The organism is Herbaspirillum sp. UBA812 (genome assembly GCF_002296545.1).
Taxonomy (GTDB): domain Bacteria; phylum Pseudomonadota; class Gammaproteobacteria; order Burkholderiales; family Burkholderiaceae_D; genus Herbaspirillum; species Herbaspirillum huttiense.
This window is the reverse complement of sequence record NZ_DBIC01000161.1, coordinates 1-55,641: the sequence shown is the minus strand read 5'-3', so window position 1 is coordinate 55,641 and position 55,641 is coordinate 1. Positions and strand designations below refer to the sequence as shown.

Sequence of the window (55,641 nt, the reverse complement as noted above, 5' to 3'; positions counted from 1 at the left end):
CTCACACAGGCCTTCGAGCAGGAAGTAATGCCAGACGTCGAAGAGGAACTGGCGCGCCAGCGTATCGGCATAGCTGCCATTGGGCAGCTCCACCAGCAGCAGGTTGTGGAACTGGTGGGCATCGCGCAGGAAGGCCAGCTGGTCTTCGTTGCGTCCTGCACCTTCCAGTTCGGCGGCGTAGGCCAGCCACAGGCGCGCCTGGCCGATCAGGTCCAGCGAGACGTTGATCAAGGCCATGTCTTCTTCCAGGGCCGGGCCCTTGCCGCACCATTCGGAGAGGCGCTGCGAGAGCACCAGGACGTTGTCGCCCAGGCGTCGCACGTAATCGGTTTTGTGGGTCATCTGCGCGCCTCTTACAGGTTCTTCAGTTCAGCCGGCATGGGGAAGAAGGTCGGGTGGCGATACACCTTGCTGTTGGCCGGTTCGAACAGCGGGGCTTTGTCGCCAGGGCTGGAAGAGACGATGTCGGCAGCACGCACCACCCAGATGCCCACGCCTTCGTTGCGGCGGGTGTAGACGTCGCGTGCATTGTTGATGGCCATCTCGCCATCGGGGGCATGCAGGCTGCCGACGTGTTTATGGGCCAGACCGTGCTGGCTGCGGATGAAGACTTCCCAGAGAGGCCATTCCTTGCTCATGATGCGTTTCCTTGTTGGCGGGCCGCCCGGTGATGTCGGGCGGCCACTGGCAGGTTGTGAGATGAAGCGATTCAGAAACAGACGACGGGCGACTCACTCCGCCTTGCGCGCGGCGCGCTTGTCGGCGTGCGCCACCAGCGCATCGCGGAACCAGGCTCCGTCGTCGTAGGCTTTCTTGCGGGTGGCCAGGCGTTCGCGGTTGCAGGGGCCGTTGCCGCGCAGGACGTTGTGGAATTCGTCCCAGTTGATTTCACCGAAGTCGTAGCGGCCGCGTTCTTCGTTCCACTTGAGATCGGGGTCGGGCACGGTCAGGCCCAGGTATTCGATCTGCGGGATGGTCTGGTCGACCATGCGCTGGCGCAGTTCGTCATTGGAGAAGAGCTTGATGCGCCATTGCATCGATTGCGCGCTGTTGACCGATTCCGCATCGGAGGGGCCGAACATCATCAGCGCCGGCCACCACCAGCGGTTCAGCGCATCCTGCGCCATCTGCTTCTGCTCGGGGGTGCCACGGCACAGCGCCAGCATGATGTCGTAGCCCTGGCGTGCATGGAAGGATTCCTCCTTGCACACGCGCACCATGGCGCGCGAATAGGGACCATAGGAACAGCGGCACAGCGGGATCTGGTTGATGATGGCCGAGCCATCCACCAGCCAGCCGATGGCCCCCATGTCGGCCCAGCTCAGGGTCGGATAGTTGAAGATGCTGGAATACTTGGCCTTGCCGGAATGCAGGTCGCCCAGCAGCGCATCGCGCGATACGCCCAGCGTTTCTGCAGCGCTGTAGAGGTAGAGGCCGTGCCCGGCTTCGTCCTGGATCTTGGCCAGCAAAATGGCCTTGCGCTCCAGGGTCGGGGCGCGCGTGACCCAGTTGGCCTCGGGCAGCTGGCCCACGATTTCCGAGTGGGCGTGCTGCGAGATCTGGCGCACCAGGGTCTTGCGATAGGCCTCGGGCATCCAGTCCTTGGGCTCGATCTTGACGCCCGCATCGATGCGCGCCTGGAAGGCCTGTTCTTCGGGGGACATGTCATCGGCGCTGCGCACCTTGGCCAGTCCGGTTTCTACGAGTTGTGCATACATGCTGCTTCTCCATGAAGGTGGATCACGCGGAGGCAGGACGAACGCGGTCCTTGCCGCAGGGACCGGCCCTGCGTCTGCGTGAGGTGTAAGCGTGAATCTTGAAACTGAAAAAAATGTGCTGCCGTCTGCTAGGCCCGTCTGGCTGCGATCAGCGGTTCGACGAAGGGCGCGGCCAGGCTCGGCCGGTTCTCTTCGATCTGCGCCAGGGGGCTGACCTCCCGCAGGCTCTTCAGGCTGCGCTTGGCGAGGTCGTGATACGTCTCGGTACCGGCCCGTTTCCAGGCCATCTCTTCTTCCGTCAGGTCGCGCACCACCTTGGCCGGCAAACCGGCCACCAGGGTACGCGGGGGAATCTGCATGCCGGCGCGCACGAAGGCGCAGGCCGCCACGATGGACTGTGCGCCCACCACTGCCTCATCCATCACCACCGCATTCATGCCCACCAGCGCATCGCGTTCGACGGTGCAGCTGTGCAGCACCGCACCGTGGCCGATGTGGCCGTTCTCACCCACCACCGTGGCATGGCCGGGGAAGCCGTGGACCACGCAGGTGTCCTGCACGTTGGCGCCGCGTTCCAGCACGATGCGGCCGAAGTCGCCGCGCAGGCAGGCGGCCGGGCCGACGTAGCAATCAGGGCCGACGATGACGTCGCCGATCAGCACCGCCGTGGGATGGACATAGGCGGCCGGGTCGACCACCGGGATCACGCCTTCGATCGAGTAACAGGGCACTGCGTCTCCTTTGCCTGCGTGTCGCCTGGGGCGCACCGGCTCCTTTTGTTGGCAGTGTGGCGGCGATGCCCTGCGCCACGTTGCTTTTGTCTGCTTGCGACGTCGCAAAAAACCATTTGCCTGACGCAGTATTTTGAGGAATAATAATTTCGACCGACCGGTTGGTCAATAATGTTTTGAAGATTTTTTCTGACCGTGGTCAGGATGCAGGGAAGTTGAGGCAGGGCAGGGAGGCTGGCAGAGCGGGATGTCTCCGATAGATGTTTCGTAAGAGTTTTGATTTACGGCACAATCATGACTTTGCGGAAATATCGACGAGGAAGCATTTATGCCACGCAAGCGAGCAGCGGGATACGACAACCAGCGCGAGACCATCATCGAACAGGCGGCAGCCTTGTTCGCGCGCAATGGTTTCGTGGGCACATCGATGAATGAGGTGGCGCTGGCGTGTGGCCTGTCCAAGGCGTCGCTGTATCACTACTTTGCCGACAAGCACCAGTTGTTGATGCACATCTGCGAAGACCACATCGATCGCCTCTGTGCGCTGGTCGATGAAGTCGCGCAGCAGGAGCTGGACCCCGAGCCGCGCTTGCGCCTGCTGATCCAGCGCTTCGTGGAGGAATACCGCGATGCCCAGAACGAGCATCGCGTCCTGACCGAGGACGTGCGTTTCCTGGAACCGGGAGACCAGAAGCGCATCCTCACCGGCGAGCGCAAGGTGGTCAAGGCGGTGGCCGAGGCCATGTGCGCGGTGCGGCCGGAACTGGATCGCAGCCGCATGGCCAAGCCGCTGGCCATGCTGTTGTTCGGCATGATCAACTGGATGTTCATGTGGTTGAAGCCCGATGGCGAACTGACCCATGAACGCATGGCCGTGGTTGTGTCCGATTTGTTGTTTGGCGGAATCGGCGCCGTCAGCCTGGAAGGCACCGGGAAGAAGAAACGATGACGTGAGCCCTTGATCGGTAGCGTCATTGCAGGCATGCAGCACCACAATGACAAAATCATCAAGGAGACCTCCATGCAGTTTGCTCGCCCTTTGCTGGCGCTGGCTTTGGCCGGCTGCGCGCTTGTCGCACACGCCGACATCAACGTCGGTGTCACCGTATCCACCACCGGCCCGGCCGCTTCGCTGGGCATCCCCGAAAAAAACACCATCGCACTGCTGCCTGCCACCATCGGCGGGCAGAAGATCAACTACATCGTCCTCGATGACGCCTCCGACACCACGCAGGCGGTCAAGAACGCGCGCCGCTTCGTCTCCGAAAACAATGTGGACGTGATCGTCGGTTCGTCGGTGAGCCCCAACTCGATCTCGATGATCGAAGTGGCCGCCGAAGCGCAGACGCCGATGATCTCGCTGGCCGCCGCCGCGCGCATCGTCGAGCCCATGGATGCCAAGAAGAAGTGGGTCTTCAAGACCCCGCAGAACGACATCATGATGTCGCTGGCCATCGCCAAGGACATGGTGGCGCGCGGCTACCAGCGCATTGCCTTCATCGGCTATTCCAACGCCTATGGCGAAGGCTGGTACGAAGAATTCAAGAAAGCCGCCGGCCTCAAGAAACTGGAACTGGTGGCCAATGAACGCTTCGCCCCCAACGATACCTCGGCCACCGCGCAAGCCCTGAAGCTGGTGGCGGCCAAGCCGGATGCCATCCTCATCGCCGCCTCCGGCACCCCGGCCGTGGTGCCGCAGCGTGCCTTGAAGGAGCGCGGCTTCAAGGGCCAGATCTACCAGACCCACGGCGTGGCCAATGCCGACTTCCTGCGCGTGGGCGGCAAGATGCTCGACGGCACCCTGCTGCCGGCCGGCCCCGTGCTGGTAGCGGCGCAACTGCCTGCCGCCAACCCCATCCGCAAGGTGGCGCTGGACTACACCGCCAAGTACGAAGCGGCGCACGGCAAGGACAGCGTCTCGCTCTTCGGCGGCTATGCCTGGGATGCGGGCGTGCTGCTGCAATCGGCCATTCCGGTGGCATTGAAGCGCGGCAAGCCGGGCACGCCGGAATTCCGCGCCGCCCTGCGCGATGCGCTGGAAGCCACCCAGGAAGTCACCGGCGTGCATGGCGTCTACAACATGTCGGCCACCGATCACCTGGGCCTGGACCAGCGTGCTTCGGTGATGGTCAAGATCGTTGACGGCGCCTGGCAGTACCAGCCCTGATCCACCTTTGTCCGGCGCTGCGCGGCTGCATTGCCCGCAGCGCAGCGTCCACCCCGCCTACAGGAGTTTTCGATGTCCGCCCGTCCCCCTCTGCTCCAGAGTTTCATCGCCGGCCGCTGGTTCGGCGAAAGCCCGGCCCAGGCACTGCACAGCGCAGTCAATGGCCACACCGTTGCCAGCACCCACCAGGAATCCATCGACTTCGGCGAAGCGCTGGAGCACGCCCGCAGGAAGGGCCTGCCGGCGCTGATGCAGCTGGACTTCCAGCAGCGTGCAGCGATCCTCAAGGCGCTGGCCAAGTATCTGGTCGAGCACAAGGAAACGCTCTACGCCGTCTCCGCCCACACGGGCGCGACCCGCACCGACAGCTGGATCGACATCGAAGGCGGCAGCGGCACGCTGTTCACCTATGCCAGCATCGGTACCAATGAATTCCCCTCGTCCAACCTGGTCCACGAAGGCCCGGCCATCTCGCTCGGCAAGCAGGGCCGCTTCGCCGGGACGCACATCCTGGTGCCGCGCGGCGGCGTGGCGGTGCATATCAATGCCTTCAACTTCCCGGTCTGGGGCATGCTGGAAAAATTCGCCCCGACCTTCCTGGCCGGCATGCCCTGCATCGTCAAGCCCGCCACCGCCACCAGCTACCTGGCTGAAGCGGCAGTGCGCCTGATCCAGCAATCGGGCCTGCTGCCCGAAGGCAGCCTGCAACTGGTCATCGGCAGCACCGGCGACCTGCTCGACCGCCTGCAGGCGCAGGACGTGGTGACCTTCACCGGCTCGGCCGATACGGCGGCCAAGCTGCGGGCGCATCCCAACCTGATTGCGAATTCCATTCCCTTCAATGCCGAAGCCGATTCGCTGAACTGCGCGATTCTTGGCCCTGACGTCAATGCCGACGATGAAGAATTCGATCTCTTCGTCAAAGAGGTGGCGCGCGAGATGACCACCAAGGCCGGCCAGAAATGTACCGCCATCCGCCGCGCCATCGTGCCGCGCCAACACTTAGATGCAATTTCGGAAAAACTCGTCGCGCGCCTGTCGAAGACCGTGATCGGCGACCCCGCACTGGAGTCGGTGCGCATGGGGCCGCTGGCTTCACGCGCACAACAGCGCGATGTGGAAGAGCGCGTGGCCTTGCTGAAACAAAGTGCCGAGCTGATCCTGGGGGCCGGCAGCAGCTTCCAGCCGCAAGGCGACGGCGTGGGCGAGGGTGCGTTCTTCGCGCCGACCCTGCTGCTGGCGCGCGATACCTCCGCAGGCAGCCCGGTGCATGAAGTGGAAGCCTTCGGTCCGGTCAGCACGCTCATGCCCTATGACGATCTCGATGAAGCCCTGGCGCTGGCCGCACGCGGACGCGGCAGCCTGGTGGCCAGCCTGGTCACGCGCAGTCCATCGGTGGCGGCGCGCGCCATTCCTGTAGCGGCTGCATGGCATGGCCGCCTGCTGGTGCTCGATCGCGAAGCGGCACCGGAATCCACCGGCCACGGTTCGCCCCTGCCGCAGCTCAAGCACGGTGGTCCCGGCCGCGCCGGTGGTGGTGAGGAACTGGGCGGTTCGCGTGCCGTGAAGCATTACCTGCAACGCACGGCGGTGCAGGGCTCGCCGACCATGCTGGCCGCAGCCGTGGGCGAACACGTGCGCGGTGCGAAGGTGCGCGAATCGGATATCCATCCCTTCCGCCACTACTTCGAGGATCTGCAGATTGGTGACTCGCTGGCTACGCACCGCCGTACCGTGACCGAAGCCGACATCGTCAATTTCGGCTGCCTCTCGGGCGACCATTTCTACATGCACTTCGACGACATCTCGGCACGCCAGTCGCCGTTCGGCAAGCGCATCGCGCATGGCTACTTCGTGTTGTCGGCGGCCGCCGGCCTGTTCGTCTCGCCGGCGCCGGGTCCGGTGCTGGCCAATTACGGGCTCGATACGCTGCGCTTCGTCAAGCCGGTCGGCATCGGCGACACCATCTCGGCGCGCCTGACCTGCAAGCGCAAGATCGACCGCAACAAGAAGGATGCCAACGGCCAGGGGCAGGGCGTGGTGGCCTGGGATGTGGAGGTGAGCAACCAGGAGGGCGAGCTGGTGGCGTCCTACGACATCCTGACCCTGGTGGCCAAGAAACCGCAGGCTTGAGCCATCCGGTTTTTTGCAGAAAGCTTCATGCTCCATCCGGTAATCCGCGCCAGACACAAGAAAGCAGCCCCAAAGGTTCATCTCTGACAAGAACCGGGCCTATCCCGGCCAGTCGCAGCCCGATCTGCGGCGGCCGGCATCAACAGGAGGAGACAAGTGGATACCAGCATTCTGACCGTGCTGATCCAGGACGGCATCACGACCGGCGCGATCTATGCGCTGCTGTCGCTGGCGCTGGTCCTGGTGTTTTCAGTGACACGGGTAATTTTCCTGCCGCAGGGCGAGTTCGTCGCCTTCGGCGCATTGACCCTGGCGGCCATCCAGAACGGGCAGGCTCCCGGCACCGCCCTGCTGCTGGTGGCGCTGGGCGGCGTGACGCTGGCCGTTGAAGGCGGCACAGCGCTACGCCTGGCCGCAACGCGCGCGCGTTTTCTGCGCCGCCTGCCGTCGCTGCTGGCCATGCAGATCGGCCTGCCGCTGGTGCTCTATGCCCTGACGCGTTACGTCGATCTGCAAGCGCTGGCCATGCCCTGGCAGATCCTGCTGACGTTGCTGATCGTGGTGCCGATGGGGCCGATGATCTATCGCGTGGCGTATCAGCCGCTGGCGCATTCGAGCGTGCTGGTGTTGCTGATCGTCTCACTCGGTGTGCACCTGGCCATGGTCGGTTTGGGATTGCTGATGTTCGGCCCCGAGGGGACCAACACCAAGCCTTTCACGGAGATGCAATTCAACCTGGGCGAGAGCCCGGTATCAGGCCAGAGCGTGATCGTGCTGGTGACGGTGGCGGCCCTGATCGCCGTGATCTACGTCTTCTTCGAGCGCACGCTGACCGGCAAGGCCCTGCGCGCGACTGCCGTCAATCGTCTCGGTGCGCGGCTGGTGGGAGTGGGGATCAACCAGGCGGGCAAGCTGTCCTTTGCGATGTCGGCGGGGATCGGTGCGCTGTGCGGGATCCTGATTGCGCCTTTCACCATCGTCAACTATGAGTCCGGTTTCATCATCGCCCTGAAAGGCTTTGTGGGGGCCATTTTCGGCGGGCTGGCCAGTTATCCGATTGCCGCATTGGGCTCGGTGTCGGTCGGGCTGATCGAGAGTTTCTCTTCCTTCTGGGCCAGCGCCTTCAAGGAGCTGATCGTCTTCACGGTCATCATTCCCATCCTGCTGTGGCGCTCGCTGACCAGCCACCACATCGACGAAGAAGCCTGAGGACGCCGCCATGACTGCATTCACATCGCATCGCGCCGCCTTGCCGGTGCTGTTCTTCGCCATTGTGCTGGTGCTGCCGCAATTGGGCCTGCCACCGTTCTGGGTTACGCTGCTGTCCTATGTCGGGCTGTATGCCATCGTCGCGCTGGGGCTGGTGCTGCTGACCGGCGTGGCGGGATTGATCTCGTTCGGGCAGGCGGCGTTTGTCGGCATCGGTGCCTACACGACTGCGTATCTCACGACGCAGTTCGGACTCTCGCCCTGGGTCGGTTTGCTGGCGGGGATCGGGCTGACCGGCTTGTCGGCTTTCCTGATCGGCACGCTTACCATGCGCATCTCCGGCCACTACCTGCCGCTGTCCACGATTGCCTGGGGCCTGTCGCTGTACTACCTGTTCGGCAACCTGGAGATGCTGGGCAAGCATGACGGCATCAATGGTATCCCGCCGATCGCCATCGGCCAGTTCACCTTCGGCAACGGGGCCTCGATGTACCTGCTGATCTGGGCCGTGGTGATCCTGGCGCTGGTATCGGTGGTCAATTTCCTCGATTCGCGGGCGGGGCGCGCGGTGCGTGCGCTCAAGTTCGGCACCGTCATGCCGGAGGCAATGGGCGTTGATACGGCGCGGCTCAAGATCGTCATCTTCGTCTACGCGGCCGTGCTGGCGGGCATTTCGGGATGGCTCTACGCGCACCTGCAACAGGCCGTCAATCCCACGCCCTTCGGCTTGAAATACGGCATCGACTACCTGCTCATGGTGGTGGTCGGTGGTGCCGGCCATGTGTGGGGAGCGATCCTCGGTGCGGGCTTGCTGGCGGTGCTGAGCAATTTTCTGCAGGAGTGGTTGCCGGGGGTGCTGGGCACCGGCGGCAATTTCGAGGCCATCGTCTTTGGCATCGCGCTGGTGATCTTTTTGCAGTTCGCCAACGAGGGCTTGTGGCCGCGTCTGCAGGCGCGTTTCGGACGTCGCCTGCCGCGCCAGTTGCCGGCGGATGCGGCACCCTTGGCGCAGATTCCCAAGCCGGCGCGGGGCGACGTGATCCTCGAAGTGGAGGCGGCACGCAAGCAGTTCGGTGGACTGGTGGCGGTCAATGATGTGAGCTTTTCGGTCAAGGCCGGGGAGATCGTGGGACTGATCGGGCCCAATGGCGCGGGCAAGTCGACGACCTTCAACCTGGTGACCGGTGTGCTCTCCATTACCAGCGGCAAGCTCAATTATCGCGGGCAGTCGCTGGCGGGCTTGTCCTCGCGCGAGATTTCCAGCCGTGGCATTGCGCGCACTTTCCAGCATGTGCGGCTGGTGCCGGGGATGAGCGTGCTGGAGAACGCGGCCATGGGCGCGTTCCGGCGCGGCGAGTTCGCGCCCCAGCGCGGCATCCTGGCCAGTCTGGCGCGGGCCAATCGCAAGGAGGAGGCGCGCATCCTCAGTGAGGCGCGGCGTCAGCTGGAGCGTGTCGGCCTGGGGGATCTGATCGACCGGCCTGCAGGCAGCCTGGCGCTGGGCCAGCAGCGCATCCTGGAGATTGCACGCGCGCTGTGCTGTGATCCGGCGCTGTTGTTGCTGGATGAACCGGCGGCCGGTCTGCGCCTGAAGGAGAAGCAGGCGCTGGCGGCATTGCTGGACAAGCTGCGCGGCGAGGGCATGGCGGTGCTGCTGGTGGAGCACGACATGGACTTCGTGATGCAATTGACCGACCACATCGTGGTCATGGAATTCGGCACCAAGATTGCCGAGGGCACGCCGGCCCAGATCCAGGTCCACCCGGCGGTGCTGGAAGCCTATCTGGGAGGAGCCCAATGATGACCGCCGCGACCATGATGAACGCTGCCAGTGTGGAATCTGAAGTGCGTGCGGCGAGCGCGCCGCTGTTGCTGGAAGTCAGCGGGCTCTCGGCGCGCTATGGCAAGGTGCCGGCATTGACCGAGGCCGCGCTGTCGCTGCGGGCCGGGCAGATCGTGACCGTGATCGGGCCCAATGGGGCGGGCAAATCGACCTTGCTCAATGCCATGATGGGCGCGATGCCGGCGGGTGCGGCGGCCAGCGGGCGGATCGCCTTCCAGGGCGAGGACGTGAGCCAGATGGAGGTGGAGGAGCGCGTGGCGCGCGGTCTTTCGCTGGTGCCGGAAAAGCGTGAATTGTTTACGTCCATGAGCGTGGAGGACAATCTGCTGCTGGGTGCGTACAAGCGGCGGCGCAATGGCGAATCCGGCTATCTGGATCAGCAGGAGTTTGTCTATGCCTTGTTCCCGCGCCTGAAGGAGCGGCGCAAGCAGGCGGCCGGGACGCTGTCCGGTGGTGAGCGCCAGATGCTGGCGGTAGGGCGCGCCTTGATGGCCAAGCCGCAGGTGCTGATGCTGGATGAACCCAGTTTGGGCCTGGCCCCGCTGATCACCAAGGAAATCCTTTCCATCATCAGCCAGTTGCGCAGCACCGGCGTGGCCACCTTGCTGGTGGAGCAGAATGCGCGGGCGGCCTTGCAGGTGGCTGATTACGGGTATGTGCTGGAGATGGGGGAGATCGTTTGTGAAGGGCCGGCGGGGGGGCTGGCGGCGGACAGGAAGATTGTGGAGAGTTATTTGGGGGTGGCGCGGGAGCCGGTGGAGCTGATTCAGCGCAACGTGAGTTCGTAACTCGTGCTGCGGCCCCCTGCGGCCGAACGGTGCAGCAGGTCCAGCGCGACCAGTTCATTGAGATCGCGCAGGGCGGTGTCGGAAGAGCACTTCGCCAGCGCCGCCCATTTGCTGTTGGTCAGCTTGCCTTCGAAACCATCGAGCAGACGGTTGAGCACTTTGACCTGACGGCCATTGAGCGGGGTGCCCGCGATTCTCTGCCAGAAGCGGGCCTTCACCAGTACCGCATCCAGCGTGCGATGCGCCTGGCTCACCGCAGCTGACAGCATCTGCAGGAACCACAGCAGCCAGGGGGTGACATCCATGTCGCCCTTTTGCGTGCGTTCCAGGATCTCGTAATAGGCTTTGCGTTCGCGCTGGATTTGCGCCGACAGGCTGTAGAAGCGCTGCGGGCTGCCGTCAGCGCGGGCCAGCAGCAGGTCGCCGATGGCCCGGGCGATACGTCCGTTGCCGTCATCGAAAGGATGCAGCGTGACAAACCAAAGATGCCCCAGGCCCGCGCGCAGCAGGGCGGGCTCTACCGGATTCGCGGTATTGATCCAGTTGAGCAGGCGCGTCACCTCGCGCGCCAGGCGTCGGGCCGGGGGCGCTTCATAATGGACTTTCTGTCGATGCAGTGGACCGGAGACTACTTGCATGGGGCCTTGGGCATCATCGCGCCAGTCGCCGACGATGATTTCGCTCATCCCTGAATAGCCGGTCGGGAACAAGGCCGCATGCCAGCCGAAGAGACGCTTGGCCGTCAGTGGTTTGCGGTGATGCGTGGTGGCGTCGAAGATCATGTCGACCACCCCTTCCACGTGGCGATCCACCGGGGCCAAGGCACCGATGTCGACACCCAGGCGACGTGCCACGGAAGAGCGGACCGAGGCCAGATTGAGCTGTTCACCTTCGATGGCGCTGGTTTTGAGGACGTCCTCGGTCAGGGCCAGCAGGTTGGCTTCATCACGCAGCCCCAGTCCCACATCGGCCAGCCGGCCCAGCAGCAGGCCTTGCGCATGACTCACCTCGGCCAGTGGCGCGGCCAGGACGTTGAGGTCGTAGCGCCATCGGGGCCAGTCGGGAGCCTGCCAGAGGTAAGTGTAATCACCGCGATTCATGCGGTGATTATGGGGGGTATTCGCCGCAGGGGGCAAGTCTGTTTGCCGAAAAAAATGCGGTGAATGGACGACGGCCAGTCAGGGTTTTTGAGGGCTGCGCTCAGGTTGCCAAGGGTTTAGAGTTCGGCGAGCAGTTCCCAGGTGATGGCCTCGCGTCCGAGGAATTCGCCGTGCGGTCCCAGGTTCAGCCAGTAGGGGGCGATGTCGCCGGGCATCAGGATCACGCCGAATTTCTCTGTACCGGGGCGGTGGAAGCGGCCATGGCAGGGGCTGGGCTGGCCTGTTTTCAATCTGATTTTCTTTTTGGGAATGCTTCCTGCAATCAGGGTCGCTGGATCAAGCGGGAAGACAGGCGGCCACGCATCTCTCTGATCAAAGCGGCGAATCCAAAGATCAGAGGTGAAACGATTGAAGCGCAGCTCGCCCCAATTGGATGCGCTGCCCATGGAATTGTAGGCAGCGTCGCGCAAGGGGCGCAGCGCTGCATTGATTCTGGCATAGGCCTCCGATATCGCTTCTTCCACTGGTCCGATTTCCGGCGTCTCTCCTGCGCGCATTACCAGAGAATTTCCGTGACGAATGGATGTGATGCCAAGCTGGCGACAATGATCCGCATAGGCGTTGATCCCATCGCAACGCTCGGCCAGGACATCGCCTACGATCGTGATCCAGTCAACGCTCTTCGGGCCATAGGGCGCACGCATGAAGTCACCGGCACCGGGAATGTAGAGCGTGCGGTAGCGTGTCGCCAGATCAAAAGCTTCCGGTTCGTAGTGAATACTTTGTTCGGGCAGGACGGCGGCCAGTCCCACTCGGCCATGGAAGGGGTTGAGCGTTTCGATCCCGCGCAAGAGCAAGCTGTCAAGTGTCTTGCGATGATGGGGATCGAAAGCGTGACTGCGTGGCAGCTGGAAGTAAAGTTCTGATATGCGGCCCTTGTGCCAGCCTCGTTCGGTCAGGCAGAAGATCGCATATTCCGTGGCCTGCTCGCGATGCTCCCCGGAAGAAAGGTACCACTGGATGCAGTCATCTTCATCGAGTTTGGCGGCGTAGTCGCGTAGCTTGGGAAACTTTTTGCCGGCAAGTTTTCTGGTTTGCCAGCTCTCGGGATCGCAACCCCACTTCAATTCGCTTCCGTAGGCTTCTTCGTACGCCTCGAACAATTCAATGATTGCTTGGCGTTTCTCCGGTGTATGGCCGCTCCAGAAATAAAGAGAGGCAGTCAGGCCGACGCTTGTGATGATCCGGTCATCGTCCACATATTGAAAATCCGGAAGCAGGGCTTCGATTTTCTCCAAACCATGTTTCATCAGTGTTTATCCTTTTCGTCTTTTTGATTCGCATTGGCCGTTCTTGTACCGGCTACCAGTACGACCAACGCCGCAGCGGCAGCACCGGCGGCCTCGAGAGGAAGGGCAGCAACGGCAATTGCACCCACCAGAATCGCGCCGCCGACCACTGCGGCACCTTTGAGATAGTCGGCAAGCGGCATACCTTCGTCTTGTGATGCGATGGGGCCGTAGCGCGGCTTGACCGGTTGTGGGGCTGGTATGGGGGCAGGGAGAGGCGGCGTCCGGCTATACCAGTGATCTTTTGCCTTGCGTTCCTGTTCCATTGGTGTAGTGACCGGGGCACGTATGGGGTCTTGCACAGGCGCAGATGAATCGCGTTGACAATCGCACTCTGCGATCGTGAGCAAGCGAAACTTATCCGGATCCCCTGCGATCGTTTGATAGTCGCTCATTTGTTCTCTGCTCAGTTTGTCGCCTTCAAACTTGATCTCCACCACCCGCTCAATATTCGCCTGCACCGGCATCAGCCGCTTCCAATCAATCTTCCTCGACGCCCGCATGGCGGCCAACTCTTCGCCTGTAGTCGCAAGAATGATGCAGTCCGGAATCCTCAATAGCCCCTTCTGCGGCTTGCCATCCAGCTGCCATTTGAGCAGCCCATCGGCCATGGCTCGTCCGAGCGGAAACCGGCCGGGACGATTGGGTTGTTCCCGACTCATCAGCGGCGCAGGCGGATGGCTTGCCATGCTGTATCCGACTTCGGCCTTGTAGCGCCAGACCAGCTGGTTGCGCTCTTCGTCATTCCAGATGCTGGCGGTAGTACAGCGCTGCTTCAGTGCCCGCCCGAGGCTGTCCTTGAGCTTGGTCCCCTGATTGCACATGCACATCACCGCGCACAGGTAATTCCGATCCATGGGATTGTCGAGCGACAGTATGCGGCCTCTGGGGCCTTGGTGCGTACCCGAGCGGCCGATTGGGCGGGACGATGGCGAGATACCTTCTCCCATCAGATATCCTCGCTACGCCACTCCGGCACATGGTAGGGATCATCACCACCCATCGGTTTGGGACGCGCGATCACTTGCAGCGGCAGCGGCGAATCAGTCCAGACCACAGCGGTGCGGCCGTGGGCATCGGTCTCGCCTTCCACCGTTCGGCCGTCGCCAGTCTTGATCAGGTAGGGAACGCCTGCCAGCAATTCTCCGGTGGTGTTGTTGCGCAGGACGAAGTGCTCCTGGAAGCGCGGTGCCTGGCGCGGGGCGGTTTGTTGCGGCGGCTCGTTCGGGATGCTGTCTTCATCTGGCGATCCCCAGCCAGCGTGATTGTTGTGCCGCGAGTAGAGGATTGCGCCGCAGTCAGTGACGTCCTGGTCATAGACCACAGGCTGGCCGTTGTCCATGATCGTCGGGAAGCGGCTGCTGATGATGGTCGCCACGCGCTTGCAACGCGGACAGCTCACCTTGTCGCCGATGCGGGCGATGGGCTGGCCGTCCACCGTCCAGGTCGGATCACCCGACATCACTACCCCGCCGTGTGAGGTGCGGTCGCCCATCACGATGAAACCGATGATTGCCATACCAATCTCCTGATCGCTGTCAAAGCGCTCGAGACTATCAAGATCTTTTTGGCGGGATAAGTTGGCCGGGCGGGCAAATCAGGGCAATCGGCGCTAAGCTTGGTCGGTCCTCGAAAATCTTCGGTGGCCGGTGTCGCAGGGTGGCTGGCCGCAGGATGGTTCAGCCATGAAAAAAGGCACCCGTGGGTGCCTTGGTGTTGTACCGGAGCGGAATCACTCTGCCGTCTGCCAGGTCTTGCCCGCGCGTCCGCGCTGCTGCCAAAGGGCATACACCCCCATTGACGCCACGAAGGTCAGCGGTGCCGACAGCGATGGCCAGAAGCCCGTCATCTCCATCAGCACGAAGCCCGGCACCACGCCGCAGAACCATGCTCCCAGTCCGACACGGTTGATGCCGGCCGACCCTTCGCCGGTGCCAGCGTGATCGGGTACGGTGAGAATATGCGCCAGCGCCACGCCAACCCAGGCCACCACGAACACGCCCTGATAGGCCAGTGCCTTGAGCAGATAGGAAAACACGTCCGCCAGCATCAGCGCATAGACCACTGCGCCGACCACCACCGACCACACCAGGCGCGAGGCGTGCAGGCCCAGCAGGTTGCCGAAGAAGGCCTGCATGTTGACCGTTGCCAGATAGTAGTTGGCGGTATTGATGCGCGTCTGCGTGACCCAGACGAAGAGCAGTCCCCAGAAGCCCATCAGCTTGAGGATGGCCATCACCACCGACACCTCGGACAGCGGGCCATCCTGCGGAATGCTGCTGGCCAGGTAGATGCCGGCGGCACCATTGAGCAGGATGGTGACCAGGTAGAAGGGCATCCCGAAATTGAAGCGGCCGTGATACGTCGCATCTTCCGGCTTGCCGAAGCGGGCATAGTCGAAGGTGAACATCATCAGTACCCACACGCCCATGTAATACGTGAAGCAGCTCCACCAGCCGTCCGCCGGCGGCACTGCCGGGCCGAAGTCCAGCCACTGCGGCTGGTAGCCATACTGGCTCACCGCCAACACCAGCGCCATCAGCAGGCCCAGCAGATAGAACGGCAGCAGCACGCCGTTGAACTTGTCCAGCCAGTTCTGCACGCTGCCAAACACCAGCGGCACGCTGTAGAGCACCACGATCAGCGCCGCGACCGGATAGAGCAGTGAGGGATAAAGATGATGCAGGGCCACCGCAATCACCGAGCCCTCGAAGACGGCGTAATAGATCGCGGTGGAAAAGAAGATCAGCGTGGCCAGCGAGGCCCCGAGCCGGCCGAACAGGATGCGCGAGAACAGGGCCACCGACAGGCCGGTGCGCATGGCGTAGCGGCTGATGCAGGCATTGATGAGTCCGTAGCTGATGACCGAGAGCACCATGCCGATCAGGGCATTGCGCGCGCCATAGGTCAGCGCCAGCGATGCCCCCACGACGATGTAGAAGATCGCGCTGCAGACGGCCCACCAGGCCATCGTCAGCGACAGTTTGCCCATGCGCGCGCTGGCGGGGACGCTGTGGGTGGAGAGATCGTTTTCCTTGTTCTGCGTGTGTGATAGGCCGGCCATGTCAGTTTCTCCAGAGACGTTGAAGCAATGATTCAATGAGGCGGATGAGAGGCAAGAAGGACGTTCCAACAAGTTGCTGCAAGTTGCTGCGTACTGCGAGTACGAAGACGAAGGCAAAGCCGGGCCCGGCCCCAGGGCAGCCGCCTGTGCGGACTGGCCTGGGGACAAGCGTCAAACGCGGTGTGACCTGCGCGGGAGTGTCAGCTGCCCAGCAGGCTGCTCAGGCGCTGGAAGCGCTGCTGGTACTGGCGGCGGGCCTCCAGGGCCTGCTCCAGCGTCACCCGCACGAACTGCGCCTTGTGGTTGGGCTGCAGTTGCCCGATCAGGTCGAGGTCGGCGCTGATGACCGTGCCGATGGTGGCGTAGCCGCCGCCGGAGACTGCATCCCGCAACAGGACGATGGGTTCCAGGCCCCCGGGGATCTGGATCGAGCCGATGGGATAGCAGGCATCGACGATGTTGGAGGGATCCGAGCCCGCACCGAAGGGCTGTTCGCGTGGCTTGAACTGCATCGCCTGGCCACCCTTGAAGCGGTAGCCGATACGGTCCGCTTCCGAGCCCACGGTCCAGGTATCGGCAAAGAAGCGCTCCACGGCCTCCTCGGTGAGCCGATGTATATACAGCCCCGGCACCACGCGCAGCGTGGCTTCGCGATCAAAGACCGGCACTAGTGACAGCGGCAGGGCACGCCCCTCGACCGCCTTCGACGAGGCCCGGCCAAGCGGCAGTTCATCCTCCTTGGCCAGCTTGCGTCCCTGCCACCCGCCCAGCGCACCCAGCGCATAGGTCGAACGGCTTTCCAGCACCACCGGCACATCGATGCCACCGGCGATGGCGAGATAGCTGCGTGCGCCCGCTTTCGGATAGTCGAAGCTCAGGACCTGGCCGCTGCGCACCATGAAGGCGGTATCGAGCGGGCGTTCGCTGCCATCCACACGCGGCTGCATGCGCGCTCCGGTCACGGCGACCAGGGCGTCAGACCGGAATTCCAGTTGCGGTCCGAGCAGGCTGCACTCCAGCGCGGAGGTGGTGGCGTGGTTGCCGACCAGCAGGTTGGCGCTGCGCAGGGCGTACTGGTCCAGCGCCCCCGAGGGCGGGATGCCGAGATGGTAGTAGCCTTCCCGGCCACCATCTTGCACCGAGGTCGCCAGGCCGGGCTGTTTCACCTTAATCGTCATGGAGGGCCTCCTTGAGAGCATGGATGCAGGCCTGGGGATCGGCCTGGAAGGCATCGAGATCAAAACGCGCCGGGCGGATGCGCAGGTCGAAACGACCGGCATCTACGGCCGCGATGGCGGCGTCATACGCGCTGCGATCGATGGCTTTGAATTGCACGATGTCGCCAGCGCGGAAGAACACCATCGATTCCTGCAGGTAGGGCAGGCCCTGTTGCGGATCGTAGATTGGCGCAGGCGTGACGCCGAACATCTGGTAACCGCCCGCACCGCGTACCGAGTAGATGCACCCGAAGCAGCCGCCGTGTCCCAGTGTCAGCTTCGGGGTGTCGGTGCGCGGACGCAGGTACTTGGGGACTTGCAGTTGCCGGTCCTGTTCAACCATCTGGTACATGAAGGGAAGGCCGGCCACGAAACCCACCATGGAGACGAACCACGGCGTGCCACTGTGGGCCGCGATGAAGGCTTGCACTTCCTCGTAGCCATTGATGCGCGCCGCGTATTGCAGGTCGGTGGAGGCGGGATCCTGGTGACGGTCGCGGAAGCGCGCCTGGGTTTCATTGGTCCAGGGATCGTCATACAGCACGGGGACTTCGATGATGCGCGTGTCGATGCGGCGCTCGGCTGTGGTGCTGCTTTCCAGCGCCTTGACCTGTTCCAGCAGGGCCAGCGGATGGATCAGGTCGGGATCGAAGCGGATCTGGAAGGAGGCATTGGCCAGGCAGACATCGAGTACGCCGGGCAATGCCAGCCGTTCCACTGCGCGCGTGATGGCCATGGCGCGGAAGAAGGCTTCCAGTGACATCGACTCCGATACTTCCGCAAAGAGGTGTTCGTCACCTGCAATGCTGTAGCGAATGGGCGTAGCCGGTGAGGCTTGTGTGCGGTTCATCTCAGGCCTCCTCAAGTTGCGCGGTGCGTGCGTTGGCACGTTCGGCCAGCCAGCTTTCCAGCGCGCCGGTATCGAAGCGGGCGGCCTGTACGCGGGCATCGGCCAGCAACCACTGATGCAGTGGCAAGGTGGTGGCCATGCCGGTGATGTGCGTGGCAGCAACCGCCGCCTGGGCGCGGGAGATGGCCTGCGTACGGTCCTTGCCATGGACCACCAGCTTGGCCAGCAGCGAGTCGTAATACGGCGGAATGCGATAGCCCGCATAGAGATGGCTCTCCACGCGGATGCCCTCGCCCTGCGGCCACTGCAGTTCGGCAACAGTGCCGGGGCAGGGGAAGAAATTGCGCTCGGGATCTTCGGCATTGATGCGCATCTCCAGCGCTGCGCCTTGCAAGCGGATGTCGGACTGCTGCAGGCCCAGCGGCTCTCCACCGGCGATGCGCAACATGGCCTGGACCAGATCGATGCCGGTGATCATCTCGGTGACGGGATGCTCGACCTGGATGCGGGTATTCATCTCGATGAAGAAGAACTCGCCGCTCTCGTCGTCGAACAGATATTCCAGCGTCCCGGCGCCGCGATAGCGCAACCGGGCGGCCAGGCGCACGGCACTGTCGCAGAGGGCCTGTCGCTGTTGCGGCGTGAGCGCTGGCGAGGGGGCTTCTTCGAAAACCTTCTGGCGACGCCGTTGCAGCGAGCATTCGCGTTCGAACAGGTGAACGGCTCGCTGGCCATCACCCAGGATCTGTACTTCGATGTGGCGCGCACGGCGGATGAAACGCTCCAGATACACCGCACCGGAACCGAAGGCGGCCTGGGCTTCGCCTTGCGCTAGCGGGAACTCCCGCGCCAGTTCGGCGGCATCGCGCGCCATGCGGATGCCACGGCCGCCGCCTCCGGCAGAGGCCTTGATCAGCAGCGGATAGCCGACCTCGTCGGCACAGGCCAGTGCGCTGGCGATATCCTCCAGTTCACCCGCCGAGCCCGGCACCACCGGCACCCCGGCGGCGGCTGCGGTACGACGCGCTTCGGCCTTGTCGCCCATGCGGCGGATGGTATCGGCCTCCGGTCCCACGAAGATCAATCCGGCCGCGCTGACGGCTTCGGCGAAGGCAGCGTTTTCGGAGAGGAAACCATAGCCAGGATGGATGGCATCGGCACCGCTGTCGCGTGCCGCCTTCAGCAAGGCGTCCATATTGAGATAGCTGCGGTCGGCGCGGGCCGGGCCGATGAGTTGGACTTCGTCGGCCATGCGCGCGGCCAGCGAATCGGCATCGGCTTCGCTACAGGCAGCTACCGTCTTGATGCCCAGGGCTTGTGCGGCACGAATGATGCGCACCGCGATCTCGCCGCGATTGGCGATGAGGAGTTTGCGCAGGGAAGTCGTCATGATGCCGGCCTCAGTCTGCGGTCTCGATCACGGCGACCAGCTGGCCGGGTTCGACCGGGTCGCCGTTGCCGACGTGGAAGGCCAGCAGCTTGCCGCCTTGCTCGGCCTGCAATTCCGTAAATTGTTTCATCACTTCGATCAGGCCGATCACGCGGCCGGCTTCGATGACGTCGCCTGCCTCTGCATAGGGTGGGGCATCGGGGCTGGACCGGCGATAGAAGGTGCCGGGCAAAGGGGAGTGCACTTCGTGGACTGCCATGACTTTTCTCCTTCGTAACGAATGGGGGGGTCAGCGCGGCGCGGCAATGGCGATGTCGGCCGCGTCCAGGCTCTTGCGCGTGGCCTGCACCAGCGCCAGTGCACCGGGGGTATCGCTGTGGATGCAGACGGAGTCGAAGGCGATGGGGATGTCGCGTCCTTCTACCGTACGCACCACGCCTTCGCGACACGCCCGCAGCACCTTGGCTGCGACCTGGGCCGGATCGAGCGCACCGACGCGGCGGGTGAAGACGATGGAGCCGCTGTTGTCGTAATCGCGGTCGGCATAGAACTCGCAGACCACCGCCTGCTGCAGTTCCTGCGCCACGCGCCAGACCGCCGAGCCGTGCATGCAGAAGAGAAGCAAGTTCGGGTCCAGCTGGCGCAGCGTCTGCACGAAGACGCGGGCGGCTTCTTCATCGCGGGCCAGGTGCATGTAGAGCGCGCCGTGCGGCTTGATGTGCTGCAGGGTCATGCCGTTGAGGCGGGCGAACTCGCGCAGGGCACCGAGCTGGTAGAGCATGTCGTTGACCAGTTCGATGGCCGGCGCATTCAGATGGCGGCGGCCGAAGCCGACCAGATCACGGAAGCCGGGATGCGCGCCGATGGCAACGCCGTGTTGCCGGGCCTGTTCCACCGTACGCCGCATGGTGTTGGGATCGCCCGCGTGAAAGCCGGTGGCGATGTTGGCTGAACTGATCAGGGGCATGATGGCCGCATCGACGCCATCGCCGATGGTCCAGGGGCCGAAGCCTTCGCCCATGTCCGAATTCAGGTCGATTGTCTTCATCTGGTGGTCTCCGGTGCTGTCGGAATCAGCACATGAAACCGAGTATAGAAATCGTCAACGGTATTGGACAGATGTATTATCAGAGGGCTTGATATCGAAAAATCCGATAGCTTATGAAGGGCGTCAAACATGGCCATCACCCTCCGGCAGATCCGTTATTTCGTGGCCACAGCGGAAGTGGGGCAGATTTCGCAGGCGGCGATCCATCTGCACATTTCGCAATCCTCGGTCACCAGTGCCATCCAGGAACTGGAGGCTTTGCTGGGGGCACCGCTGTTCATCCGTTCTCCGCAGGGGATGATCCTCACCGACAGCGGGCGGCATTTCCTCAACCATGCGTATTCGATCCTGCGCAGCGTGGACGATGCGATGAAGAGTCCCTTGCCGGACAACACGGCCAGCGGCAGTTTGCGGGTGGCGGCCAGTTACACGGTGCTGGGGTATTTTTTGCCGCACCACCTGCAGCGGCTGTCGCAGTCCTATCCGGGCATCAAGATCCACGTGCATGAGAAGGAGCGCGCGGAGATCGAGCAGAGCCTGGTGGAGGGCGAGATCGACATGGCGGTGGTGCTGACATCCAATCTGCGTCACCGCGAGATTGCCTATGAGACCTTGTTCGGGTCAGTGCGCCGCCTGTGGCTGCCGGCACGGCACGCGCTGGGCGAGCGCACGGTGGTGAATTTGTCCGAAGTGGCCAATGAGCCCTTCATCCTGCTGACGGTGGACGAGGCCGACAAGACCGCGCTGCGTTACTGGAATCAAAGCGGACGCAAGCCCAACATCATCATGCGTACCAGTTCCATCGAGGCGGTGCGCAGCATGGTGGCCAATGGTTCGGGGGTAGCGATTCTGTCGGACCTGGTGTATCGGCCCTGGTCGCTGGAGGGATTGCGGATCGAGACGGTGCTACTGATGGATCACGTGCCTGCCATGAATGTGGGGCTGGCCTGGCGCAAGGGGGTGACGTTTACGCCAGCCATGGAGGCAGTGAGGGAGTATTTCAGGCAGTCGTTTTTGACGCCGCAGTTGAGCAGTGGAAGACGGTGAGAAAGTGATTCTCATGAGTGGAGAATCACTTCCAATTGAATTGTCCACAGCACTTGCTGTGGACAAGTGGAAATGATTTAGAGAATTTCTTCCTGTGAGGCCACCATCCACACGCGCTTCAGGGGCAGTTCTGCCTTGAGGTCTTCGTCGAGGCGATCATATTGCTCGAAGAGTTGCTCCAGGATCTCCTTTTGGGTCCACAGACGCAGGCGGAAGAATTGCGACGCCATTTCTTTTTGCACATTGCCCTTGAATCCGCCCCACGCGACGAACAAGCCCTGGTCGGCGTTGAACTTGGTCATCGCACCCAGTAATTTATCCACAGGCTCGCGGCCGATGGGATTGTCTTCTGACTTGACCTCGATGCACAGGCGTGGCGTGGAAAAGCCCAGTGGCCCGGATCCGGCCAGAATATCGGCCCCGCCATCCGCTCCTTCCGGACTGCGGTAGGTCGTGTAGCCCTGGGCTTTGAGGATGCCTTCGATCAGGCGGGTGAGGCCGTGGCCCTTGAAGCGCTTCATGATCTGCGCGGCAATTTTGTCTCGTGCGGATTCTTCGAGGTCGATATCTAGGGTTTCCTCATCGCTGTTACTAGCACGCGTGAGTTTGCTTACGACCGGAGAATTCTCGGCGGCCCAGTTTTTGTTGCGCATCACTGCGATCCGCTGTTCGGCGTTGTTGCGCTTGATGCGGCAGATGGTCATGAACGCGCCGAAGGAAAACAGCAAGTCCTTCCCGAAGTGCGTGCGCGGAATGGCCTCGCCTATCCACTTGACGGTACGGGAGTGGAAGAAGGGGCTGGGGCCGGATGGCTGACACTGGTAGTCCCCGGTGATTTCACCGATGTAGACCGCTGGCTGCGACTTCAGGGGAATGACGACCAGGTCGCCGATTTTCATTTCATGGGCGAAGGGCCAGACCTGGCTGACCCAGTTCTGGATGGTCTTGGGCTTGGCTTCGCTGTAGCGCTGGGTCATCGCGGCGGTGAGTTCGCTGCGGCCGGACATTTTGGCGAGATCCACGTCGAGGTCATCCCAGGTCACATAGACGCGGTTTTCCTGGATGAACTTGTGTTCGTACTCGCCGTGGGAGCCGGCGCGGATGAGCCAGATGGACATGGATGGTTTTCCTTGTTCTATTTTTTAGCCGAATTGCTTCTGATATTTGCAGGCGATAATACCTGAAACAGGAGCCGCTCAATTTCGGTTCTTCCAAAGGCCTCACTGCGAGTCAGGCCCAGCTGCCTCGAGTGCAACTCGACCGATCAAGATCAGCAATCGAAAAAAAAAGACCCCAATGTTATTTGGGGTCTTTCTGTCAGCTTCGAATGAGCTTCAATGCTGCTGTGTTCAGCGATTTAGACATTGAACAAGAAATTCATCACATCCCCATCCTTGACCACATACTCCTTGCCTTCCGCGCGCATCTTGCCCGCTTCCTTGGCACCGGTCTCACCCTTGAAGGCAATGAAGTCCTCAAAGGCAATGGTCTGCGCACGAATGAAGCCGCGTTCGAAGTCGGTGTGGATCACGCCAGCTGCCTGCGGGCCGGTGGCGCCCACCGGCACCGTCCAGGCGCGCACTTCCTTGACGCCAGCGGTGAAGTAAGTCTGCAGACCCAGCAGCTTGAAGGCCGCGCGGATCAGGCGATCCAGGCCCGGCTCTTCCATGCCCATGTCGGCCAGGAAGTCGGCCTTGTCGGCGTCGTCCAGGTCGGCGATCTCGGCTTCGATGGCCGCGCAGATGGCCACGATGGGCGCGTTCTGTTCCTGCGCGTAGGCAGTCAGCTGGTCCAGCAGCGGGTTGTCGGTGAAACCGCTGTCGGAAACGTTGGCCACGTACATCGCCGGCTTGGCCGTGATCAGGCACAGCGGCTTGATCAGCAGCATCTCTTCGGCATCCAGGCCCAGCGCGCGCACCGGCTTGGCTTCGTCCAGCGCCGGCATGATGCGCTCCAGCAGGGCCACCAGCTTGGCGGCATCCTTGTCGCCGGAACGGGCCTTCTTCTGCTCGCGGTGGATGGCCTTCTCGACCGTACCCATGTCGGCCAGCGCCAGTTCGGTCTGGATCACGGCGATGTCGTCCAGCGGGCTCACGCGGCCGGCCACGTGGATCACGTTCGGATCTTCGAAACAACGCACCACGTTGACGATGGCGTCCGTCTCGCGAATGTGCGACAGGAACTGGTTGCCCAAACCTTCACCCTTGGAGGCACCCGCCACCAGGCCGGCGATGTCCACGAATTCCACCGTCGCCGGCAGGATGCGCTCGGGCTTGACGATCTCGGCCAGCGCCTTCAGACGCGGATCGGGCACTTCCACGATGCCGACATTGGGCTCGATGGTGCAGAACGGATAGTTCTCGGCGGCGATGCCCGCCTTGGTCAGCGCGTTGAAAAGAGTGGACTTACCGACGTTGGGCAGACCCACGATGCCGCATTTGAGGCTCATGACAGATTCTTCCGAAAGCAAAACCGACATTGTAGCAAGCCGCACGGCCCAAGCCCCAGCTTTGCGATGCAGCATCCTTTCGCACCCCCGCGCTGTGGTATCTCCCCATCACTGGTAACATGCGAGCCTTGATTCGCGTCTCGGAAAATTGTCTGCATTGCACCATTTCGTTGCAGACGCACCACGCAATGAGAAATTTTTTGCCGATGCAATATTTAAATGACTCAATCGTCATCTAGTTGGTTGGCGGAAATTGTAGTTATTTGTAGTGAACATGCAGGCAACTTGTAAAGAACGGGGCTTTTCGGCTCCCGCCATTTACAGGCTGTATTGCCTTCTTGAAAGCGATTTGTAAAATTTGCTCTACAATGTCGGTTTTCCCAAATCCTCAACGAATCCCTTTGCCTGCTTTGACTAATATCGTCGAAATCCGCGATCTGCACTTCCGTTATGGCGACCGGCCTATCCTGACCGGTCTGCAGATGGACTTCCCGCGTGGCAAGGTGGTGGCGGTGATGGGCGGTTCCGGATCCGGCAAGACCACCATCCTGCGCCTGATCGGCGGGCAGCTGCAGCCGCAGGAGGGCAGGGTGGAAGTCGATGGCGAGAATGTGCCGTCGCTGGCGACTAAACAACTCTACGTGTTGCGTCGCAAAATGGGCATGCTGTTCCAAAACGGCGCGCTCTTTACCGACATGACGGTGTTCGACAACGTGGCCTTCCCGCTGCGCGAGCATACCGATCTGGATGAAACGCTCATCCGCGACCTGGTGCTCATGAAGCTCAACGCCGTGGGCCTGCGCAATGCCGCCTCGCTCAAACCCGCCGAGATCTCCGGCGGCATGGCGCGCCGGGTGGCGCTGGCACGGGCCATCGCGCTTGATCCGGCGCTGATCATGTATGACGAACCTTTCGCCGGGCTCGATCCGATTTCCATGGGCGTGACCGCCAATCTGATTCGCCGGCTCAACGATGCCCTGGGCTCGACCTCGATCCTGGTGTCGCACGACGTCAATGAATCCTTCGCCATTGCCGACTATGTGTATTTCCTGTCGGCCGGCAAGATCGTGGCGCAGGGGACACCGCAAGAAATGCGTGAATCCACCGATCCCTATGTGAAGCAATTTGTCCACGCCCAGGCGGATGGCCCGGTGCCCTTCCACTATCCCGGCAAATCGCTGGCCGAGGACCTGGGCCTGGGAGGTGCAGCATGATCGCCGGTTTCGTCAGCGGCCTCGGCCGCAGCGTGCGCGAATTCGTGGTCGGGGTCGGCTTTGCCGGACGCATGTTCATCAATATGCTGGGCGCCTCCCTGGGCCTGCTGCGTCGCCCGCGCCTGATCACCGACCAGATCCACTTCATCGGCAACTACTCGCTGGTGATCATCACCGTGTCGGGCCTGTTCGTGGGCTTCGTGCTGGGGCTGCAGGGCTATTACACGCTCAACAAGTATGGTTCGGAACAGGCGCTCGGTCTGTTGGTAGCCTTGTCGCTGACCCGTGAACTGGGGCCGGTGGTGACGGCCCTGCTGTTTGCCGGCCGCGCCGGGACCTCGCTGACCGCCGAGATCGGACTGATGAAGGCCGGCGAGCAACTTTCTGCCATGGAAATGATGGCCGTGAACCCGCTGCAACGCGTGGTGGCCCCGCGCTTCTGGGCTGGCGTGATCGCCATGCCGGTGCTGGCGGCCATCTTCAGCGCCGTCGGCGTGCTGGGCGGCTATGTGGTCGGGGTGCTGCTGATCGGCGTGGATGAAGGCGCCTTCTGGTCGCAGATGCAGGGCGGCGTGGATGTGTGGAATGACATCGCCAATGGCGTGTTGAAGAGCATCGTCTTCGGTATCGCCGTCACCTTCGTGGCGCTGTTCCAAGGCTATGAGGCGCAGCCAACCCCCGAAGGCGTGGCCCGGGCCACCACCCGGACCGTGGTGATCGCCTCGCTGACCGTGCTGGGCCTGGATTTCCTGCTGACTGCACTGATGTTCAGCTGAGTGCCGCAGTGCTTGGACAAGCGCCCGGTCGGGGCGCAATGATGTGAATAAAAGGGTAGAAAAAGGGTTCAATATGCAACGTAAATCTCTGGATGCCTGGGTAGGAATCTTCGTGCTGGCCGGTGTGGCCGCGCTGGCGTTCCTGGCGCTCAAGGTCGGCAACATGAGCTCGATGTCCTTCGGCCAGAAGACCTATGCCCTCAAGGCCAATTTTGACAACATCGGCGGCCTGAAGTCGCGTGCGGCGGTCAAGAGCGCCGGTGTGGTCGTGGGCCGGGTGGATTCGATCCGCTTCGATGACCAGACCTTCCGCGCCGTGGTCACGCTGAATATGAACGAAAGCTACAAATTCCCCAAGGACAGCTCGGCCAAGATCCTGACCTCGGGTCTGTTGGGTGAACAATACATCGGCATCGAGCCAGGCGGCGATACTGCTAACCTGGCCGCGGGCGATACGATTAAGATGACACAATCCGCCATCGTTCTGGAAAACCTCATCGGTCAATTCCTGTACAGCAAGGCGGCAGAGGGAAAGGATGATTCCAAATGAATCAAATGAATAAAAAAACCATCAGCACCGTCTACGCAGGCCGTCTCGGCGCCCTGACCCTGGCGGCCGCCGCCCTGACCGGCTGCGCCAGCACCAGCAACAATCCGAACGATCCGCTGGAAGGCTTCAACCGCACCATGTTCAGCTTCAACGACACGGTCGACAAGGTGGCCCTGAAGCCCGCCGCGCAAGCCTATGACACCGTGGTACCGACCCCGATCCAGCATGGCGTGGGCAACTTCTTCGGCAACATCGGCGATGTCTGGTCGTCCATCAACCAGCTGCTGCAGGGCCGTATCGAGCAGGGCGTCTCGACCTTCATGCGTGTGGCCATCAACACCACCTTCGGTCTGGGTGGCGTGCTGGACGTGGCGACCGAAGCCCGCCTGCCGCGCGAGAAGTCCGATTTCGGCCAGACCCTGGGCAAGTGGGGCGTCGGCTCCGGCCCGTACGTGGTGCTGCCGTTCTTCGGCCCGTCCACGCTGCGTGACACTGCCGGCATGCCGGTGGACCTGTACGGCGACCTGTGGACCTACAAGCGCCCGACCCGCTGGCGCAACGTTGGAGCCGTGGTCCGCATCGTCGACCGCCGCGCCCAGTTGCTGGATGCCTCGACCCTGCTGGAAGATGCCGCTCTGGACAAGTACGACTTCGTGCGCGACGCCTACCTGCAACGCCGCCAGAGCCAGATCAATGGTGGCTTCAGCGGCCGCGAGCAGAAGGAAGAAACGATCAAGCCCTGATGGCCTCTGGCCTTGCCCCGCTGAGCGGCGGGGAGGCCGCGGTCTCGCTTGCGGTGCCGCAGTCTTGTCTTGAAATGCGGACCAATTGCCCAATCTGCGCTGTCTGCCCAGTTTCTTTGCCCTCCGAGGGCAATCTGTAACATCCGTGCCGAACTGTGACGGCACGGGAACCCCGCTCCCGGGCGGGCTTCGAAGGACATGCCGGCTGCCGTCGGCGCACGCATCGCGATTCATTGCGATGCAGCCCGGGCAGCCCCGGCACCTTCTGCTGACTCGAATGGAAAACCGACTTATGAAGATGCTTACCAAACTTTTCGCTATCGCTGCCTTCGCGGTTCCCGCGCTGTCCTTCTCCGGCGCAGCGTCCGCCCAGGAAGCCCCGGACGCGCTGGTCAAGCGCATCAGCTCGGAAGTGCTGGATACGGCCAGGAATGACAAGGATATCCAGTCCGGCAACAACACCCGCATCATGCAGCTGGTGGAGCAGAAGATCCTGCCCTACGTCGACTTCGAGCGCATGACCCAGCTGGCCGCCGGCCGCTACTGGCGCCAGGCCACCCCGGATCAGCAGAAGCAGCTGATTACCCAGTTCCGCAGCCTGCTGGTATTCACCTACTCCGGCGCGTTGTCGCAGGTGCGTGACCAGAAGATCGAATTCAAGCCGCTGCGCGCCGCCCCGACCGATACCGAAGTGGAAGTGAATTCGCAGGTGATCTCCTCGCGCGGCGGCGAGCCGATCCAGTTGAGCTATCGCCTGGAAAAGAAGCCCGACGGCTGGAAGCTGTATGACGTCAACGTGCTGGGCGCCTGGCTGGTGGAAGCCTATCGCGGCACCTTCTCCAACGAGATCAGCAAGGGTGGCATCGACGGCCTGATCAAGGCGCTGACCGACAAGAACCAGCAGTTGGCCGCACGCGGCAACGGCAAGAAGTAAGCTGTTTCCGTTCATCGACCAATCTCCTGAACCGAAAGAACGCACCATGTTCAAGCCCGGCTCCTCGCTGACCTTCACCAATGCCAGCACCGTCCTGCGCGAAGGCCTGTCGGCCATCGCCGCCGGCCAGGCCAGCATTGACGTCAGCGAGGTGGCCGTGGTCGATTCCTCGGCCGTGGCGACCCTGCTGGCCTGGCGGCGTGCCGCTGCCGGGCGCGGCGCCGCACTGGACTTCGGTCCCTTGCCGGCCAACCTGCAGAGCCTGGCCGATCTCTACGGCGTGACCGCGCTGCTGCAAGGCGCAAGCGCGCCGACCTCCGCTACCGATCGACATCACTGATCGCGTTTTCTCCTTGCGGCCCGGGCTCCCGGGTGCCGGGAAGCCCGTGCTACGGCGGCCCGGAATATCGAATTCCCCTATAATCGAAGGTTTTGCAGGCGCGCTGGCGGCGTTGGCAGCGGATCACGTTTCCGCCAGGCATTCTCCCGCCCGTCGGCATCGGCAAAACATTCCGGCTATTTCATAGCGCAACGACAACATGACTGCGTCATACGCTTCCCACGTCGGGAGGATGGCGCGGTCGAGGCGAGGCGGACAGCGGATTCCCCGGTGGAACTCCTGGCTCCTTATTTCTTTCTGGCAAGTAACGTATTGAACGGGCGAGGCAATGGCCGCTCTCCAAATCACAGACATCAAGAAGCGCTACCAGTCCCTGCAGGCGCTGGGTGGTGTGTCGCTGGCAATCGAAGAAGGTGAATTCTTTGGTCTGCTCGGCCCCAACGGCGCCGGCAAGACCACGTTGATTTCCATCATCGCCGGCCTGAATCGGGCCGATTCCGGCTCGGTCACCATCCACGGGCATGACGTGGTCAGCGACTATCGCGGCGCGCGCATGAACCTGGGCGTGGTGCCGCAGGAACTGGTCTTCGATCCCTTCTTCACCGTGCGCGAGACCTTGCGCATGCAGTCCGGTTATTTCGGCCTGACCAACAATGACAAGTGGATCGACGAGGTCATGGACAACCTCGACCTCACCAACAAGGCCGATACCAACATGCGCGCGCTCTCCGGCGGCATGAAGCGGCGCGTGCTGGTGGCCCAGGCGCTGGTACACAAGCCGCCGGTCATCGTGCTCGATGAGCCGACCGCCGGGGTGGACGTGGAACTGCGCCAGACCCTGTGGCAGTTCATCGGCCGCCTCAACCGCGAGGGGCATACCATCGTGCTGACCACGCACTACCTGGAAGAAGCCCAGGCCCTGTGCAATCGCATCGCCATGCTCAAGTTCGGCAAGGTGGTGGCGCTGGATTCGACCGATGCGCTGATTCGCCGCATCTCCGGTTCGCAGATGGTGCTGCGACTGAAGCGCGGCAGCCTGCCCGATGGCCTCAAGGCGCTGGTCACCCATCCAGAGGAGCTGCTGGCCGGCAATGCCGCCAACAAGTACACGCTGCGCGTGAATGACTACAAGGAAGTCGAACCCATCCTGGCCACGCTGCGCGCCTCGGGCGCGGAGATCGATGATCTGCAATTGCAGCAGGCCGACCTGGAAGACGTCTTCATCCAGATCATGGGAGATGAAAAATGATCGGTTTCCGTACCCTGTTCTACAAGGAAATCCTGCGTTTCTGGAAGGTCGCCACCCAGACCATCACTGCGCCCATCGTCACGGCCCTGCTGTACTTGCTGATCTTCGGCCACGTGCTGCAGGATCGCGTGCAGGTCTATCCGGGGGTGAACTACACCGGCTTCCTGGTGCCAGGCCTGGTGATGATGAGCGTGTTGCAGAATGCCTTTGCCAACAGTTCGTCCTCGCTGATCCAGTCCAAGATCACCGGTAACCTGGTGTTCGTGCTCTTGACACCCCTGTCCCACTGGGAATTGTTCGGCGGCTACGTGCTGGCGGCCGTGGTGCGCGGCCTGATGGTGGGTGCGGGCGTGTTCGTGGTCACCGTCTGGTTCGGTCACCTGGACTTCGTCGCCCCCCTGTGGATCCTGGTGTTCGCCCTGCTGGGTGCCGGCATCCTGGGCACCATGGGCCTGATTGCCGGGATCTGGGCGGAGAAATTCGACCAGTTGGCGGCGTTCCAGAATTTCCTGATCGTGCCGCTGACCTTCCTGGCCGGCGTGTTCTATTCGATACACTCGCTGCCCCCGTTCTGGCAGGCGGTATCGCATTTCAACCCGTTTTTTTATATGATCGACGGTTTTCGCTACGGCTTCTTCGGCCAGTCCGACATTCCCCCCATGACCAGCCTCGGTATCGTCGCCGTGTTCTTCGTGGCGCTGTCGACCCTGGCCGTACGCATGCTCAAGAGCGGCTACAAGCTGCGCGCAGGTTCGCATTGAGCACGCCGCGCCCCGCCATCTCCCCCATTCCCGTGAAGAGCCTCACCATGCTACCCACACCTGAACTCGTCAAAAGCTATATCGCCGCCGGCCTCGACTGCCAGCACCTGGAAGTGGAGGGCGATGGCCAGCACTTCACCGCCGTCATCGTCGCCGAAGCTTTCACCGGCAAGCGCCTGATTCAGCGCCACCAGCTGGTCTATGCCGCCCTGGGCGACCGCATGCGTGAAGAAATCCACGCGCTGTCGATGAAGACCCTGACCCCCGAAGAATTCCAGAAATAAGGCAACACGATGGACAAGCTTTTGATCCGTGGCGGCAAGCGCCTCTCCGGTGACGTCACCATTTCCGGTGCCAAGAACGCCGCCCTGCCCATCTTGTGCGCGGGCCTGCTCACCGATGGCGACCTGGTGCTCTCCAATGTGCCGCACCTGCAGGACGTGGTCACCATTACCAAGCTGATGAGCCAGATGGGCCTGCGCGTGCGCGAGAACGGCGAGCAGCTGGTCCTCAACGGCAACGACATCACCCGCCCGGAAGCGCCGTATGAACTGGTCAAGACCATGCGTGCCTCGATCCTGGTGCTGGGCCCCTTGCTGGCGCGCTTCGGCCAGGCCAAGGTGTCGCTGCCCGGCGGTTGTGCCATTGGTTCACGTCCGGTGGACCAGCACATCAAGGGACTGCAGGCGATGGGCGCGGAAATTCATATCGAGGCCGGATACATCCATGCCAAGGCCAAGCGTCTCAAGGGTGCGCGCATCGTCACCGACATGATCACCGTGACCGGCACCGAGAACCTCCTGATGGCCGCGGCCCTGGCCGATGGCGAGACCGTGCTGGAAAACGCCGCGCGTGAGCCGGAAGTCGGCGATCTGGCCCATCTGCTGGTGAAAATGGGCGCCAAGATCGAGGGCATCGGTACCGACCGCCTGGTCATCCAGGGTGTGGAGAAGCTGCACGGTGCCGAACATGAAGTCATCGCGGACCGCATCGAGACCGGCACCTTCCTGTGCGCTGTCGCCGCCACCGGTGGCGACGTGACCTTGCACCGCACCCGCGCCGGTTTGCTGGATGCTGCACTGGACAAGCTGCGTGACGCCGGTGCCATCCTCACCTCGGGTGAAGACTGGATCCGCATCCAGATGGCGCGCCGTCCCAAGGCGGTGAGCTTCCGCACCACCGAATATCCGGGTTTCCCGACTGACATGCAGGCGCAGTTCATGGCCTTGAACTGCCTGGCCGAAGGTACCAGCCACGTCACCGAGACCATCTTCGAGAACCGTTTCATGCACGTGCAGGAATTGAATCGCCTGGGTGCGGCCATCGATGTGGAAGGCAATACCGCCATTGTCACCGGCGTGGAAAAATTCCTCGGTGCGCCGGTGATGGCGACCGACCTGCGCGCGTCGGCCTCGTTGGTCATCGCCGGGCTGGCCGCGCAAGGCGAGACCGTGGTGGAACGCATCTACCACCTCGACCGCGGCTATGACCGCATGGAAGCCAAGCTGTCGGCCATCGGTGCCGATATCGAACGTATCAAGTAAATTGACGGACCCCAGAAAACGCACACCATCATGACCCAACAACTGACGCTGGCGCTGTCCAAGGGCCGTATCTTCGAAGAGACCCTGCCGCTGCTCAAGGCCGCCGGCATTACCGTGGCCGAGGATCCCGAATCCTCGCGCAAGCTGATCCTGCCGACCAATGACCCCGACGTGCGCGTCATCATCGTGCGCGCCTCGGACGTACCGACCTACGTGCAATACGGCGCGGCCGATTTCGGCGTGGCCGGCAAGGACGTGCTGATGGAGCACGGCGGTGAAGGCCTGTACCAGCCCATCGACCTGAACATCGCCAAATGCCGCCTGTCGGTGGCGGTGCAGGAAGGTTTCGACTACGCCAGCGCGGTGCGCCAGGGCGCGCGCCTGCGCGTGGTGACCAAGTACGTCAATACCGCGCGCGAGCACTTCGCCGCCAAGGGCGTGCACGTGGACCTGATCAAGCTGTATGGCTCGATGGAACTGGGCCCGCTGGTGGGCCTGTCGGACGCCATCGTCGACCTGGTCAGCACCGGTGGCACGCTGCGCGCCAACAAGCTGGTGGAAGTCGAGCACATCATCGACATCTCCTCGCGCCTGGTGGTGAACCAGGCCGCGCTGAAGTTGAAGCGCGAGCGCCTGCAGCCGATTCTCGATGCCTTCGAGAAGGCTTCCAAGGCCAAGTAATCCCACGACCCCAGATATCTTCGCAGAGCAGGTGAGACCATGAGCATTGCCATCCGAAAACTCGATTCCGCCGAAGCCGGCTTCCGTGACAAGCTGTCGGCCGTGCTGGCCTTCGAAGCCAGTGAAGACGAGGCCATCGACCGCGCTGCAGCGACCATCCTGGCCGATGTGAAGGCGCGCGGCGATGTCGCCGTACTGGAATACACCCAGCGCTTCGACCGCCTGCAGGCCGCTTCCGTGGCTGGCCTGGAAATCGGCAAGGATGCCCTGCAAGCCGCACTGGCAGGCCTGCCCGAGGCGCGCCGCCATGCGCTGCAGACCGCCGCCGACCGCGTGCGCGCTTATCACGAGCGCCAGAAGAAGGAATGCGGCTCGGATGGTTTCCTGTATCGCGAAGCCGATGGCACCGAGCTGGGCCAGAAGGTCACGCCGCTGGATCGCGTGGGCATCTACGTGCCGGGCGGCAAGGCCGCCTATCCTTCGTCGGTATTGATGAATGCGATTCCGGCCAAGGTGGCCGGTGTGCAGGAAGTCATCATGGTCGTGCCGACCCCGGATGGCGTGAAGAATGAACTGGTGCTGGCCGCAGCCGCCATTGCCGGCGTGGACCGTGTCTTCACCATCGGTGGTGCGCAAGCCGTGGGCGCGCTGGCCTATGGCACCGCCACCATCCCGCAGGTGGACAAGATCGTTGGTCCCGGCAATGCCTATGTGGCCGCCGCCAAGCGCCGCGTGTTCGGCGTGGTGGGCATCGACATGATTGCCGGTCCTTCGGAGATCCTGGTGATCTGCGATGGCGCGACCGATCCCGACTGGATCGCCATGGACCTGTTCTCGCAAGCCGAGCACGACGAGCTGGCGCAATCCATTCTGCTGTGCCCGGATGCGGACTACATCGCCAAGGTGGAAGCTTCGATCAACCGCCTGCTGGAAGACATGCCGCGCAAGGACGTGATCCGCACTTCGCTCACCGACCGTGGCGCCCTGGTCAAGGTGCGCGACATGGAAGAAGCCTGCGAGATCGCCAACATGATCGCCGCCGAGCACCTGGAGATTTCCGCGCAGGAGCCGCAGCAGTGGGCGGACCAGATCCGTCACGCCGGTGCCATGTTCCTGGGACGCTTCTCCTCCGAATCGCTGGGCGACTACTGCGCTGGTCCCAACCACGTGCTGCCGACTTCGCGCACTGCACGCTTCTCCTCGCCACTGGGCGTGTATGACTTCCAGAAGCGTTCGAGCATCATCCGTGTCTCGGAAGAGGGCGCGCAGACGCTGGGCAAGATCGCCGCCGAACTGGCTTACGGTGAAGGCTTGCAGGCGCACGCCCGCTCGGCCGAACTGCGGCTCAGGAAGTGACAGGATGACCTCCGCCACCGACTCCCTCGCAGGTGCCGGCTGGCTGGACCGCGTATTCTGCGAGGATGCGCTCTCGGCCACCGCTGGCCTGGCGCGCATTCCCGATGGCAGCGTCGACCTGATGATCGCCGATCCGCCCTATGGGCTGGGCAAGGATTACGGCAACGATTCCGACAAGCTCGATACGGCCGCTTATCTGTCGTGGACCGAGCAGTGGATCGATGCCGCGCTGCCCAAGTTGAAGCCCAATGGCAGTCTCTACATCTTCCTGACCTGGCGCAATTCGCCGGAAATCTTCGTGATGCTCAAGCAGCGCATGACCATGGTCAACGAGATCATCTGGGATCGCCGCGTGCCCTCCATGGGCGGCAGCACCCGGCGCTATTCCTCGGTGCATGACACCATCGGTTTCTTCGCGCGGGCCAAGGATTATTTCTTTGATCTCGATGCCATCCGCATTCCCTACGATGCCCAGACCAAGAAGGCGCGTTCACGCTCCATCTTCGTCGGGGCCAAGTGGCTGGAAATGGGCTACAACCCCAAGGATGTATGGAGTGTGTCGCGCCTGCATCGTGAACATAAAGAGCGCGCCGACCATCCCACGCAAAAACCGCTGGAAGTGGTGGAGCGCATGGTCAAAGCCTCCTGTCCGCCGGGCGGCGTGGTGCTCGATCCTTTCATGGGCAGCGGCACGACCGCCGTGGCTGCGCGCCGTTGCGGTCGCCACTTCACCGGCTTTGAACTCAATCCCGATTATTGCGAACTGATCCGCCAGCGTCTCGACGCGCTCGATGCGCCGGCACCTGCGAGCCAAGATGATGAATCCCTCCAAGCCTGAGACCGTGGACGACCTGGTAGCCAACGTGATCCGCCCGCTGGTGCGCGGCTGGCAGTCCTATCACGTGCCCTCGGCCGAAGGGATGGTCAAGCTCGATGCAATGGAAAATCCCTACCTGCTGCCGCCGGCCTTGCGTGAAGAACTGGCGCAGCGGCTGGCTGCACTGGAGTTGAACCGCTATCCGGTGCCGTCCTATACCCGCCTCAAAGCCGCCATCTGCACGCAACTGGGTGTGCCTGCGGGCTATGACGTCCTGCTGGGCAATGGTTCGGATGAGCTCATCACCATGCTTTCAGTAGCCTGTGCCATTCCGGGGCGGACCATCCTGGCACCGGAACCGGGGTTCGTCATGTATGGTGTCTCGGCAAAAATGGCCGGGCTGGATTATGTGGGTGTGCCACTGCGCGCGGACCTGACGCTGGACCTGCCCGCGATGCTGGCAGCCATCGAGCAACACAAGCCGGTCATCACCTGGCTGGGTTATCCCAACAATCCGACCGGCACGCTCTATCCGATGGCCGACGTGCTGCGCATCATCGAAGCCGCCGCACCCTATGGCCTGGTGGTGGTGGACGAGGCTTACCAGCCTTTCGCTGCATCGACGCTGATGCCGGCATTGCCGCAGCACAACAACCTGGTGGTGATGCGCACGGTCTCCAAGCTGGGGCTGGCGGGCATCCGCCTGGGCTACCTGTCGGCGGCCCCGGCGCTGTTGCGCGAATTGGACAAGGTGCGCCCGCCCTACAACGTCAACATGCTCACCGAAGCGGCGGCGCTGTTCGTGCTGGAACACCTGCAGGTGCTGGAGGCGCAGGCGGCGCAGCTGCGTGAGGCGCGCAGCGTGCTGGCGGCCGAACTGGCGGCGCTGGAGGGGGTGGAGGTGTTTCCTTCGGCAGCCAATTTCATCCTGATCCGCGTCCCGGAAGCCGATAAAGTCTGCGCCGCCTTGCTGGCGCGCAGGGTACTTGTCAAAAATGCCGGTAGAATGCACGTATTGCTGCAAAACTGTTTGCGCATTACCGTCAGCACGGATGAAGAAAACGCCATCTTCCTGACGGCCCTGAAAGATGCACTGCGCGAGCAGTGAAGGTTTGAAGGTCCACCGCAGGCAAGCAGGCATCACGCATTACCAACGATAGAACCCCGTCCAACCCCGACCATGTCTACACCGAGAACCGCCGAAGTCGTCCGCAATACCAACGAGACGCAGATCCGCGTTGCGATCAACCTGGATGGCACCGGCCAGCAGAAGCTGGATACCGGCGTGCCCTTCCTGGATCACATGCTGGACCAGATCGCCCGCCACGGCCTGATCGACCTGGACATCCACGCCAAGGGCGACCTGCACATCGACGCGCACCATACGGTGGAAGACGTGGGCATCACCCTGGGCATGGCCTTCGCCAAGGCCATCGGCGACAAGAAGGGCATCCGCCGCTACGGCCACGCCTACGTGCCGCTGGACGAAGCCCTGTCGCGCGTGGTGATCGATTTCTCCGGCCGTCCCGGCCTGGAATACCACATTCCCTTTACCCGCTCGATGATCGGTTCCTTCGATGTGGACCTGACCAGCGAGTTCTTCCACGGTTTCGTCAATCATGCGCAGGTGACCCTGCACGTGGACAACCTGCGTGGCGTGAATGCCCACCACCAGGCCGAAACCGTGTTCAAGGCCTTCGGCCGCGCGCTGCGCATGGCCGTGGAACTTGATCCGCGCGCTGCGGGTACGATTCCGTCCACCAAGGGCAGCCTGTAAAACGCAGGGTATCGCTAACTCATCTGGGTTTCCCGGCGCGCGAGCGCCGTTCAATGTCGCCATGAATAAAATTGTTGTAGTCGATTACGGCATGGGCAACCTGCGCTCGGTGGCGCAGGCGCTGCGCCATGTCGCGCCTGAAGCCGACGTGCGCATCTCCGGCGAAGTCGCCGATATCCGCGCCGCCGACCGCGTGGTCCTGCCCGGCCAGGGTGCCATGCCCGATTGCATGCGCAGCCTGCGCGAATCGGGCGTGCAGGATGCGGTCCTCGAAGCATCCCGCACCAAGCCGCTGTTCGGCGTGTGCGTGGGCGAGCAGATGCTGTTCGACTGGAGTGAAGAAGGCGACACGCCCGGCCTGGGCCTGCTGCCCGGCAAGGTGGTGCGCTTCGAGCTCGAAGGCGTGCGCCAGGATGATGGATCGCTGTTCAAGGTGCCGCAGATGGGCTGGAACCATGTGCACCAGACCAGCGCCCATCCGCTGTGGGAAGGAATTGCCGATAACGCCTTCTTCTATTTTGTCCACAGCTATTACGCCGTCCCGGCCGAATCGTCGCAGATCGTTGGCCAAACGCCGTATGGCCGTGACTTCGCTTGTGCCGTGGCCCGCGATAATATTTTTGCAACCCAGTTCCACCCGGAAAAAAGTGCCTCGGCGGGTTTGCAGCTGTATCGGAATTTCGTACACTGGAAACCTTGATTTTTTGCCTTTCCGGCAAGAACCTCGCCGCAGACCGTCGCCAACCCTTCTTTTTTACTGACTAGTCATCCCCTAGCCATGCTGCTCATACCCGCCATCGACCTGAAAGACGGTCATTGCGTACGCCTCAAACAAGGTGATATGGAACAAGCCACCGTTTTCTCCGAAGATCCGGCGGAAATGGCCCTGCACTGGCTCAAGCAGGGCGCGCGCCGCCTGCACCTGGTGGACCTCAACGGTGCCTTCGCCGGCAAGCCCAAGAACGAGGCGGCGGTCAAGGCCATCCTGAAGGCGGTCGCCAGCTTCGCCGAAGAGAACGACGTCGAGGAAATCCCGGTGCAACTCGGTGGCGGCATCCGCGACCTGGACACCATCGAACGCTACCTGGACGATGGTCTCTCCTACATCATCATCGGCACCGCCGCGGTGAAGAATCCCGGCTTCCTGCATGACGCCTGCAGCGCCTTCCCCGGCCAGATCATCGTGGGCCTGGATGCCAAGGACGGCAAGGTCGCCACCGATGGCTGGAGCAAGCTGTCCGGCCACGAAGTGGTGGACCTGGCGCAGAAGTTCGAAGGCTATGGCTGCGAAGCCATCGTCTACACCGACATCGGCCGCGACGGCATGATGGGCGGCGTCAATATCGAGGCCACGGTGCGCCTGGCGCAGGCCGTGACCATTCCCATCATCGCCTCGGGCGGCGTGCACCACGTGGGCGACGTCGAGGCGCTGTGCCGGGTCGAGGATGAAGGCATCGAAGCCGTCATCTGCGGCCGTTCCATCTACGAAGGGACGCTGGACCTGCGCAGCGGCCAGGATCGTGCGGATGAACTGACGCGCGAACTGGAAGCCAACCGCCTCTCCGGCAGCAAATAACATGGCCCTTGCAAAACGCATCATCCCTTGCCTGGACGTGACCGCTGGTCGCGTGGTCAAGGGCGTCAATTTCCTGGAGCTGCGCGATGCCGGCGATCCGGTCGAGATCGCGCGCCGTTACGACGAGCAGGGCGCCGATGAGCTGACCTTCCTCGACATCACCGCGTCCTCCGATGGCCGCGACCTGATCCTGGACATCATCGAAGCCGTGGCCTCGCAGGTCTTCATCCCCCTGACGGTGGGTGGCGGCGTGCGCGCGGTGGAAGATGTGCGCCGCCTGCTCAACGCCGGGGCCGACAAGGTCGGCATCAACACCTCGGCGGTGACCAATCCGCAGCTGGTGGCCGATGCCGCCAACAAATACGGCTCCCAATGTATCGTGGTGGCCATCGACGCCAAGCGCGCCGGCGACGGCAAGTGGGAGGTCTATACCCACGGCGGACGCAAGGCCACCGGCCTGGACGCGGTCGAATGGGCACGCAAGATGGCGCAGCTGGGCGCGGGCGAGATCCTGCTGACCAGCATGGACCGTGACGGCACCAAGAGCGGTTTCGACCTCGACCTGACGCGTTCGGTCTCGGAAGCCGTCAGCATCCCCGTGATTGCTTCGGGTGGCGTGGGCGGCCTGCAGGACCTGGCCGACGGCATCACCAAGGGCAAGGCCGATGCGGTGCTGGCCGCCAGCATCTTCCACTATGGCCAGCACACCGTGCAGGAAGCCAAGCGCTTCATGGCCGACCAGAACATTTCCATGAGGCTGGCATGAGCATCAGCGCCAAATGGCTCAACAAGGTCAAATGGGACGAAGTCGGCCTGGTGCCGGTGATCGCCCAGGAAGTCGGATCCAATGATGTGCTGATGTTCGCCTGGATGAACCGCGAGGCGCTGGCGCGCACCGTGGAGATCGGCCAGGCGGTCTACTGGAGCCGCTCGCGCAAGAAGCTCTGGCACAAAGGTGAAGAATCAGGTCATTTCCAGAAAGTGCACGAAATCCGCCTGGACTGCGACGAAGACGTGGTGCTGCTCAAGGTCGAGCAGGTGGCCGGCATTGCCTGCCATACCGGCCGTCATTCCTGCTTCTTCCAGAAATTCGAAGGCAGCGCCGACAGCGGCGAATGGGTCACGGTGGAGCCGGTGCTGAAGGATCTGCAGCCGGGGGCCGGCGGTGGTCCGGTGGCCGCCGCAGCCGAGCCGGCTGCCAAGCCCAAGCGCGTGCGCAAGACCATCCCCAAGCCCGTGGACAGCGACAAGACCCCATCATGAGTGAAACCCTGAAGCGACTGGCCGAAGTCATCGAGTCGCGCAAGCTGGCCAACGGCGGCAATCCGGAGAAATCCTACGTCGCCAAGCTGTTCTCCAAGGGCGATGACGCCATCCTCAAGAAGATCGGCGAGGAGGCCACCGAAACCGTGATGGCCGCCAAGGATGCCCGCGTTTCGGGCGACAAGTCCAAGGTGCTCTACGAATGCGCCGACCTGTGGTTCCATTCCATGGTCCTGCTGGCGCAGTTCGAGCTGAGCCCACAGGATGTGCTCAACGAACTGGCGCGCCGCGAAGGCCTCTCTGGCCTGGAAGAAAAGGCTGCCCGCAAGGACTGAGCGTCCTGCGCACTTTCCCATTCCCTTGTTTCCCAGGAGTACGGCGTTGGATAATTGTATTTTCTGCAAGATCGCAGCAGGCCAGATTCCCTCGAAGAAGATCTACGAGGACGAGGACCTGATCGCCTTCCACGACATCAACCCGGCCGCGCCAGTGCATTTCCTGATCGTGCCGCGCCAGCATGTGGCAACGCTGGCCGATTGCGGTGAGCAGCATGCTGCCTTGTTGGGCAAGATGCTGGCCCTGGCACCGCGCCTGGCGGCCGAGCAGGGCTGCGGCTACGCACTGGACACGGAAGGCAAGCCCACCGGCGGGTTCAAGACCCTCATCAACACCGGACCGGACGGTCGCCAGGAGGTGTACCATCTGCACATGCACGTGATGGGCGGCCCGCATCCCTGGCGGGTACAGTTCGTGCAACAATAAGGATTCGCCGGCCCGGGGGCTGGCAGGTTTCACTTGTACACAGGGCAGGGATGTCCGCTTAGGAGAAGAGAATGGGTTCGTTCAGTATTTGGCATTGGCTGATTGTTCTGGTGATCGTGATGCTGGTCTTCGGCACCAAGAAGCTCGGCAACATGGGTTCCGACCTGGGCAAGGCAGTCAAGGGCTTCAAGGATGGCGTCAAGGGCGGCGAGGAAGATCCGGCCAAGAAGGACCCGGCCATCGACGTGCAGGCCAAGGAAAAGGACAAGTCCGGCAGCTGATCAGGCCGCCCGCCAGCCCTCCTGGCGGGCATGCATGGGCCCGCATCGTGATTTGCAGCGGGCACTCCCGTCTTCAAGCGCATGGCGCGCCCGCGTTGTCCTCTTAATGTCCACACAGACTCATGATTGATATCGGCCTTACCAAGCTGGCCTTGATCGGCGTGGTCGCGCTGGTCGTGATCGGCCCCGAGCGCCTGCCCAAGGTGGCGCGCATGGCCGGCACCCTGTTCGGCCGCGCCCAGCGCTACATCAACGACGTCAAGTCCGAAGTCAGCCGCGAGATGGAACTCGACGAGCTGCGCAAGATGCACAAGGATGTGCAGGACGCCGCCAGCGACGTCAGCAACAGCATTCATAAAAGCATGTCCGATACGGAAGCGTCGATCAATGACGCCTGGAACGGCAGCGACGATTCCTCGGTGTCCGACAGCAGCAGTGCCGGCAACAGCTGGACCCGCACGCCCGACCCCTCCCTGCATGCGATCAAGGCCAAGGCTTTCCGCCGCAAGAAGCTCTCGCGTACCACCGGCGTGCCGTCCTGGTACAAGCACCAGAGCGGCCACAAGACCCGCGTGATCTCGGCCTCGGCCCGCGTGGCCAAGTATCGCCGTCCGGTCGGGGTGGGCAAGTCGGCAGGTTTCTTCTAATTTGGCGCAGCGCGTCTCACTTCATCAGAATGCTCCGAATCCATGGCTGAAGAAAACACCCAAGCCGAAGACACCTTCATCTCGCACCTGATCGAATTGCGCAGCCGTATCGTCAAGGCGGCTGCGGTGGTGCTGGTGGTGTTCCTCTGCCTGATGCCGTTCGCGGCCCACATCTTCGACGTGCTGGCCGCGCCGATGATCCATGCGCTGCCCGCCGGCAGCAAGATGATCGCCACCGGCGTGATCACTCCCTTCCTGATCCCCATCAAGGTCACCATGCTGGTGGCCGTGCTGATCGCGCTGCCCTGGGTGCTTTACCAGCTGTGGGCCTTCGTCGCGCCCGGCCTGTATGCGCACGAGAAGCGCCTGATCGCGCCGCTGGTGATCTCGTCCTCGCTGCTGTTCGTGGCGGGTGTCGCGTTCTGCTACTTCTTCGTCTTTGGCGTGGTCTTCCCGTTCATCAACAATTTCGCGCCCAAGTCAGTCTCGGTGGCACCGGACATCGACAGCTACGTTGACTTCGTGCTGACCATGTTCGTGGCCTTCGGCGTGACTTTCGAGGTGCCGGTGATCGTGATCGTGCTGGTGCGCATGGGCCTGGTGCCGCTGGCCAAGTTGAAGCAGATCCGTCCCTACGTGATCGTCGGTGCCTTCATCGTTGCCGCCGTCGTTACGCCGCCGGACGTGATGAGCCAGCTGATGCTGGCCGTGCCGCTGGTGCTGCTCTACGAAGTGGGCCTGCTGGTGGCACCGATCTTCGAGCGTGCCACGCGTTCGCCGGATGCGGAACCCGGCAGTTCCGTGCCCACCGAATAAGCCTGGCGATCCCTCAAAAACAAAGCCCGCTCGATGATGAGCGGGCTTTGTCGTTTCTGGCTTCAGGAGAATGCACCTGATAAACCGTTTACTCTTCGATAGTCACCAGCGGAATCTCGCGCAGCCATTGCACCAGCGGATAAGCATCCTTGAAGCCTTCCAGCACCTGCTTCCCGAGGTCGGCCGGAATCTTCTTGCGGATGTCCTCTTCGGTCCAGACGATGAAACTCTTGAGCTTCACGTATTCGATGTTTGGGGTGTCCGGATCGAAGCCCTTGGGCGGGCGCTGCAGTTTTCCTTCTTCCTGCAGGTCGCCATATGTCGCAACAAGCTTCTTGTTCTTGCGCATCTTGGTGAAGCCCGCCGCATCTTCCACCACGCGATTGCGGATGGCGCGCAGGCGCGGCGTCGGTGGCAGGTATTCACCACCGGCAATGAGCAGTTGTCCCGCTTCATTGATGTGGAAGTAGTAGGCCGGACCGCCGCCCTGGCTGGGCTTCTTGAGCCCGCTGGCCGTGATGGCGGCCGAGAAGTGCGTCTTGTACGGGCGCTTGTCATGGGAGAAGCGCATGTCACGGTTGATGCGGAACAGCGCCTTCTTCGGATTGCAGCCAGCAATGGCCGGATCGAACTTGCTGATCTCGGCGATGAGCTTGATGGTCAGCGCCAGGAATTCCTCGCGCAGGATGTCATAGCGCGGCTTGTTCATGACGAACCAGGCGCGGTTGTTGTTTTCGGACAGTTCCCCGAGGAACTGGATCAGGTCACGCACGTGCATGGATCAGATTCTCCTGGCTCATTCTTCGTCGGCATCATCGTTCTTGGGCGGCGGCGGACGCTTGCCCACGGTGATGTTCAGCTTGGTTTCCTGCGCTTTGCGCAGCACCGTCATGGCGATCTGCTGGCCCGGCGTCAATTGCGCGATGACGTTGAGCATCTCGGTGGTATCGGCCACCGGCTTGTCGTCGATGCTCACCAGGATGTCGCCCGGACGCATGCCCGCGCGGTCAGCCGGACCGCCCTTGAGCACGCCGGCGATGATGGCGCCGGTCTTCTTGCCCAGGCCGAAGCTTTCGGCCAGTTCCGGCGTGATGTCCTGCGGTTCCACCCCGATCCAGCCGCGCACCACCTGGCCATGGCTGATGATGGCTTCCATCACGGTCTTGGCGGTGGACATCGGGATCGCAAAGCCGATCCCCAGGTTGCCGCCGGTGCGCGAATAGATGGCCGTGTTGATGCCCAGCAGGTTGCCGTTGGTATCGACCAGCGCACCGCCCGAGTTGCCGGGATTGATGGCGGCATCGGTCTGGATGAAGTTCTCGAAGGTATTGATGCCCAGGTGGTTGCGGCCCAGTGCTGAGACAATGCCCATGGTCACCGTCTGGCCCACGCCGAAGGGATTGCCGATGGCCAGCACGACGTCGCCTACCGAGCTGTTTTCCGGATGGCCCAGGGTGATGGCGGGCAGGTTGGGCAGGTCGATCTTGATGACGGCGAGGTCGGTCTCGGGGTCGATGCCGACCACCTTGGCACTGGCCTTGCGGCCGTCGGCCAGGGCCACTTCGATCTTGTCGGCGGCTTCCACCACGTGGTTGTTGGTGAGGATGTAGCCTTGCGGGCTGACGATCACGCCCGAACCCAGGCTGGATTGCTTGTCATCCTGCTGCTGTTCGTCGAACTGGTCGCCGAAGAACTTGCGGAAGAACGGATCGTTCTGGAAGGGGCTCTTCTGTGGCCGCGCTTCGGTCGTGGTGAAGATATTGACCACCGAGGGCATGGCCTGGCGCGCGGCATGGCGATAGGAGTCCAGGGCGGGCGCGGCTGGTGTGGCTTCCTGCATCTGGATGGTGGACTGGGCAGGGCGTGCACGCGAAGTGAAGGATCCGGACAGCCAGTCCGGCTTCAAGGTCGCTACAATGAACCACACCGCCAGACCCACTGTCACGGTCTGGGCAAACAACAGCCATAAACGTCGCATAAAAGAATTTTTGGTATTTGGATTGAAAATCTGATCGGATGAGGAAGAGATGACCCGCCACATTAGCAGAAACGAGTTCGCAGTCTATCTGGGGCAGACGCTTAACGCGGCGCAATATCGCGATTATTGCCCAAACGGCTTGCAGGTGGAAGGGCGCGCCACCATTGGGCGCGTGGTCAGCGGCGTCACGGCCAGCCTGGCCCTGATCGAGGCCGCCGTGGAATGGCAGGCCGATGCCATTCTGGTTCATCACGGTTACTTCTGGCGCGGTGAAGACATGCGCGTGATCGGACAGAAGCAGCGGCGCCTGAAGCTGCTGCTGGGGCATGACATCAATCTGTTCGGCTATCACCTGCCGCTGGATTCACATCCGGAACTGGGCAACAACGCGCAACTGGCCAAACGACTCGACTTTGACGCCACCGGCCGCTTCGGTGAGAACGACATCGGCTGGATCGGACGCTGCCATGCGCCCTCCGTCAAGACGGCCGCGGACCTGGCGATGCTGATCGAAAAACGCCTGGGACGCATGCCCTTGCTCATCGGCGATCCGCAGCAGGCCATCGGGCAGGTCGCCTGGTGTACCGGTGCGGCGCAGGGCATGCTGGGCGACGCCATTGAAGCCGGCGCCACCGCCTACATCAGCGGCGAGATTTCAGAACCGACCGTGCACCTCGCACGCGAAACCGGCACCGTCTACCTGGCCGCCGGCCATCACGCCACCGAGCGCTATGGCATCCAGGCGCTGGGGGAACACGTGGCCAGCCACTTCGGTATCGAGCATCGCTTCATCGATATCGACAATCCCGTGTGAGGCGGGGCCGCGATGCTTGTTGCTTCACTTGCCGTGGCAGGTAAGTGAAGCACTCTGGGGCAGGATGCGCCTCAGCCCTGCTTCTTGAGGGAATCGCGGATTTCACGCAGCAACAGCACGTCTTCCGGCGTCGGTGCCGGGGCGGCCGGAGTGGCTTCTTCATGCTTGGAAGCCAGGTCGCGCGCCTTGTTGATGGCACGCACCATCTGGAAGATGATGAACGCCAGGATCAGGAAGTTGATGAAGATGGTGAGGAAGTTGCCGTAGGCGAAGACCGCCCCGGCCTTCTTGGCTTCCGCCAGCGGCAGGCCATAGGCTTGGCCGTTCAGGGGCAGGTAGTAGTTGGCGAAATCCAGGCCGCCGAAGATCTTGCCGACGAGCGGCATGATGATATCCTCGACCAGAGAACTGACGATCTTGCCGAAGGCCCCGCCGATGATGACACCGACGGCCAGGTCGACCACGTTTCCCTTGATCGCGAAGGCGCGAAAATCCTTGAGCATGCTCATCCCTGGTTTCTCCTTTGAAAGTTGCTGTTTAAACATGAGGCGGGCTTACAACGGGTTATATCCTGCCCGGCAGCAAAAGTAAATCGGACAAGCACTGACGCCGCACTGCAAAAAAACTGAGAACGAGAGCAGATTGACAAGGGGTTGCGCTGCGTCAAATGTTCATTTTCGCAAGCCTGTACCATACCGGCCGTTAGCTACAAAACCCTATTCAGCTTATATATAATCGAAAAGTTGCATGAGGGTCACTTAGAAGGTCCACGCTAACTTACATTTGGAGATTGGGGTCTTTATGACTGACGAGAATCAGGTCGACGCAAGTCGACGAGGTTTGCTTGTTGCGACTTGTGCGGCCGGAGGTGTAGCGGGTTTGGCCACCGCTGGAGCATTCGTCTCCACCCTGCAACCTTCAGAACGCGCCAAGGCAGCAGGCGCACCGGTGGAAGTGGATATTTCTTCACTGGCTCCCGGTGAAATGCGCACCGTTGAGTGGCGCGGCAAGCCGGTCTGGATTCTCAAGCGCACCCCCGAGATGATCGAGTCCCTCAAGAAGACCGATGGCGAGGTGGCCGATCCCAACTCCAAGCGCACCGATTTCTCCGAAACGCCCGATTACGCGCTCAATGAGTGGCGTTCGCTGCGCAAGGACATCCTGGTCGTGGTCGGCATCTGCCCGCACCTCGGCTGCTCCCCGAGTTCCCGCTTCCAGAGCGGCCCGCAGCCTTCGTTGCCGGACGACTGGCATGGCGGCTTCCTGTGCCCCTGCCACGGCTCGACCTTCGACCTGGCCGGCCGGGTGTACAAGAACAAGCCGGCGCCGGACAACCTGCAAGTCCCGCGCTACATGTTTGAAGGCGACAACAAGCTCGTCATCGGCAAGGACGAGAAAGGGGAGGCCTGATCATGGGAGCATTTCACGAAAAGAAGCTGCCGGATGACGCACCGGTAGCAGCCAAGGCCCTGAACTGGGTCGATTCGCGCTTTCCGCTGACGGCCACTTGGAAAGCCCACCTCTCCGAATACTACGCACCGAAGAACTTCAACTTCTGGTACATCTTCGGCTCGCTGGCATTGCTGGTGCTGGTGATCCAGATCGTCACCGGCATCTTCCTGGTGATGCACTACAAGCCGGACGCCAACCTGGCCTTCGCCTCGGTCGAATACATCATGCGTGATGTGCCCTGGGGCTGGCTGGTGCGTTATATGCACTCCACCGGCGCTTCGGCCTTCTTCATCGTCGTTTATCTTCACATGGTGCGGGGCCTGCTCTACGGCTCCTACCGCAAGCCGCGCGAACTGGTGTGGCTGTTCGGGGTGGGGATCTTCCTCTGCCTGATGGGTGAAGCTTTCTTCGGTTACCTGCTGCCCTGGGGGCAGATGTCCTATTGGGGCGCACAGGTGATCGTGAACCTTTTCGGCGCCATTCCCTTCATCGGCCCGGACCTGTCGCTGCTCATTCGCGGCGACTACGTCGTTTCCGACGCCACGCTGAACCGCTTCTTCTCCTTCCACGTGATCGCCATTCCGCTGGTGCTCATCGGGCTGGTGGCCGCGCACATCATCGCGCTGCACGAAGTGGGTTCCAACAACCCGGATGGCGTGGAGATCAAGGAAAAGACCGACGAACGCGGCGTACCGCTGGATGGGGTTCCTTTCCATCCGTATTACACGGTGCATGACATCTTCGGTGTCTCGATCTTCCTGCTGGTGTTCTCGGCCGTGGTGTTCTTCGCGCCGGAAATGGGCGGCTACTTCCTGGAGTACAACAACTTCATCCCGGCCGATTCGCTCAAGACGCCGCCGCACATCGCACCTGTCTGGTACTTCACGCCGTTCTACTCGATTCTTCGCGCCACGACCGCGGACTTCATGGGCTGGTTGATTGCCGGCGTGGCAGGTTATGTGCTGCTGCTGGTGTTCAAGTCGCGCCTGACGGCCAAGCTGAAGATCGTGGCCATCGTGATCGGCCTGGCCATCATCGCCGGCATGCTGGTGTTCGATGCCAAGTTCTGGGGCGTGGTCCTGATGGGCCTGTCGGTGGTGATCCTGGGCGGCCTGCCGTGGCTGGATCATTCGCAGGTCAAGTCCATCCGCTATCGTCCCAGCTGGCACAAGTACGTGTACCTGGTCTTTGCCATCGCCTTCGTCATCCTTGGCTACCTCGGCGTGCAACCGCCGACGGCCATCGGCACCACCGTCTCGCAGGTGTGCAGCTTCATCTATCTCGGCTTCTTCCTGCTGATGCCGTGGTGGAGTGCTGCCGGTACCTTCAAGCCGGTGCCCGAGCGCGTCGTCTACCATCCGCACTAAGCCAGCCGCCAAAGGACAAGAACATGACATTGCTCAAGAAAGTGATTGCCGCGCTGGCCTTGCTGCCGGCGCTGGCCTGCGCCAACGAAGGGGGCTTCCCGCTGGATCATGCCCCGGACCGTACCAAGGATGTTTCCTCGCTGCAAAACGGGGCCAAGCTGTTCGTCAACTATTGCCTGAACTGCCACTCGGCCTCGGCCATGCGTTACAACCGCCTGCGCGACATCGGCCTGACCGAAGACCAGATCAAGAACAACCTCTTGTTCAGTGGGGAAAAGGTCGGCGACCTGATGAAGATCTCGATGTCGCCGCAGGACGCCAAGGCCTGGTTTGGCGCAACGCCGCCGGACCTGTCGGTGATCGCCCGGGCCAAGGCCTCGGAGGCTGGCAGCGGTCCGGACTGGATTTATACCTACCTGCGCAGTTATTATACGGACGACAGCCGCCCCACCGGCTGGAACAACATGCTTTTCCCCAACGTCGGCATGCCGCACGTGTTGTGGGAATTGCAAGGTATCCGCAAGGCCAAGTTCGTGGAAGAGAAGGATCCTCACGACGCGAACAAGACCATCCACAAGTTTGCCGGCTTCGAGCAAGTCAAGCCGGGCAAGATGAGCGCGGCGGAGTATGACAACAATGTCGCCGATCTCGTTGCCTATTTGCAATGGATGGGCGAGCCGGCGCAGAATACGCGCAAGCGGCTGGGTGTCTGGGTACTGTTGTTCCTGGGAATCTTCTCGGTATTGGCGTGGCGTTTGAACGCGTCCTATTGGAAGAACATCAAGTAAAAACGTACAATCACGTATCCGCGCAGTTTTTGCGGAATTGCGTATCGGGGTGAGCGTTATGCGTCTCGCCCCCCTTTTGTTTTTAGGGCTCTGAAAAAATGATGGTTCTCTACTCGGGCACGACCTGCCCATTCTCGCAACGTTGCCGCCTTGTCCTGTTCGAAAAGGGCATGGATTTCGAGATCCGCGACGTTGACCTCTTCAACAAGCCGGAAGACATTTCGGTCATGAACCCGTATGGCCAGGTGCCGATTCTGGTTGAACGCGACCTGGTCCTGTATGAATCGAACATCATCAATGAATACATCGATGAGCGCTTCCCGCATCCGCAGCTGATGCCGGCTGACCCGCTGATGCGTGCGCGTGCGCGCCTGATGCTGTTCAACTTCGAGAAGGAACTGTTCGTTCACGTGCACACCCTGGAAAATGAAAAGTCCAAGGCTGCCGAGAAGAACCAGGAAAAGGCCCGCCACGAGATCCGTGACCGCCTGACCCAACTGGCACCGCTGTTCCTGAAGAACAAGTACATGCTGGGCGACGAGTTCTCCATGCTGGACGTGGCCCTGGCCCCGTTGCTGTGGCGTCTGGATCACTATGGCATCGAGCTCTCCAAGACAGCGGCACCGCTGATGAAGTATGCCGAGCGCATCTTCTCGCGTCCTGCCTACATCGAAGCACTGACCCCGTCCGAAAAGGTCATGCGCCGTTAAGCTGTTCCGGCTGCACTGCCGCCCTGGGCGGCGGTGCAGTTCACAGAAGTTCATATTGCTTTCCACCCCGGCCTTGCCGGCAGATGCGGTTTTTACCGTCGCATCGCAGACCACACCAGTCATGCCAGAAGTCTCCACCAAGCCTTATCTGCTGCGCGCCATCTATGAGTGGTGCACCGACAATGGCTACACGCCGCACATTGCCGTGGTCGTCGACAGCAGCACCCGCGTGCCGATGCAATTCGTCAAGAATGGCGAAATCGTCCTCAACATCAGCTTCGAGGCCACCAGCGGCTTGAAGATGGAGAACGACAACATTCACTTCAGTGCTCGCTTTGGTGGTGTTTCGCGCGACATCCTGATCCCTGTGGAAAACGTGATCGCCATCTACGCCCGCGAAAACGGGCAGGGCATGGCGTTTGAAGCGCCTGCGCCGGCCACGGCCGACGAGGTGCAACCGGCTCCTGAGCAGGAAAGCAGTGCGCCTGTGCTGTCCTCGGTACCTGTTTCCGAACCCGAAAAGAAGCCGGCTGAAAGCAGCGACAAGGGCGATGATGATCCGGAACCACCGAAAAAGGGTGGCCGTCCTGTACTGACACGCATCAAGTAGGCTATAATCGCCGGCTGAAGTTTTTGCTGGCTTAGCTCATCTGGTAGAGCACCTGACTTGTAATCAGGGGGTGGCGGGTTCAAGTCCTGCAGCCAGCACCAAATACCGAAGCGGCTCACAGCGATGTGAGCCGTTTTCTTTTGGTCCGCAACCTTGCAGGCCCATCGTGATCCAGCGCGCGCTGCGTGCTCAACATGGGCCAGCAACGCTGGTGCAACCGCACTAGGCTATCATCGAAGCTCTTTTGCGCGACGACTGCCGGACTCGCTCCACGGCCGTCGCCGTCGTCGCGACAAAATTGTGGGCCGCTGTCGCTCGCCCGCCTTACCGCCATCTCTTCGGTTCATTCTCGGAATCTCGCCATGGAAATCAAAGTCAACTTCCTCGACAAGCTGCGTCTTGAAGCCAAGTTCGACGACTTTACCGTCATCGCCGACCAGCCCATCCGCTACAAGGGAGACGGTTCGGCGCCGGGTCCCTTTGATTACTTCCTGGCGTCATCGGCCCTGTGCGCAGCGTATTTCGTGAAGCTGTACTGCAATACGCGCAACATCTCCACCGAGAATATCCGGCTGTCGCAGAACAACATCGTCGACCCCGAAAACCGCTACCAGCAGACTTTCAAGATCCAGGTCGAACTGCCACCCGACATCGAGGAAGCAGACCGCCGCGGCATCCTGCGTTCCATCGAGCGCTGTACCGTCAAGAAGGTGGTGCAGCAGGGACCGGAATTCATCATCGAAGAAGTGGAGAGCCTGGACGCCGACGCGCAGTCCCTGCTGACGCTCAAGCCCGAGGCTGGCACGAGCACGCACATCCTGGGCAAGGACCTGCCGCTGGAGCAGACCATCGCCAACATGTCCGGCTTGCTGGCTGACCTGGGCATCAAGATCGAGATCGCTTCGTGGCGCAACATCATTCCCAATGTGTGGTCGCTGCACATTCGCGACGCGCACTCGCCGATGTGCTTCACCAACGGCAAGGGCGCGACCAAGGAAAGTGCGCTGGCTTCGGCGCTGGGCGAGTACATCGAGCGCATCAGCAACAACCACTTCTATGCGGGTTCCTACTGGGGCGAGGAGATTGCCAATGCCGAGTTCGTGCATTACCCCAACGAGCGCTGGTTCAAGCCCGGTCGCGGGGACAAATTGCCCAAGGAGATCCTGGACACGTATTGCCTGGAGATCTACAACCCCGATGGCGAGCTGCGCGCTTCGCATCTGGTCGATACCAATTCCGGCAACGCACAGCGCGGCATCTGCTCGCTGCCTTACGTGCGGCAGTCGGATGGCGAGGTGGTGTATTTCCCTTCCAACCTGGTCGAGAATCTCTTCGTCAGCAATGGCATGAGTGCCGGCAACACCTTGCCTGAAGCGCAGGTGCAGTGTCTGTCGGAGATTTTCGAGCGCGCGGTCAAGCGTGAAATCCTGGAAGGCGAGATTTGCCTGCCCGATGTTCCCCAGGAGGTCCTGGCAAAGTATCCCGGTATCGTGGCCGGTATCAAGGGACTGGAAGAACAGGGTTTCCCGGTACTGGTCAAGGATGCCTCGCTGGGCGGTGTCTATCCTGTAATGTGCGTGACCTTGATGAACCCGCGCACCGGCGGCGTGTTTGCTTCCTTCGGCGCACACCCGAGCTTTGAGGTGGCGCTGGAGCGCAGCCTGACGGAACTGCTGCAGGGACGCAGCTTTGAAGGACTCAACGATCTGCCGCAGCCGACCTTCGAGAGCAATGCTGTCACGGAACCCAACAACTTCGTGGAGCACTTCATCGATTCGTCCGGCATCGTCTCGTGGCGCTTCTTCAGTGCCAAGGCAGATTACGAATTCGTGGAATGGGATTTTTCCAGCCAGGGCGAGGATTCCAACGCAGAGGAGGCCGCTACGCTGTTCGGCATTCTGGAGGACATGGGCAAGGAGGCCTATGTCGCTGTCTACGACCAACTGGGGGCGACCGCTTGCCGCATCCTGGTGCCGGGTTATTCCGAGGTCTATCCGGTCGAGGACCTGATCTGGGACAACACCAACAAGGCACTGCTGTTCCGCGAGGATGTCCTGAACCTGCATCGTTTGGATGACAAGGCCCTAGCTGCCTTGCTCGATCGCTTGGAAAACAACGAGCTGGATGGTTACTCCGACATCGCCACCCTGATCGGTATCGACTTCGATGAGAACACCGAATGGGGTCAACTCACCGTCCTTGAACTGAAGCTGCTGATCAATCTGGCTCTGCAGCAGTTTGAAGAAGCACATGACCTGGTCGGTGCCTTCCTGCAATACAACGACAACTCGGTGGAACGCGGCCTGTTCTACCAGGCGTTGAATGTCGTGCTGGAAGTGGAGCTGGATGATGAGCTGGAGCTATCCGACTATGAGACCAACTTCCGCCGCATGTTCGGCGACGCGCGCATGGATGCGGCCATCGGATCGGTGAACGGCAGCGTCCGCTTCTTTGGCTTGACGCCGACCAGCATGAAGCTCGAAGGGCTGGATCGCCATCAGCGCTTGCTGGATAGCTATCGCAAGCTGCACAAGGCGCGTGCCCTGTTTGCGCAGGCGGATTCTGCTTCAGCAGCTTGATGCAGTTGTCTGTGGGCTGATGATGACGGCTTGGTCGCGTGGGTGATCAGGCCGTTTTTTACTGTGCAGCGAAACTGGTTGTTGTCGAAACGAAGGCTGGTCACTGAGGTTTCGCCTTATCTCAACTCGTGGTGAGGGTGGGCTGTACGTGTGGTCGAGCAAAGTGATCGGACTTATTGGGTCCTGATGAATTGGGATATATCCAGTTCAAGATCACTATGCCAGCGGTGCGTACGGGGCGTTATTGGAAGACCGCCGGATCCTGATAAGCCTGATCGATGGTGACGTTGTCATTCCTCAGTTGCGCCTCCTTCTTTTCCCGCGCCTGCTTCAAGGCAGGCAGTTCCTTCCTGAATTCCATTTTCCAGTTGTCGAGTTTTTCATCATCGACATAGCCGCGCAGATAGGCGTCCTGCGCCGTCATTGAATAGGTGACGAAGTAGGCTCCCCTCTTGTCCGGATCGAGCCGGTTGGGATCCCGGTACAGTTTGATTTCGAGGAACACGTGATCGGCGTAAAAGAGCCAGGGAGTGCCGTCAGGCAGCTTCATCCATTGCGCCAGCGACAGGTCATGAGAAGGGTCGAGCGGATAGCCGGGGTTCTTCAGCGCGTAGGCCAGCGCTTGTTCACCTTTGAGTCGCGGGCGGCTGATCGGGATTACCTTCGACCAACCTGCTGCGCTCAGTGCGTGCAGCAATGCGGTAAATTGTTTGCGCGCGTCGTCATGGGAAATCGTTTCTGCATCGCTGACCCCACCATTCACGGACCACTGCGAAATATGCTCTGCCGCAAACCTGGCGGAAGCGGTTCCCGTGACGCTGAGCACGGACTGCATTGAAAACGATCGCGGACCATGGGCTAAGGTGACAGTACCTGGCTTGCCAGCTTCCCATTTTGCCGTGACGAATTGCAGGCCGCTCGGGTGTTCGCTCGCTGTGAAAAGCCCGGGGTTGGCTTTGTTAAGCGTATCGACGGGTTCGTTGATCGTAATATGAACAAGTTGGCTCATCTTGGGTTTTTCTGAAGAGTCGTGGGGGGTGCAGGCGCATAGCCCAGCAAGCAGGAGCAGCGGCAAAAGTGCGATCCGAACGCGTGTCCGGATCGGGTGCTGAATATGTTTCAACATGGCGTGGAATTGATGTCAGATCGGAGGCAGCATCATGGGGCGGTTTTCGAGATCCAGCGACTCGCCCATATGGACCCATCCCGCCATGGTACTGAGCTCCTGTTCCATATACGCGCGCTCTTGACCCATCAGTTGATGGAAACGATCGGCTGCTTGCGTGATCCAGTCCATGCGGCTCTTGTAGTCTTCCAGGATAGTGCCCTTGGGCGCAACTGACTTCTTCAATGGCTGTTTGCTGTCGCACGCGCTGGTGAAAGCCAGGCGCAGTTCGGGCGATACGAGGTTGACAAGGCGCCAGCGTTGGACGGCGACCCAATCAGAGAAATCCTTGTCAGCATAAATCAATGGCTGGAGGATGACATATTGCTCATGCTCGGCAATCTTGATCAAGTGATCCCACTGCAGCTTGCGGCGCTCGACGCGATCTGATTCTTCTTCAATCTGCTTGACCAAGGCAAAACCCGCCTGAATCTTGTCAAAGGTCCGCATGTTATTGATCTTGGAGAGGGCCTCATCCTTCCATGGATAGTTCGTGACCTGTTCCTTGACCGCAGTGATATAGGCGGAAGCATCCCGTTGGCTAATGCACAGATCGAAGCTCGTGCCGAATCTCGTGTAATACCAATGCCAGCCACTGATGTCATAGAAGAGCCAGAGATTTCCTTTTGCCAGCCCTTTGAAGACGGTATCAATCGTTACGACGCGGATGTCGTCCAGAGAACAAGCGACCGTCTTGCTGGCAAACGCACCCAGGGCCATCCAGTAGAAGCGGCCCTTTTTGGCCGGATCTCCATAATCTTCCTTCTCCAGATAGAAGCGCGCATAGGTGGCTGCGATCCTGCGAGCGCGGTCACTGTAGACCGGAATGATGGAACCTTCATTACGCCCGTGTAGTTTGCAAAGGCGCTTGGTGCTCATCTCCTGGATCATCGACCACATCAGATTGCAGTCACACTTGAGCTCTTTCTTGGAGTTCTCAGTCATGTTGGTCTGCGATTGGACTTTATCCGAGGCTCCCATTCAATTTCCCCTATTTACCTTGGTTTGTCTGCTTAGCTTTTGGCGGGCACGACCTTGAACCATTCCATGGCGAACTCCACGTGCTCGCTGGCCTCTGTGCCGACGCGCTCGCTCATGCCGTCTTTGGCCGTGGCCGCCAGCTGGTCACCCGCCGAACTCTTGATCCTATAAGGGATGTCGGACAATGGAGTCCCATTGGGATCCTTCACCACGAAGGCCTCGTCAAAGAGCTTGTATTTGGTATCTGGCAGTGCCATCAAATCCGGCGAGACGCTCGCCCCACCCGGAAACGCATGCGTCGCCCCCTTCACCGAAAACGTCCCCGGACAGGCAAACGTGATATTCCCACCCTCCAGCGTCACCGAAGCCTGCCCCGCCTGCAGCACGATCTTCTGGCGCGCCTTGATCTCGATGCCTTCATTGACGCAGATGACACTCACATCCTTGTCAGCCAGGATCTCCAGTGCATCGGTATGCGCCTGCAAGGAAACCGGGCCATTGCCGGCGAAGGCCTGGATGCCGCCGTCGTGCGCAAACAGCGTGGCTGCCTTGCCCGCCGCGAGGCTGGCGGTGTCGGCGGCAGTCCAGTGCGTATCCCCCTGTGTGGTCCAGTGAAGGTTTTCGCCAGCGTAGAGCACGGTGGAAGCCGCACTGGCCCAGTTGACGTTGCTTGGTGACTCCATCAGTACAGCGGCCTTGCTGAACTTTTCGACCGGTTGCGCGCTGTCGCTTTCACGGGAGCCCGCCTGGCTCTTGAATGCGTCCTGTCCATTGACGCTGGCCGGATGCTTGCCCTGATCCTGCGGGTCGATGACGGAGATGAAATCAGTCTTGGCCTGCAAGGCGTCCGCACTGTGCAGCGCCTGCTGCTGTGTGGCGGCCTCGCCCATGGTCTGCGCAAGTTGCTGCGCACCCTTCAACTGCGCCACAGCTTCGTGGGCATCCATCTGCGTGCTGGTGACGCTGGCACCGGCGACAGGTCGCGCCGTCGAGGAGATCAGCAAGCC

General features: G+C 61.7%; 59 protein-coding genes, 1 tRNA gene and 1 pseudogene (1 of these 61 only partly in view). 39 read left to right on the top strand and 22 right to left on the bottom strand.

From position 1 onward, the window contains the following. The 4 genes from paaC to B3873_RS10720 all read right to left on the bottom strand — a co-directional run. A protein-coding gene (gene paaC, locus B3873_RS10735; protein ID WP_286865914.1) for a 1,2-phenylacetyl-CoA epoxidase subunit PaaC crosses the window boundary here: on the bottom strand, positions 1–342 show its 5' end (the start). 411 nt of this gene lie to the left of the window's left edge; 342 of the gene's 753 nt are visible here — the first part of the coding sequence; it begins with the start codon at positions 340–342; its stop codon lies beyond the left edge, outside the window. An 11-nt stretch (positions 343–353) separates the two neighbouring features. Beyond that, positions 354–638 (bottom strand): 1,2-phenylacetyl-CoA epoxidase subunit PaaB, encoded by a 285-nt coding sequence (paaB, locus tag B3873_RS10730; RefSeq protein WP_008332574.1) that lies wholly within the window; start codon positions 636–638, stop codon positions 354–356. Positions 639–731: 93 nt separating this feature from the next. Next, complete coding sequence (gene paaA, locus B3873_RS10725; protein WP_286865907.1) at positions 732–1,718, bottom strand: 1,2-phenylacetyl-CoA epoxidase subunit PaaA; 987 nt, start codon at positions 1,716–1,718, stop codon at positions 732–734. 128 nt (positions 1,719–1,846) lie between these two features. Further along, positions 1,847–2,449, bottom strand: coding sequence for a phenylacetic acid degradation protein PaaY (locus B3873_RS10720; RefSeq protein WP_039786323.1), 603 nt, complete (start codon positions 2,447–2,449; stop codon positions 1,847–1,849). Positions 2,450–2,777: 328 nt separating this feature from the next. Between B3873_RS10720 and B3873_RS10715 the strand changes: the two genes are divergently transcribed. The 6 genes from B3873_RS10715 to B3873_RS10690 all read left to right on the top strand — a co-directional run bounded on the left by B3873_RS10715 (position 2,778) and on the right by B3873_RS10690 (position 10,589). Next, positions 2,778–3,398 carry a TetR/AcrR family transcriptional regulator gene (locus B3873_RS10715; protein ID WP_039786324.1) on the top strand — a complete coding sequence of 207 codons (621 nt, stop codon included), beginning with the start codon at positions 2,778–2,780 and terminating at the stop codon, positions 3,396–3,398. Positions 3,399–3,470: 72 nt separating this feature from the next. Then, a complete protein-coding gene (locus B3873_RS10710; protein WP_286865903.1) occupies positions 3,471–4,616 on the top strand; it encodes an ABC transporter substrate-binding protein in 1,146 nt (381 codons plus the stop codon). Between the two features lie 72 nt (positions 4,617–4,688). Continuing rightward, positions 4,689–6,749 (top strand): phenylacetic acid degradation bifunctional protein PaaZ, encoded by a 2,061-nt coding sequence (gene paaZ, locus B3873_RS10705; RefSeq protein ID WP_286865900.1) that lies wholly within the window; start codon positions 4,689–4,691, stop codon positions 6,747–6,749. Positions 6,750–6,905: 156 nt separating this feature from the next. Beyond that, positions 6,906–7,958 (top strand): branched-chain amino acid ABC transporter permease, encoded by a 1,053-nt coding sequence (locus B3873_RS10700; protein WP_039786327.1) that lies wholly within the window; start codon positions 6,906–6,908, stop codon positions 7,956–7,958. Between the two features lie 10 nt (positions 7,959–7,968). Then, complete coding sequence (locus B3873_RS10695; RefSeq protein WP_286865897.1) at positions 7,969–9,759, top strand: ABC transporter permease subunit; 1,791 nt, start codon at positions 7,969–7,971, stop codon at positions 9,757–9,759. Next, positions 9,756–10,589 carry an ABC transporter ATP-binding protein gene (locus B3873_RS10690; RefSeq protein ID WP_286865894.1) on the top strand — a complete coding sequence of 278 codons (834 nt, stop codon included), beginning with the start codon at positions 9,756–9,758 and terminating at the stop codon, positions 10,587–10,589. The genes B3873_RS10695 and B3873_RS10690 overlap by 4 nt, the downstream gene beginning before the upstream one ends. Here B3873_RS10690 and B3873_RS10685 read toward each other — a convergent pair. From B3873_RS10685 to B3873_RS10640, 10 genes are all read right to left on the bottom strand, one after another. Continuing rightward, positions 10,568–11,689: a Fic family protein gene (locus B3873_RS10685; protein WP_286865891.1), complete on the bottom strand. Its 1,122-nt coding sequence runs from the start codon at positions 11,687–11,689 to the stop codon at positions 10,568–10,570. The two genes, B3873_RS10690 and B3873_RS10685, sit on opposite strands and share 22 nt — an antisense overlap. 116 nt (positions 11,690–11,805) lie before the next feature. After that, complete coding sequence (locus B3873_RS10680) at positions 11,806–12,987, bottom strand: type VI immunity family protein (protein ID WP_286865889.1); 1,182 nt, start codon at positions 12,985–12,987, stop codon at positions 11,806–11,808. Positions 12,988–12,998: 11 nt separating this feature from the next. Further along, positions 12,999–13,988, bottom strand: a complete 990-nt coding sequence (locus tag B3873_RS10675; protein ID WP_286865887.1) for a VRR-NUC domain-containing protein — start codon at positions 13,986–13,988, stop codon at positions 12,999–13,001. Then, the gene (locus B3873_RS10670; RefSeq protein ID WP_286865884.1) at positions 13,988–14,557 is read right to left on the bottom strand and encodes a PAAR domain-containing protein; all 570 of its coding nucleotides are present in this window, start codon (positions 14,555–14,557) and stop codon (positions 13,988–13,990) included. Before B3873_RS10670 ends, B3873_RS10675 begins: the two co-directional genes overlap by 1 nt. 213 nt (positions 14,558–14,770) lie before the next feature. Then, on the bottom strand, positions 14,771–16,102 hold the full coding sequence (locus B3873_RS10665; protein WP_286865882.1) for a purine-cytosine permease family protein: 1,332 nt from the start codon (positions 16,100–16,102) through the stop codon (positions 14,771–14,773). A gap of 200 nt (positions 16,103–16,302) precedes the next feature. Next, positions 16,303–17,280 carry a biotin-dependent carboxyltransferase family protein gene (locus B3873_RS10660; RefSeq protein ID WP_209569328.1) on the bottom strand — a complete coding sequence of 326 codons (978 nt, stop codon included), beginning with the start codon at positions 17,278–17,280 and terminating at the stop codon, positions 16,303–16,305. Next, positions 17,270–18,169, bottom strand: coding sequence for a 5-oxoprolinase subunit B family protein (locus B3873_RS10655; protein WP_209532720.1), 900 nt, complete (start codon positions 18,167–18,169; stop codon positions 17,270–17,272). Before B3873_RS10655 ends, B3873_RS10660 begins: the two co-directional genes overlap by 11 nt. Before the next feature lies 1 nt (position 18,170). Beyond that, positions 18,171–19,559 (bottom strand): acetyl-CoA carboxylase biotin carboxylase subunit, encoded by a 1,389-nt coding sequence (locus tag B3873_RS10650; RefSeq protein WP_286865880.1) that lies wholly within the window; start codon positions 19,557–19,559, stop codon positions 18,171–18,173. A gap of 10 nt (positions 19,560–19,569) precedes the next feature. After that, positions 19,570–19,818, bottom strand: coding sequence for an acetyl-CoA carboxylase (locus B3873_RS10645; RefSeq protein WP_039786338.1), 249 nt, complete (start codon positions 19,816–19,818; stop codon positions 19,570–19,572). 30 nt (positions 19,819–19,848) lie between these two features. Continuing rightward, positions 19,849–20,607, bottom strand: coding sequence for a 5-oxoprolinase subunit PxpA (locus tag B3873_RS10640; protein ID WP_039786339.1), 759 nt, complete (start codon positions 20,605–20,607; stop codon positions 19,849–19,851). 129 nt (positions 20,608–20,736) lie between these two features. Here B3873_RS10640 and B3873_RS10635 point away from each other — a divergent pair, with 129 nt between their 5' ends. After that, on the top strand, positions 20,737–21,654 hold the full coding sequence (locus B3873_RS10635) for a LysR family transcriptional regulator (RefSeq protein ID WP_039786340.1): 918 nt from the start codon (positions 20,737–20,739) through the stop codon (positions 21,652–21,654). A gap of 77 nt (positions 21,655–21,731) precedes the next feature. Here the strand turns inward: B3873_RS10635 and B3873_RS10630 are convergent, their stop codons facing one another. Both B3873_RS10630 and ychF read right to left on the bottom strand, forming a co-directional pair. Continuing rightward, entirely contained in the window at positions 21,732–22,772 is a 1,041-nt protein-coding gene (locus B3873_RS10630) for a restriction endonuclease (RefSeq protein ID WP_286865875.1), read from the bottom strand. A gap of 239 nt (positions 22,773–23,011) precedes the next feature. Continuing rightward, positions 23,012–24,103 carry a redox-regulated ATPase YchF gene (gene ychF / locus B3873_RS10625; RefSeq protein ID WP_008332485.1) on the bottom strand — a complete coding sequence of 364 codons (1,092 nt, stop codon included), beginning with the start codon at positions 24,101–24,103 and terminating at the stop codon, positions 23,012–23,014. 410 nt (positions 24,104–24,513) lie between these two features. On the opposite strand from ychF, the gene B3873_RS10620 reads away from it, so the two are divergent. The 24 genes and pseudogenes from B3873_RS10620 to tatC all read left to right on the top strand — a co-directional run bounded on the left by B3873_RS10620 (position 24,514) and on the right by tatC (position 42,190). Next, positions 24,514–25,317, top strand: coding sequence for an ABC transporter ATP-binding protein (locus B3873_RS10620; protein WP_198516418.1), 804 nt, complete (start codon positions 24,514–24,516; stop codon positions 25,315–25,317). After that, positions 25,314–26,093, top strand: coding sequence for a lipid asymmetry maintenance ABC transporter permease subunit MlaE (gene mlaE / locus B3873_RS10615; protein ID WP_121040431.1), 780 nt, complete (start codon positions 25,314–25,316; stop codon positions 26,091–26,093). Before B3873_RS10620 ends, mlaE begins: the two co-directional genes overlap by 4 nt. A gap of 73 nt (positions 26,094–26,166) precedes the next feature. Continuing rightward, positions 26,167–26,643, top strand: coding sequence for an outer membrane lipid asymmetry maintenance protein MlaD (gene mlaD / locus B3873_RS10610; protein ID WP_134223474.1), 477 nt, complete (start codon positions 26,167–26,169; stop codon positions 26,641–26,643). Between the two features lie 5 nt (positions 26,644–26,648). Continuing rightward, a complete protein-coding gene (locus B3873_RS10605) occupies positions 26,649–27,386 on the top strand; it encodes an MlaA family lipoprotein (RefSeq protein WP_209532726.1) in 738 nt (245 codons plus the stop codon). A gap of 292 nt (positions 27,387–27,678) precedes the next feature. Next, positions 27,679–28,320: an MlaC/ttg2D family ABC transporter substrate-binding protein gene (locus B3873_RS10600; RefSeq protein WP_286865864.1), complete on the top strand. Its 642-nt coding sequence runs from the start codon at positions 27,679–27,681 to the stop codon at positions 28,318–28,320. Positions 28,321–28,366: 46 nt separating this feature from the next. After that, positions 28,367–28,660 carry an STAS domain-containing protein gene (locus B3873_RS10595; protein ID WP_134223471.1) on the top strand — a complete coding sequence of 98 codons (294 nt, stop codon included), beginning with the start codon at positions 28,367–28,369 and terminating at the stop codon, positions 28,658–28,660. Between the two features lie 328 nt (positions 28,661–28,988). Further along, entirely contained in the window at positions 28,989–29,909 is a 921-nt protein-coding gene (locus B3873_RS10590; RefSeq protein WP_039783846.1) for an ABC transporter ATP-binding protein, read from the top strand. Beyond that, the gene (locus tag B3873_RS10585) at positions 29,906–30,670 is read left to right on the top strand and encodes an ABC transporter permease (protein ID WP_034330737.1); all 765 of its coding nucleotides are present in this window, start codon (positions 29,906–29,908) and stop codon (positions 30,668–30,670) included. The genes B3873_RS10590 and B3873_RS10585 overlap by 4 nt, the downstream gene beginning before the upstream one ends. Before the next feature lie 47 nt (positions 30,671–30,717). Further along, positions 30,718–30,954: a BolA family protein gene (locus tag B3873_RS10580; protein ID WP_039783960.1), complete on the top strand. Its 237-nt coding sequence runs from the start codon at positions 30,718–30,720 to the stop codon at positions 30,952–30,954. A 9-nt stretch (positions 30,955–30,963) separates the two neighbouring features. After that, a complete protein-coding gene (gene murA / locus B3873_RS10575; protein ID WP_134223470.1) occupies positions 30,964–32,214 on the top strand; it encodes a UDP-N-acetylglucosamine 1-carboxyvinyltransferase in 1,251 nt (416 codons plus the stop codon). Between the two features lie 30 nt (positions 32,215–32,244). Further along, on the top strand, positions 32,245–32,895 hold the full coding sequence (gene hisG, locus B3873_RS10570; protein ID WP_134223469.1) for an ATP phosphoribosyltransferase: 651 nt from the start codon (positions 32,245–32,247) through the stop codon (positions 32,893–32,895). Positions 32,896–32,934: 39 nt separating this feature from the next. Beyond that, entirely contained in the window at positions 32,935–34,251 is a 1,317-nt protein-coding gene (gene hisD, locus B3873_RS10565) for a histidinol dehydrogenase (protein ID WP_034330743.1), read from the top strand. A gap of 4 nt (positions 34,252–34,255) precedes the next feature. Next, on the top strand, positions 34,256–35,089 hold the full coding sequence (locus B3873_RS10560) for a DNA-methyltransferase (protein ID WP_286865858.1): 834 nt from the start codon (positions 34,256–34,258) through the stop codon (positions 35,087–35,089). Beyond that, the gene (gene hisC / locus B3873_RS10555) at positions 35,070–36,176 is read left to right on the top strand and encodes a histidinol-phosphate transaminase (RefSeq protein ID WP_286865953.1); all 1,107 of its coding nucleotides are present in this window, start codon (positions 35,070–35,072) and stop codon (positions 36,174–36,176) included. Before B3873_RS10560 ends, hisC begins: the two co-directional genes overlap by 20 nt. 72 nt (positions 36,177–36,248) lie before the next feature. Further along, positions 36,249–36,845: an imidazoleglycerol-phosphate dehydratase HisB gene (gene hisB, locus B3873_RS10550; RefSeq protein ID WP_013235995.1), complete on the top strand. Its 597-nt coding sequence runs from the start codon at positions 36,249–36,251 to the stop codon at positions 36,843–36,845. Positions 36,846–36,906: 61 nt separating this feature from the next. Next, entirely contained in the window at positions 36,907–37,545 is a 639-nt protein-coding gene (gene hisH / locus B3873_RS10545; protein ID WP_039783852.1) for an imidazole glycerol phosphate synthase subunit HisH, read from the top strand. A gap of 78 nt (positions 37,546–37,623) precedes the next feature. Then, positions 37,624–38,421: a 1-(5-phosphoribosyl)-5-[(5-phosphoribosylamino)methylideneamino]imidazole-4-carboxamide isomerase gene (gene hisA / locus B3873_RS10540; protein WP_039783854.1), complete on the top strand. Its 798-nt coding sequence runs from the start codon at positions 37,624–37,626 to the stop codon at positions 38,419–38,421. 1 nt (position 38,422) lies between these two features. Beyond that, positions 38,423–39,187, top strand: a complete 765-nt coding sequence (gene hisF / locus B3873_RS10535; RefSeq protein ID WP_034330780.1) for an imidazole glycerol phosphate synthase subunit HisF — start codon at positions 38,423–38,425, stop codon at positions 39,185–39,187. After that, positions 39,184–39,567 (top strand): annotated as a pseudogene (hisI, locus tag B3873_RS10530) (phosphoribosyl-AMP cyclohydrolase); the annotation flags it as partial. The gene hisF and the pseudogene hisI, both read left to right, overlap by 4 nt. A gap of 113 nt (positions 39,568–39,680) precedes the next feature. After that, positions 39,681–40,019, top strand: coding sequence for a phosphoribosyl-ATP diphosphatase (locus B3873_RS10525; protein ID WP_039783857.1), 339 nt, complete (start codon positions 39,681–39,683; stop codon positions 40,017–40,019). A 46-nt stretch (positions 40,020–40,065) separates the two neighbouring features. Continuing rightward, positions 40,066–40,446 carry a histidine triad nucleotide-binding protein gene (locus tag B3873_RS10520; protein ID WP_039783858.1) on the top strand — a complete coding sequence of 127 codons (381 nt, stop codon included), beginning with the start codon at positions 40,066–40,068 and terminating at the stop codon, positions 40,444–40,446. A 71-nt stretch (positions 40,447–40,517) separates the two neighbouring features. Next, complete coding sequence (gene tatA, locus B3873_RS10515) at positions 40,518–40,727, top strand: Sec-independent protein translocase subunit TatA (protein WP_039783860.1); 210 nt, start codon at positions 40,518–40,520, stop codon at positions 40,725–40,727. Between the two features lie 122 nt (positions 40,728–40,849). Then, a complete protein-coding gene (gene tatB, locus B3873_RS10510) occupies positions 40,850–41,374 on the top strand; it encodes a Sec-independent protein translocase protein TatB (protein WP_039783862.1) in 525 nt (174 codons plus the stop codon). Positions 41,375–41,416: 42 nt separating this feature from the next. After that, entirely contained in the window at positions 41,417–42,190 is a 774-nt protein-coding gene (tatC, locus tag B3873_RS10505; protein WP_209532734.1) for a twin-arginine translocase subunit TatC, read from the top strand. Between the two features lie 88 nt (positions 42,191–42,278). Here tatC and B3873_RS10500 read toward each other — a convergent pair whose 3' ends face one another. Beyond that, a complete protein-coding gene (locus tag B3873_RS10500; protein WP_121040409.1) occupies positions 42,279–42,968 on the bottom strand; it encodes a DUF2461 domain-containing protein in 690 nt (229 codons plus the stop codon). 18 nt (positions 42,969–42,986) lie between these two features. After that, positions 42,987–44,168 (bottom strand): Do family serine endopeptidase, encoded by a 1,182-nt coding sequence (locus B3873_RS10495; protein WP_034330798.1) that lies wholly within the window; start codon positions 44,166–44,168, stop codon positions 42,987–42,989. Between the two features lie 49 nt (positions 44,169–44,217). On the opposite strand from B3873_RS10495, the gene B3873_RS10490 reads away from it, so the two are divergent. After that, positions 44,218–44,982, top strand: coding sequence for a Nif3-like dinuclear metal center hexameric protein (locus B3873_RS10490; RefSeq protein WP_286865852.1), 765 nt, complete (start codon positions 44,218–44,220; stop codon positions 44,980–44,982). A gap of 71 nt (positions 44,983–45,053) precedes the next feature. On the opposite strand, the gene mscL is transcribed toward B3873_RS10490, so the two are convergent. Then, positions 45,054–45,491, bottom strand: a complete 438-nt coding sequence (gene mscL / locus B3873_RS10485) for a large conductance mechanosensitive channel protein MscL (protein ID WP_286865851.1) — start codon at positions 45,489–45,491, stop codon at positions 45,054–45,056. 292 nt (positions 45,492–45,783) lie between these two features. Between mscL and petA the strand changes: the two genes are divergently transcribed. The 7 genes from petA (at position 45,784) to B3873_RS10450 (ending at position 52,488) form a co-directional block, all read left to right on the top strand. After that, positions 45,784–46,392, top strand: coding sequence for a ubiquinol-cytochrome c reductase iron-sulfur subunit (gene petA / locus B3873_RS10480; protein ID WP_034330802.1), 609 nt, complete (start codon positions 45,784–45,786; stop codon positions 46,390–46,392). A 2-nt stretch (positions 46,393–46,394) separates the two neighbouring features. Next, complete coding sequence (locus B3873_RS10475; protein WP_034330803.1) at positions 46,395–47,801, top strand: cytochrome b; 1,407 nt, start codon at positions 46,395–46,397, stop codon at positions 47,799–47,801. A gap of 23 nt (positions 47,802–47,824) precedes the next feature. Next, positions 47,825–48,589, top strand: coding sequence for a cytochrome c1 (locus tag B3873_RS10470; RefSeq protein ID WP_034330805.1), 765 nt, complete (start codon positions 47,825–47,827; stop codon positions 48,587–48,589). Positions 48,590–48,687: 98 nt separating this feature from the next. Continuing rightward, positions 48,688–49,299: a glutathione S-transferase N-terminal domain-containing protein gene (locus B3873_RS10465; protein WP_017453790.1), complete on the top strand. Its 612-nt coding sequence runs from the start codon at positions 48,688–48,690 to the stop codon at positions 49,297–49,299. Positions 49,300–49,420: 121 nt separating this feature from the next. Continuing rightward, positions 49,421–49,909: a ClpXP protease specificity-enhancing factor gene (locus B3873_RS10460; RefSeq protein ID WP_039783873.1), complete on the top strand. Its 489-nt coding sequence runs from the start codon at positions 49,421–49,423 to the stop codon at positions 49,907–49,909. 25 nt (positions 49,910–49,934) lie between these two features. Beyond that, positions 49,935–50,010 (top strand) — tRNA-Thr (locus B3873_RS10455). 261 nt (positions 50,011–50,271) lie between these two features. Further along, positions 50,272–52,488, top strand: a complete 2,217-nt coding sequence (locus tag B3873_RS10450) for an OsmC domain/YcaO domain-containing protein (RefSeq protein ID WP_286865843.1) — start codon at positions 50,272–50,274, stop codon at positions 52,486–52,488. A 241-nt stretch (positions 52,489–52,729) separates the two neighbouring features. Here the strand turns inward: B3873_RS10450 and B3873_RS10445 are convergent, their stop codons facing one another. The 3 genes from B3873_RS10445 to B3873_RS10435 all read right to left on the bottom strand — a co-directional run. After that, the gene (locus B3873_RS10445; protein ID WP_286865841.1) at positions 52,730–53,497 is read right to left on the bottom strand and encodes a hypothetical protein; all 768 of its coding nucleotides are present in this window, start codon (positions 53,495–53,497) and stop codon (positions 52,730–52,732) included. 132 nt (positions 53,498–53,629) lie between these two features. Beyond that, complete coding sequence (locus B3873_RS10440) at positions 53,630–54,598, bottom strand: DUF2515 family protein (RefSeq protein WP_286865838.1); 969 nt, start codon at positions 54,596–54,598, stop codon at positions 53,630–53,632. Positions 54,599–54,666: 68 nt separating this feature from the next. Next, positions 54,667–55,641, bottom strand: a 975-nt coding sequence (locus B3873_RS10435) for a DUF2345 domain-containing protein (RefSeq protein WP_286865836.1), incomplete at its 5' end; no start/stop codon positions are given.

Bases quoted from the DNA above. Each gene is read 5' to 3' on its own strand.
- B3873_RS10560 (WP_286865858.1), top strand. From the start codon at position 34,256: ATGACCTCCGCCACCGACTCCCTCGCAGGTGCCGGCTGGCTGGACCGC.
- B3873_RS10605 (WP_209532726.1), top strand. From the start codon at position 26,649: ATGAATAAAAAAACCATCAGCACCGTCTACGCAGGCCGTCTCGGCGCC.
- hisG (WP_134223469.1), top strand. From the start codon at position 32,245: ATGACCCAACAACTGACGCTGGCGCTGTCCAAGGGCCGTATCTTCGAA.
- B3873_RS10450 (WP_286865843.1), top strand. From the start codon at position 50,272: ATGGAAATCAAAGTCAACTTCCTCGACAAGCTGCGTCTTGAAGCCAAG.
- petA (WP_034330802.1), top strand. From the start codon at position 45,784: ATGACTGACGAGAATCAGGTCGACGCAAGTCGACGAGGTTTGCTTGTT.
- B3873_RS10635 (WP_039786340.1), top strand. From the start codon at position 20,737: ATGGCCATCACCCTCCGGCAGATCCGTTATTTCGTGGCCACAGCGGAA.
- mlaD (WP_134223474.1), top strand. From the start codon at position 26,167: ATGCAACGTAAATCTCTGGATGCCTGGGTAGGAATCTTCGTGCTGGCC.
- B3873_RS10630 (WP_286865875.1), bottom strand. From the start codon at position 22,772: ATGTCCATCTGGCTCATCCGCGCCGGCTCCCACGGCGAGTACGAACAC.
- B3873_RS10655 (WP_209532720.1), bottom strand. From the start codon at position 18,169: ATGAACCGCACACAAGCCTCACCGGCTACGCCCATTCGCTACAGCATT.
- B3873_RS10640 (WP_039786339.1), bottom strand. From the start codon at position 20,607: ATGAAGACAATCGACCTGAATTCGGACATGGGCGAAGGCTTCGGCCCC.
- B3873_RS10525 (WP_039783857.1), top strand. From the start codon at position 39,681: ATGAGTGAAACCCTGAAGCGACTGGCCGAAGTCATCGAGTCGCGCAAG.
- B3873_RS10585 (WP_034330737.1), top strand. From the start codon at position 29,906: ATGATCGGTTTCCGTACCCTGTTCTACAAGGAAATCCTGCGTTTCTGG.
- B3873_RS10660 (WP_209569328.1), bottom strand. From the start codon at position 17,280: ATGACGATTAAGGTGAAACAGCCCGGCCTGGCGACCTCGGTGCAAGAT.
- paaB (WP_008332574.1), bottom strand. From the start codon at position 638: ATGAGCAAGGAATGGCCTCTCTGGGAAGTCTTCATCCGCAGCCAGCAC.
- hisD (WP_034330743.1), top strand. From the start codon at position 32,935: ATGAGCATTGCCATCCGAAAACTCGATTCCGCCGAAGCCGGCTTCCGT.
- B3873_RS10600 (WP_286865864.1), top strand. From the start codon at position 27,679: ATGAAGATGCTTACCAAACTTTTCGCTATCGCTGCCTTCGCGGTTCCC.
- B3873_RS10690 (WP_286865894.1), top strand. From the start codon at position 9,756: ATGATGACCGCCGCGACCATGATGAACGCTGCCAGTGTGGAATCTGAA.
- B3873_RS10495 (WP_034330798.1), bottom strand. From the start codon at position 44,168: ATGCGACGTTTATGGCTGTTGTTTGCCCAGACCGTGACAGTGGGTCTG.
- B3873_RS10675 (WP_286865887.1), bottom strand. From the start codon at position 13,988: ATGGGAGAAGGTATCTCGCCATCGTCCCGCCCAATCGGCCGCTCGGGT.
- paaZ (WP_286865900.1), top strand. From the start codon at position 4,689: ATGTCCGCCCGTCCCCCTCTGCTCCAGAGTTTCATCGCCGGCCGCTGG.
- B3873_RS10670 (WP_286865884.1), bottom strand. From the start codon at position 14,557: ATGGCAATCATCGGTTTCATCGTGATGGGCGACCGCACCTCACACGGC.
- hisA (WP_039783854.1), top strand. From the start codon at position 37,624: ATGCTGCTCATACCCGCCATCGACCTGAAAGACGGTCATTGCGTACGC.
- B3873_RS10465 (WP_017453790.1), top strand. From the start codon at position 48,688: ATGATGGTTCTCTACTCGGGCACGACCTGCCCATTCTCGCAACGTTGC.
- ychF (WP_008332485.1), bottom strand. From the start codon at position 24,103: ATGAGCCTCAAATGCGGCATCGTGGGTCTGCCCAACGTCGGTAAGTCC.
- B3873_RS10595 (WP_134223471.1), top strand. From the start codon at position 28,367: ATGTTCAAGCCCGGCTCCTCGCTGACCTTCACCAATGCCAGCACCGTC.
- tatA (WP_039783860.1), top strand. From the start codon at position 40,518: ATGGGTTCGTTCAGTATTTGGCATTGGCTGATTGTTCTGGTGATCGTG.
- murA (WP_134223470.1), top strand. From the start codon at position 30,964: ATGGACAAGCTTTTGATCCGTGGCGGCAAGCGCCTCTCCGGTGACGTC.
- B3873_RS10665 (WP_286865882.1), bottom strand. From the start codon at position 16,102: ATGGCCGGCCTATCACACACGCAGAACAAGGAAAACGATCTCTCCACC.
- tatC (WP_209532734.1), top strand. From the start codon at position 41,417: ATGGCTGAAGAAAACACCCAAGCCGAAGACACCTTCATCTCGCACCTG.
- B3873_RS10685 (WP_286865891.1), bottom strand. From the start codon at position 11,689: ATGAATCGCGGTGATTACACTTACCTCTGGCAGGCTCCCGACTGGCCC.
- tatB (WP_039783862.1), top strand. From the start codon at position 40,850: ATGATTGATATCGGCCTTACCAAGCTGGCCTTGATCGGCGTGGTCGCG.
- hisB (WP_013235995.1), top strand. From the start codon at position 36,249: ATGTCTACACCGAGAACCGCCGAAGTCGTCCGCAATACCAACGAGACG.
- B3873_RS10580 (WP_039783960.1), top strand. From the start codon at position 30,718: ATGCTACCCACACCTGAACTCGTCAAAAGCTATATCGCCGCCGGCCTC.
- B3873_RS10445 (WP_286865841.1), bottom strand. From the start codon at position 53,497: ATGAGCCAACTTGTTCATATTACGATCAACGAACCCGTCGATACGCTT.
- B3873_RS10645 (WP_039786338.1), bottom strand. From the start codon at position 19,818: ATGGCAGTCCACGAAGTGCACTCCCCTTTGCCCGGCACCTTCTATCGC.
- B3873_RS10490 (WP_286865852.1), top strand. From the start codon at position 44,218: ATGACCCGCCACATTAGCAGAAACGAGTTCGCAGTCTATCTGGGGCAG.
- B3873_RS10440 (WP_286865838.1), bottom strand. From the start codon at position 54,598: ATGACTGAGAACTCCAAGAAAGAGCTCAAGTGTGACTGCAATCTGATG.
- hisC (WP_286865953.1), top strand. From the start codon at position 35,070: ATGAATCCCTCCAAGCCTGAGACCGTGGACGACCTGGTAGCCAACGTG.
- mscL (WP_286865851.1), bottom strand. From the start codon at position 45,491: ATGAGCATGCTCAAGGATTTTCGCGCCTTCGCGATCAAGGGAAACGTG.
- B3873_RS10715 (WP_039786324.1), top strand. From the start codon at position 2,778: ATGCCACGCAAGCGAGCAGCGGGATACGACAACCAGCGCGAGACCATC.
- B3873_RS10475 (WP_034330803.1), top strand. From the start codon at position 46,395: ATGGGAGCATTTCACGAAAAGAAGCTGCCGGATGACGCACCGGTAGCA.
- B3873_RS10710 (WP_286865903.1), top strand. From the start codon at position 3,471: ATGCAGTTTGCTCGCCCTTTGCTGGCGCTGGCTTTGGCCGGCTGCGCG.
- mlaE (WP_121040431.1), top strand. From the start codon at position 25,314: ATGATCGCCGGTTTCGTCAGCGGCCTCGGCCGCAGCGTGCGCGAATTC.
- B3873_RS10590 (WP_039783846.1), top strand. From the start codon at position 28,989: ATGGCCGCTCTCCAAATCACAGACATCAAGAAGCGCTACCAGTCCCTG.
- hisH (WP_039783852.1), top strand. From the start codon at position 36,907: ATGAATAAAATTGTTGTAGTCGATTACGGCATGGGCAACCTGCGCTCG.
- B3873_RS10500 (WP_121040409.1), bottom strand. From the start codon at position 42,968: ATGCACGTGCGTGACCTGATCCAGTTCCTCGGGGAACTGTCCGAAAAC.
- paaA (WP_286865907.1), bottom strand. From the start codon at position 1,718: ATGTATGCACAACTCGTAGAAACCGGACTGGCCAAGGTGCGCAGCGCC.
- B3873_RS10460 (WP_039783873.1), top strand. From the start codon at position 49,421: ATGCCAGAAGTCTCCACCAAGCCTTATCTGCTGCGCGCCATCTATGAG.
- B3873_RS10470 (WP_034330805.1), top strand. From the start codon at position 47,825: ATGACATTGCTCAAGAAAGTGATTGCCGCGCTGGCCTTGCTGCCGGCG.
- B3873_RS10650 (WP_286865880.1), bottom strand. From the start codon at position 19,559: ATGACGACTTCCCTGCGCAAACTCCTCATCGCCAATCGCGGCGAGATC.
- hisF (WP_034330780.1), top strand. From the start codon at position 38,423: ATGGCCCTTGCAAAACGCATCATCCCTTGCCTGGACGTGACCGCTGGT.
- B3873_RS10695 (WP_286865897.1), top strand. From the start codon at position 7,969: ATGACTGCATTCACATCGCATCGCGCCGCCTTGCCGGTGCTGTTCTTC.